Consider the following 57,671-nt stretch of genomic DNA (forward strand, 5'->3'; position numbering starts at 1 on the left):
GCGGTTAGTATATGAATTCGGGAATAAATACAAGGAATGTTCATGGACACTGCTCTCGATCCAAGATTTGCTGCACTTCTAGCTCAAGATGCGTATGGTTTAAAGACCGAATCAGAACGTAAGACGTTCATGATTGAATACAAAGATAAACTTGAAGGGGAAACTGAGTTAAACGGAAAAACGGGCGCTTTAGTATTCCTGAAGTCATCTCATATTATGGGGCTGTGTGCTTATGGAATTGAAGACTACAAAGGGCAATCCTTCGTCGTATTAAAAGGAACAGCGAGCGGTTTTGACGCATTAACCGACCTAAATGCAGGTATTAAGCGATGTAGTAGTGGAGGCCAAGTTCACCAAGGATTTCAATACACATTCGAATCTTTTCTACCTCAACTGAAGGAGTTCCATACGGGGCTCGCTAGTAGACCTGAAATACACACTATTCATTGCATTGGTCATAGTCTTGGTGGAGCTTTAGCAACCCTGGTAGCTGACTGGCTGAGCTATAACACCTCAAAGACCGTCCAATTATATACTTTTGGATCACCTAGAGTAGGGATGCCCTACTTCGCCAGTGGGCTTACGAGCAGACTTCATTCAGAGAATATCTTTCGTGTTTTCCACAAAACTGATCCTGTCCCAATGCTCCCTACATGGCCTTTCACTCATGTGCCTGATCAGGGAACGGATTATTTGCTAGATTCGGGACTAGCCCTAATCCCATGGCAATATCATTTTATGAAGCATTATATAAAATCTGTTACAGGCGATGATTCTGAAAGTTTAGACTGGAAAATATTGAGGGCTAAACGCCCACCCGCAATGATGGATTCCGCTATAGAGAACTGGTTAAAGTCAGATGGGCCCGTTTCCCTTACACTAAATACGGCACGTATTCTCGATGCTGCTCTCTTGTGGGTTATTAATAAAATAATTAACCTAGCCGGGATAGCACTCATCGGGGCTGGGACAACCACATTCACCATCTTAGATCGTCTCGCGTATATGATGCACAAAGCCTATGACCTATCTAAAGATCTTGGTATCTGGGTTATGAGACTTATAAAGCGTATGGCACGAGCCTTGGGGATTATCGTAACAGATACTACGGTCCTCTCCGTGGCATTCATTCGTATGATATTCACTAGAATACATCAAAGTATCGCAGAACTAGTGCGTAAGGCATCTGCAGCAGTTGATCAATAGAATAGGCCTCCCCGCTGTCGATCCATAGTCTCAGTTGATACTTAAATTGAAATCGATACAAAAAACGGGGCTTTCGCCCCGTTTTTTTTGTTCCTACCCAATAATCAGCTCACCTGGTAAGTAAAGTCACCTTCTTCGGTAGCACCAATATGCACCTTAGTAACTTCTTCGCCCTCGGCCATCTTCGCTAAGCACTCAGATGCCAATGCAGGCAGCACAGTACGATTGAGGATGGTTTCAATGTTACGTGCACCGGTATCGGATTCCTGACAACGCGCGACAATATTGATGAGTACGTCTTCGTCGTAACTAAACTCTGCACCGTATTTTTCGGTAAGACGTTTCTCAATTTTACGCAGGTTAATCGCCGATATCTGCATTAGGTTCTCGTCATCCAATGGATAGTAAGCGATGGTATTCGCACGCCCCATGAATGCCGGTTTGAAATGCTGAAGCAGGTGTGGACGGATATTGTCGAGCAGCACTTCAGGCTCTGGTTTTTCTTCAACCTGATTAAAGATAGCGCGGATGGCATCTTCACCGGCGTTCGACGTCATGATGATGATGGTATTCTTAAAGTCGATATCCCGACCTTCACCGTCTTTGATCGTACCTTTATCGAAAAGGTTGTAGAAAATATCCTGAACGCCTGGGTGTGCCTTCTCCATCTCATCCAGCAGGATGACGGAGTATGGCTTACGGCGTGCCGCTTCGGTCAGTACGCCGCCTTCGCCATACCCCACATACCCCGGAGGGGAACCAAGAAGCATGGAGACTTTGTGCTCTTCTTTGAATTCAGACATATTAATGGTGGTAATGTTCTGCTCACCGCCAAACAGTTCGTCTGCCAGTGCCAGTGCCGTCTCAGTTTTACCAACACCCGACGTACCGCAGAACAGAAATACCCCCATAGGTTTACGCGGATCAGTTAAACCAGCACGCGAGGTCCGGATGACCTGTGCAATGGCTTCCAGCGCATGTGGCTGACCAATAACACGCTGCCCCAAGCGATCAGCAAGTGTCTGTACCGCAGTAATCTGATCACTGACCATTTTACCCACAGGAATACCGGTCCAGTTGGCGATGACCTCGGCAATAGCCTGCTCATCGACATTCGCTTGCATCAGAGGCGCATCCCCCTGAATACCAGCCAGTTCAGCCGTCAGTGCCTTAAGTTGGGTCTTCAGTTCGTCTGCTTCGCTATCGGACAACTTACTGTCAGCCGATGCCATAAAATTCTGATCAATTTTATCGCGGCATTCGCGAATTTGCGTAATCAATGCGTTTTCTTTTTCGTACTGAGCATTCAACTCTGCTAAAAGACTTTCTGCGTTCTGCTTTTCTTCGTAGAGTGCTGCCAGACGTTCGGTGTGTTCTCCTGTCGCTGCAGCCTCCCGTTCCAGTTTACCGATGGTTGTATCGGCACGTTGAATACGACGCTGCGCATCTTCTATTGCACCCGGCGTCGCGGACTGACTGAGCGCCACACGAGCACAGGCCGTGTCCAGCAGACTGACAGACTTATCGGGTAGCTGGCGTCCCGGAATATAACGATGAGATAAAGTCACAGAAGCGATAATAGCTTCGTCCAGAATCCGAACCTTGTGGTGATCCTGCAGCGATTGCGCAATACCACGCATCATATCAATGGCTTTTTCTTCCGACGGCTCTTCGACTTTCACCACCTGGAAGCGGCGGGTCAGTGCTGGATCACGTTCGAAGTATTTTTTGTATTCAGCCCAGGTCGTCGCAGCAATCGTGCGCAGCTCGCCACGTGCCAGTGCAGGTTTCAGCAGGTTTGCTGCATCGCCCTGTCCTTCTTTACCGCCCGCACCAATCATGGTGTGGGCTTCATCAATAAACAGAATGATTGGTGTGACAGAAGCGCGGACCTCTTCAATAACGGACTTGAGGCGATTCTCAAATTCACCCTTCACGCTTGCGCCAGCTTGCAGCAAACCAAGATCGAGTGTACGTACAGCAACTCCTTTAAGCGGTTCAGGCACGTCACCTGCGGCAATACGCAGAGCAAAACCTTCTACAACCGCGGTTTTACCCACACCGGCTTCCCCCGTCATGATGGGGTTGTTCTGGCGGCGACGCGTCAGGATGTCGATACACTGACGAATCTCTTCATCACGACCGAGTACAGGATCAATCTGACCGCTTTGAGCACGCTCGGTTAAGTTCACTGTGTACTTATCAAGCGCTGGCGTTTTAGACGCAGACACAGGGCCTGCCTGGCCGCCTTCTGAGCCCGGTTCATTGCCACGAACCAGTGAATCAGTCTCGCCAGTGGTGCCGAAAATAGCGCGGGCAGTTTCACGGATTGATTCTGGCGCAATCTCTTTTAACTCAGGGCAGCTTTCAAGGAGCTGACGACGCGTGCTGTCTTCTAACAGCAAAGCCGCGAGCAGGTGGCCAGAGCTGACGACGGGTTGCGCGTAGTCGACGGAAGCCAGCATCCAAGCGTTCTTAGCGGCTTCGACAATACTTGGCGCGAGAGCGGCTGGACGACTACTGCCTGAACGGAAACGCGAAATAGTACCCGCCAGCTGCTTGGCGACATTACCGGGATTAACGTCGTGCTTTTCCAGCAAGGTAACAAAATCGGTATCAGAGATATCGAGGAGTTTCAGCAACCAATGCTCGAGTTCAACATTGTACTGGCTGTGAGCAAGACAAAGGCCAGCGGCCCCTTCAAGCGAGTCCCTCATGTACGGCGACATTTTGTCGACTAGCGACTTCAGGTTGATGTTAATCATGGGTTTATTCCTCGTTCATCTCTGAAATTATTGAATCCATGTGATCCGTGCGATTAGTACGCCATTGGTAATGCGTCATCCGGCACGGGTACGTGCTGAGAGAGCCGGACTGATAACGCATTATCTTTTATCTTTTCTGGGTTCATGTAGGTATTCCAACCAAGAAGCGAATCAGACTTGGTTGGATCAAACAGGTCATCAAGCGGAAAGTATCTGGCATCCAGCTTCACTTCGATATCGAAGTCCTGCTCTTCCCCCACACTCATGCGTATGAATGACTTTAACTCTTCGAGCCCACGCGATCCTGGCGCAAGGCTCTGAAACTCTTCTTCATTGTGCGGCACTGTAATAACGGTAAATTTACTTTGTGCCTGATAACAACGGGTGCCCATAACAGTACTCACACCCAGCGCATTATTAACGCCATGGGGATGATCTTCATCCGGTAAACGGCAACGTGCGTCCTCAGGTAAGTCATACCATGAGCCATTAAACTGCTCGATGTAAGTCTCGAGACCGAACATGCCTGCAATACTGCTCCGTAAAGACTCTGCCGAACAGATTCCGCGAGCAAAATGAGCGGCGTATTGAGCAATAGGCTCGTCCGGCATGGTCGAGCGATAACGCAACTCAGGAATACCCAGGCCAGCCAACGACAACAATGCGTCGGTGAAAAGGTCTTTCTTTTCAGTACCCTCTCTGACCGTTCGCTCGAATGAGGGGCCCATCTGGTACTTGTGCCACGCTTCATAAAACAACGAAACAGTTCGATGATTAAACAGGTCCAGGTAGTCTTTCAATGCCGGATTTTTCTGTCTCAGCTCAGAGATGACCGTCTCACTCAGATAGTAAGGCATCACCCCCTGGCTACCCGTCAGCCCCATCATGGCGACTTCGACCTGCCATTGCAGTGCAGGGTTTTCTTCAGAATCGTGACTATGAATCCGCTTCTGCGATACTTTGGTGACGTCAGAGCCATTAAAGGCCAGCGAATTGCGAGACGTAAAGTGAACGGCCTCCTGATCCGGACGCGCTAATCCACCGACCGATGCATCAGCAACATCATCATCCTGGGTATTCTGCTGTGAGGCAGATTCAAGTAGCCGCACCGCCTGAAAAAAATCAAAGCGCTGTGGCTCAGTCTGTAACTGCTCAATCAGATTAAGGCTTTTTCGCCGGCGCGCGGTGGCCATCGCTTAAACTCCCCATCTTTTCCATTGAGCGTTACTGTTAACTTGGTAAACGAATTAATCGAACCGTACAGACCGAAGAAGCGCTCCAGCACACTGGCGAACATAAGCGGGCTCGTTCCCGCAAGCATCACTGGGTCCAGTTCGAGATCAATCTGCGTACCGCGACACAAAGACACCATGCCATCCACCTGAACAGGAGAGGTAACAGGCTTCGTATGAATCGCAGCAATAGCATCAATCATATTGCGTGTACTGGCGGAGTCTCTGAAGTCGTACAAGCGCAGAATCTCTTTCAGAGCTTCAACAGAGCCTCCCCCCTGACTCAGAGACAGGTGATTAAGATTAAGGTGCGAAATCAAACGCCAATAACCGCGCTCCCGCAGTGGCGGACGAATGGTTGCCGACGGAACAACCACACACTGGATACGCTCGGTTGGATACTCATCATCAACCACTTCAAAATAAGGGCGCCCTTGTCCTGTGGTCAGCTTTCTTGGCACATTGCGATTAGTGCATAAAAGCTTCATTTCAAGGTTCTGATTCTTAACCTGATGCGGGGTGAAATTCATATCGACCAGACTGATATCCACCTCGGATGCCAGTTCATTACGATGGTCACCCTCAAGCACCTCGCGGCGATGCGTTAACCAGAACGCTGGCTTAGCATCAGTATTACGACTGTGATTCATGCCATAAAACGGTCGATAAGGTGTGTAATAGCCATCACTGTCGGTCGCGCCAACATCGGTAATGCTATACACCTCAAGGCCATCTCGACGCCGGGAGTCCGGAACAACCGGGTAACGCGACTCCGTGTGCGTTAAAGCAACAGGGTCAGCGGTCGTCTCGAATATATTTACGATCGGTGTACACCCGAGTGCAAACATCCCAGCATTCACCTGGTGCTCAAGCTCTGAGTCACTCTCACGCAAATAAAAATAAACATTCAGCGTATTGGTGTAAGACTCATTCATTGCGACATCGAGCTGAGTCAGATCAATGAATTGGAACTTCTCCTGAAATGCAAAAAACTCAGTTAATAGCCGGTAACCGGCGAAAGAGTTGGGCGGGTAAGGCAGCATGCCTTCGTCAATTCCAAAGCCAACCTGCTCCAGACAATCGGAGTTCAGGAAAACGGGAGCGACATCAGACTCACCATTGGCGACAACAACTTTAAAACACTTGGTTAACAATAAGTCATACAGCGGATGGACATGCGGTAGCTGCCCTTTAAGAAACAGGCGAATCTTTGAGAAATCCATTTCATTCAGAACGAGATCATCACTCAACGTTCTGAAAGAGACCTTGAGTACGGCCGCAGCACCCTGCACTTCCAGACTGCCCGGTGCAACGAATGGTCGGGGCATTAATTGAGCGGTCTCGACCTTCAAGGGTAACAACTCTACCGGATAAGACGTCGTGAACCGGCACTCTTCGCCATCTGAGTCAGTATCGAGCAAGGTACCCGCCGGAATCTGAACGGGAGAGTCCAGGTCATCAAGTGGAGCAAACTGAGTAATCGCCATGGATGGAACCGGACGCAGATAATGCGGATAAAGCGTCTCCAGCATGGCATCCGTCAATTCAGGAAAATCATCACTCAGCTTCTGCTGAATACGCGCATTCAAGAAGGCGAAGCCGGAAAGCAGACGCGATACCAGCGGATCATCAACTGAGTCGTTGCCCAGCTTGAGGCTTTCAGCGACCGATGGATGCTGACGTGCAAAATCACTGGCCGACTGCTTAATAAACGCCAGTTCTTTTTCGTAATGATATAAGAGCCTGTCGCTCATAATCAGAAAATCTCCGAAACATTCACCGTCTGATTGACGGGGTTTAGCGCCGATTCAAATATAATCATTTCTTGCAGCGGATTTACGTTGAGCGTTGCCTCAACCCTAAAACGGATCGTCGGGTCTTCGTTATCGATCGCCATGTCGGTTTTCACCTTGACTGAACGAATCCTTGGCTCGAAACGCTTTACTGCCTTTTCAATCCGACGGCAGAATTCGTTACGACTATCGAACGAGGTCATGTTGATCGTCGATAAATCTGGCAAGCCATAATTCAACACACAATCATCAAGATGGCTGTATCCCGCTGGCGGCGACACACAGCAATAACGGGTGTTAAACAAATTCTCAAGATCGCGTCGTATACTTTCCCGCAGGCTGCGCACAATTTGATGACTCTGACGAAAGTCCGTGCCTTTGTTCTGTTCAAGAAAACGATCAAGGAGAGGCGCGACCAGAGGCTTATCTTTTAATTCAGACATTCATCATACCTTGCCAATATCAATCTGACTTAACGCAGTCGTGAGCTTAAGTTCTGACACCAAATGATCTACTGAGTAGTGCGTCTTCAGATGTACCAGGCTTGAGTAGTAACCGGGATTTGACGGATCTTCATCGACCACAACGCGAGCTTCCCGCAAGGGGTACCGTGCCATCATTTCCCACGACAGGTCATCCCGACCCGTCGTATATTGATCTAACCAGTTCTGTAAGAAGCGCTCACATGATTCGGCAGTGGTATATGAACCGACCTTATCGCGAACAATCACTTTGATGTACTGAGCCACGCGCGAGCCACACAATATCTGCTGCAACATCGAACTGATACGTGCGTTAGCCGTTGCCGATTTCTTCGCATACACCTTCGGGATCTGCAGCGACGGGCAATTATTAAATACGGCGTAAGGCGTCTGGAAGCAGTGACAAAGCGCGATCATTCCATAATCACTCAGTTCACGCTCTAACTGATCGGTCACGGTGACAGACGTCGACATTTTCACCATCGCGCGCGATGAATCGGTACGATACGCAGGTGTAGGAAACTGCGTCACCAGCCCGCCGCCATAATGATCGCGCGGAACGCCCCGTATATGGCTGAACCAACCGACCTCGGAAAACTCCCTGATCAGCACCGTTCCGAGAGCGAAGCAGGCGTTGCCCCACAAGTATTTGCGATTGTCTTTGCCGGCAACATTTTCATTGAAACGCAAGCCCCGGCGCGAACGGCGATTATCCTTGTACGGCTCACGTATCAATACCTGGGGTAATGTCAGCGCAAGAAAACGACTATCGTCGTGCTCCCGCATTGAGCGCCAGCGCACGTAATCATGAGATCGGAAAATCTCATCAACGTTAATATGCAAACCCAGGTTATCGAAGTTATCCAGACCGAAGAGTTGAGGTGCTGCACTGCAGACAAACGGACAAAAAGCAGCAGCTGCAGCTCGACTGATACCCTGTAGAGTGAAAACATCGTCAATGCGATGATCTTCGTAGGGCCTGTGCGCAACGTAATAGTCACCCAAAAGGACACTGAAGGGTTCACCACCAGGCGTACCGAACTCTTCGTTATAAATCAGGTGAAATAAACCGCTTTGATCAAAATCTGGCGCACGTTCCATATCACGAGCGAGATCTTTCCAACTGACATCCAGTAATCTGATTTTGGTATTTTCAGGATTAACAACGGCATCAATTAGAAACCAGAGGCCACGCCATGATGCTTCAAGTGCCTGAAAGCGATTGTTGTGCAATACCGCATCGATCTGCTCAGAGATCAGCTCATCAATAAAAGCAATTTGCTGTGCAAGCCAGCGACAAGGTTCCAGACGTGACGTATCGGCAGGTGACGATAATTCGACCCAACGGCGAAACGCCTCCACATCATCGTTTTCAGAAAGGAAAGAATAAATATCCGCGAGGGGTATTTCGTCCGATGAAAGGGTTGGCGAAGGATTCTCTGACATGACAGCCATGCCTGCGGAATCGTTCAGCACGGAAAACCTCTAAAGAAGAAATTATAAAGGGGGCCTGAGGCCCCCGATATCTGCTTACTTAGGCTGCGGAATATTCGCAACCATACGCAGAGAAGTTGTCAGCTCTTCCATTTGCAGCCAAGGCTTCAGGTAAGCAACGGCGCTGTATGCACCTGGAGAACCTGGAATCTCCTTAACTTCAACGCGAGCTTCAGCCAGTGGGTACTTGGCTTTCATTTCAGCAGACGCATCTGGGTTGCCGTTGGTGTACTGGGCAATCCACTGATTCAACCAACGCTCGCAGTTTTCTGCTTGCATGAACGAACCTACTTTGTCACGCGCCATTACTTTCAGGTAATGAGCAATACGTGAAGTCGCCATCAGATATGGCAGACGAGCAGAGATCGACGCGTTTGCAGTGGCATCCGGATCATCAAATACTTTCTGCTTCTGAGTAGACTGAGCACCAAAGAACACAGAGTAATCTGTATTTTTGTAGTGACACAGTGGCAGGAAGCCCTGGTTAGACAACTCAGCTTCACGACGGTCAGTGATACCTACTTCAGTAGGACACTTCTGGTCAGTATCACCATCATCACTCTTGAAGATGTGCGTCGGCAGGCCATCAACACGACCACCTTCGGCACCACGAATCGCAGTACACCAGGAGTTTTCAGAGAACGCACGTGTCAGGGTGGTACCCATTACATAAGACGCGTTCATCCAGCAGTAATCGTCGTGCTCAGTTGCTTTCGACATGCCAGACTCGTCCAGATCAAACTCTTCGAAATTGAAGGCTTCAACGGGTTTAGACGCCGCACCGTATGGAGTACGTGCCAGAACACGTGGCATAACCAGAGTGACAAAGCGTGAATCTTCGCTGTCACGGAAGCTGCGCCATTTGATGTATTCCTGAGACTCGAAAATACCGCCCAGATCACGTGGCTTAGACAACTCAGTAAAGTCATCAAAACCGAACATGCCGGAGCCCGCCGCTGAAATAAACGGACAGAAACCAGCCGCAGCAACGTTAGACATGTTACTCAGCAGGTCGATATCTTCAGGGTGATTAGTGAACTCAAAGTCTCCGATCATGCAGCCGTATGGCTCACCACCCGCTGTACCGAATTCTTCTTCGTAGATCTTTTTGAAGATCTGGCTCTGGTCGAACTCAACCGCCTTATCAAGGTCACGGAAAAGCTCACGCTTACTCAGGTTAAGCATGCGGATTTTCAGAGTTGCACCCGTTTCGCTGTTCATCACGAGGTGGTTCAGACCGCGCCATGAGCCTTCGAGCTTCTGGAATTTTTCGTCATGCAATACAGCGCTGAGCTGTTTTGACATCGCCTGATCAATCGCAGTAATTGCCTGCTTAATTGTATTGGTCAGGTTACGATCCCAGGTAACAGTACCTTTCAGAACCTGTTCGGTCAGGTTTGCCAGCAGGTCTTCAGTTTCTTCACGGCCAGTTTGCTTGGTGTAGGTAATTGCCTGTTCAAGCAGACTAACCGACTGTTCTTCCGCTTCTGCGCCTACCGCAGCTTCGACTTCAGTACTCATTACTCAGCTCCTTCTTTGCTTTCGCCAACACCCAGCTGCTGAGAAATCTCAGTGATGTTGTCAGTGTTTTTCAGAATTTGTTCAAGAACCGTTTCCAGCTCTTCAGAGCGATCTGCTTTGCTCAGCAGGTCACGCAGTTTGTTACGCGCGTCCAGCAGCTGTTTCAATGGCTCAACCTGCTCTACGATCGCTTCCGGTGTGAAGTCATCCATTTTACGGAAGTCCAGATCCACAGCCATGGTATTGCCGTCGCCTGCCAGTGTGTTTTCAACCTGCAGGTTCAGTTTCGGATTAACTTTAGCCATCACTTCATTGAAGTTATCGCGATCAACCTGAACGAATTTACGCTCTTTCAGTGCCTTGCGGTTTTCAGCGTTATCACCTGAGTAGTCACCCATGACACCTGCGACAAACGGCAGTTCTTTTTTAACTTCAGCGCCATTCGTTTCAACATCATATGTGATGTGTACGCGAGGCTTACGCACGCGCTTCAGTTTATTGTGGATACTTTCGGACATGAGTAACTCCTTTTCCTTTGAGTAACGGTGTTCACCGTAATTCTGTTAATTCTTACCAGCTGGTATCAGACTTCGGTTCAGGCTCAGCTTGAGGGACAGCTTCTGCAGCCGGAGTAGCGGCGGCTTCGCTCGCTGCCGGAGCTGCCGGAGCGGCAGGAGGAGCAACATATGTTGACTCATCTGAACCGTCCATTTTTACGCCTGTAAACTGCGAGAACAGGCCGCGTGCATTGCTGTCTGGAATAAGCTCCATCATCAACTCAGCAACCGTCATCCGGCCCCAGTTGATCAGACGCTCAAGACCTGGCGCCAGTGGTGTGTGTGGCTCGTACTGGCGGAAATACTTAGCAACTTCTTCAAGACGCTTCAGTGCTTCCTCACGATTGGTAATCGGCCCTGTGGTTCCATTCACTAAACGCACAACCTGCCCTCCCTGTATGGCGCTGGCGTCTGCCGCAGCCTCTTCAGCAGCAGCGGCATTTTCTTCGGCTTCAACCGCAGCGCTTGCGGCATCCGCTTCATCGAGCTTTGGCTTATAGATAAAACGGGTGGTACGTACGATTTCGTCGATCAGCTCAGTAATCTTTGAACTTGGTGGGGCTTCGGCGCCGCACTTCTCACGCAAGGTCGAGCTGATGTTTTTATAGAGTTCGGCACACTCTTCAAGTGTGGTTACAAAATTCTGACAGGTAAGCAGGTCAGTGGCGGCTATCGTATCGGTAATTTCAGCCAGACTATAACCCAGTGACGCAATTCGCTCTGATTTCTTATCGTCATCATCAATCTTATCAGCGTCACGAGCCTGCAAATACTGGTAATAACTAAATGCGCCTTTATCACCGTATACCGTAATTTCGATATTACGCAGCGGCGCCAGCAGTGTGCCATCACCGCCATCACCATTCAGGCCTGTGAGCGGCGCAACCCGTGTTTCAATTCCGTCTTCATCGGGCAGCGGATAAACATCATCCCAGAATTCGTTAATAAGCAGATTAATCACTGAAAAACCATCACGCAGACCAGAAACACCATGGCTGCGAATCAGACTTTCAAGATACCAGGAAGCAACTTCAAGATCTTTTGAAGACTCAGTCAGAATCTTATTGGCGGTACGCTGAACAATATCCCACGGGCCAGCAACATCCACCTCATCGTCGCCACCAAACATGGCCGAACGCTCTGCTGCGCGAGCCGCATTACGAGCATCTTTAATGGTGTAGTAATCGGATGTAGGGGAGCGGTCTTCACGAATATCAATACCCTGTGGAGTATCTTCATTAACAGGGGCGACGAGGCTATCGATATCGACAACATGACCAAATGGCATGGCAGAGTCCTTTCAATTTTGGTATTTCTGGTCCAGTAGGAAAATGATACTACACCAGCGGTAGGCTGTTAACACCCATTAAATTATGACCACTGTCCCGTCAGCATACGCGTATATTCTTCCGGACAAGGAAGACCAGATGCGACAAAAGCAACAGACGGCGCATTTTCATTCGCAGTCATTCCCCAAAGGCTGGCACTGCCCGGCACTGGCTGAGCCATACTGTGCAGAGAACCGAATTCAGGTTTGGTGCCACCGACAGAAACCTGGCTCCCGGAAGCACTGGTAAAGCAATGGCGCGGGCATGACGGTATTGCAACCTGACTCAACTTTTCACAAAGATCGTCAACCGCCAGCTGGTCCTGAAGCCCGGATATCGCCGCCTGCTGTAGCTCTGCAAACCAGTGTTCGCCATCAGCTATCAGTGCATATAAATTTTCCCCCTGACCGACAGGCACAGCAATGGTTAATGGAAAGTAGCGACCCACACTATCCACACTAGGAACAAGAATTCCTGCCCAACACTGCTGATCGATAACCCCAGCATTAAGACCAAAGCGCCAGACTGAACTGGTTAAGTAAAACTCGAGCCAGTCATCGGCGAGAATATTACGCGACCCTGCCACAACGCACTGCAACCATTCATCCCAGACATCGATAAATGTCTGAGGCAGATTGCGCACCAGAAAATCACCATGCGCGGGTAACTTGCCGTAAATGCCGTAATTCATACGATTTCCTTACAAGGACTGTGGGCAACGGAAGTTACGAAGCAATGACAGGTCGAACGGATTTACATTCGTGCTCGCTGCCAATCGATACTGCGCCTGATATCCAGACTCGGTAAACGTAATTACCTTCTCTGATTTATTCACAGTGGAATGCAGCTGCGCATCATCGATCATTCTAAGCAGTGACCAGTCACCATCGTATTGATCATTCGACACCCGCTCACCGAGATCTTCGAACACAATACGCGAGCGACCACTTTCACCTGCGATCCAGCTCAGTGATTTTTCAATCCGTGGGCCATGAGAATAACTGATGCGGTTCTCACCGATTTCCATCGTAAACAAACGGACATTGGAGTGCAGTTTTTCTGGTGTGGCGCGGAAGTTAAGGGCAGCCGCCTCACCTTCTGAGAACCAGGCACGACGAATATCATCCGCGCGCTGAAACTGGCGCAGCGCTTCGCTGCTTAAACCGATAGAGAAGCCGCCATACCCTTTTTGCTTCCAGCGATAGGTATCTACAAACGGAGAAACATACTCATCAACAAAGGCCTGTTGAATGCCGCCCGGTTTAAAGAACTCGTTGAATGCAACCACTGAGGCCTCTGACTGACGCCCAGCAACCAATGGGTAGCGGTCGCCCAGAGTATTACGGAACGTCTCATAGACCTGATAACGCCACACGGTATTAAGGTGTACGCCGGCTTTACCCATAACAGCCCCCCAGGTCTGATCGGCCAGCTTATTCAGCCAGTCAGCAGGTTGTTCAGGTGCGGTGGCCGCCAGGTTTTTGAGTTGCTGAATAGCGTCAGCACCGCCACCAGAGAAACGTTTTTTCGCCGCTTCAAAGGCCGCCGCATTTGAATCCGGTGCACCATCGATCTGACCAAGATATTCAGCCAGTGCACCGATAGCCTCCAGATAACCTGCGAACTTAGAAGGCGTGCCTTTCTCGGCCGCCAGCATGCGCTGTATATCGCGAAAACGGAGATCGACCAGCGTCGGGTCATACACCATCCCCGCCGCTTTTTCGACCAGACCGCCTGCGGCACCAGAAGCCGTAGGCATTTCAATTTCTGGCGTCAGGGTCGTATTTTTCACAACCAACTCTGTCACCTGAGACAGTGGTGATGAAAGCTGATCCGCCAACTTAAGCAGGTGGGTGACAGACTGGCTACCACCCGGTAAATTCGCGAGGCTGAATTTCTGGTAGAAGGCCTGCCAGCGGCGGGCATACTCAGTCAGGTATAACTTCTCGACATCGGCACTTAATTTCTCAAGATCCGCCTTGCTGTAGTCTTCGCCACTGATATTACCGCCATAAATCCATTGATCTGCAGCGATCTGTTTCATCATTTCGGAGTCAGGGCCGTACTCTGCCTGGTCGTATCCTGCCTTGGTGAACAGGAACGGCATCATAAATACCGGATCATTTTCACTTAAGCCAAATACCTGTTGTGGGTTACCACCAATCTCACGGTAGAGATCGACTTCTCGAGCGTTGTTGCCCATTTTCTGAAGCTGCGCAAAGAGTCTTTGCGCAACCGGAATACGCTGCAGGTACTGGCGTGTACGGGTAACGACATATTCATCGGACTGGAGCTGCTCGTCGAAACCCAGCTCGATCAGATGATCCAGGTGTGTGAGTAGCTGCGACTGTTTGCTTGCCTCACCCGGCAAAAGATCCTGCCAGCGGGTCTCGGCGTAGGCACGAATCTGTGCGTAGTCACGATGCTCCCGATCAAACAACATAAGGTACACACGAAAGACGGGCAGAAGCGCGCTGTCGTCTGCGCCAAGCGCATTTAAATGACGCTCAAGCATATTGGCAACCGCCGGGTAAAACACTTGGTTGAGCTGCGTGTTGTACGCCTGATCTGCCGCGGCATCGACACGACCGTCATACAGGCCGAGGTAACTGATGAAGGGGTGCTCTTCCTGATCGTAGACAAGACTGGCTTGATAGAGTGGCGTCAGAAGTTTGAGCGCTTCTTCCGTTGTTGCCTGCTCCGGACGAATTGTTTCGCGCAATTGCAGATAGTCGCGATGCAGACTATCAACCTCGGCCATATAAGCCCGGTTCTGCACCAAGGCACCTGTCCACAGAGCGGCACAGCCAATCAATAAACCGGTCAGGCCCGCAACCGCACCACGACGCATCCAACGGAGCAGGTTTTCAATCTTCCGGTTAACGCCAACGAGTTCGGATTCAGGAAAAATAACATCACGGAACAGCCGGGTAATAAAGAAACTCTTCCCGCTATTATGTTGTTGCTTGCCCATACTACGTTCAAGACCAAAGTTAGCACTCACTTGCGCCATCATACGGTCAATCGGGCTACCTTCCTGTGTTGCACTGGTAAAGTAGACACCACGCAACATAGGCACTGTGCTGTAGTTATTCGGCGCAAATGTCTGTTGAATAAAACCATCCACAACGTTCGCCAGACTCTCAAGAGCTGGCGGAAAACCCTGAATCATGGCGCGCTTATCGGTATTGCGCTCATGCTGGACACGCCACAGCAAACGCTCGTTCAAACGCTCGACAAGCTGATTGAACTCGTGGCGGAAGCGGCTGATATCGGCACCGGTGTTTTCGTTCTCTTCCTGAGGAAAACTCACACCCCAGACCTGCTCGCGCTCGGCCTGTGAAAGATTACCGAAAAATTCCGCAAAGCCAGCGACCAGATCGCCCTTGGTAAAGGTTAAATAAACCGGGAAGCGAATACCGAGTTCGTCCTGTAATTCACTGATGCGGGCCCGAATGATTTTTGCCTGCTGCTCACGCTGCTCTTTTGTCTGAACCATCAGATCCTGAAGGCTGATTGCAATAAGGGCACCGTTAATTGGGCGACGACGACGATATTTTTTGAGCAGTGCCAGAAACGCCTGCCAGGCATTGTTATCCACCACACGGTGACTGTCCTGTGTGGTGTAACGCCCAGCGGTATCAATCAGCACGGCATCATTAGTGAACCACCAATCACAGTTGCGGGTTCCACCAATGCCGCCCAGTGCTTGTTTGCCGTGGGTATCCGCCAGTGGAAATTCGAGGCCAGAGTTAACCAATGCCGTCGTTTTACCTGAACCCGGCGGGCCAATAATGATGTACCAAGGAAGCTGATAGAGGCTGAGCTTGCCCCGGCGCGAGCTGAAGCGTGCCTTTTTAAGTGTTGCCAGAGCATCACGAAAACGGCCTGCCATCTGAGCCAGCTCTTCTTGGCTTCGTTCCTGATCGGGGTCGACGACATCAGCATCTTTCTGCTGTGACGACTCAATTTCACCCAGCAGTTCTTTGTTCTGGCGGCGTTCAACAAGCCACTGACTAACGTTCCATGTTAGCCAGAACAACCAGAAGAATCCGATAATGATCGCTCGTGTCATCGGGCTCAGCGTCATATTGTCTGCGCCGAATTTAATAAATTCAGCACCAAACCAGATCAGCAATGACAGAGCCGTAAGCCCAATAATTCCGACGACCCACTTATTTTGCAGAAACGCCAACAGCTTTTTCATGTGTTCTCCATGTACACAACGGGAGGCGCATCCTTACCCGATGGTCATTTATACTTATCCAGCTGCAATCTCATCAGAGACCGCAAGACTAATAAAACCGCTTACCCTGTGGCGGTGAAACCACGTCTGAACCTTGTTCAGGTGCACCATCGACACCGGATATTTCGGTATAGATACTTTCAGCGACCGGGGTCGTCTCCTGATACATCCAATAGCGAAAGCCAGAATAGGTCAGTACGAGTATTGCCATCACAACACTGGCGATGACCCACAGAGGAATGTAATTTTTAAGATATTCACTGGGTTTAACCGAGCCTTCCCAATGAGGAGACAACTCTGATTCCCAGCCAGGACGATGACTTTCAATCGTGTGATACAGATTCTCGCGTATCTGCTCAAGTTGTTCGTTCCCCCGGGGCATCACGCGATACTTTCCCTGAAAACCCAAACTCAGGCAGAGGTAGTACAGCTCGAGAAGGTCCAGATGAGTTCCCGGCGTTTCGAGCAGTTTCTGTAAAATCAGGAACGATTTTTCACCACCTGAAGTTTCCTGATGAAACAGACTCAGAAGTGAATGCTGACTCCACCCACTGCCCGCGCCCCATGGTGTATTCAACACCATTTCATCAATCACAGAACATAACAGGTAACGCGCAGCGACAACGGAGTCGCCCGAAATACCGCTATTTCGTGCATTGCGTTCAAAGCTTTTAATTTCTTCGGTGAGGCGCTTATGAAGATCAGGCACCTGATCATGCTTCATGGTCGAACGCAGTTTTGTCACCAGGGTCAGCAGCGTTGTCGCCCCTGTCACTAACGGATTAAGACCATGTCGCACGTCGATTTTTTCGTTGCCTGGCATCGCTGGTTGAGGCGAAGAAGCTCGCCCCTGAGCAGCGCCCGCAGACGAACGAGAAGCGCCCGGCGTAGGAATCATGACCGTACGATCAGCCGCACCCGGTTGTTGTCCATCATTGCCCATACATCAGCTCCTGATCGCCCAGAGTTCCATAATTAAGCCGGGGTAATCGGCGCCAAGATGTACTGCAAAACCACCGGACTGCTGCATCGACTTCCACAGATCCCCGGTATTTTCGATTTCGAAATAAGTGAATCCGGCGTGGTAAGGAATCTGGCGTGGTGCCACAGGGAGCGGACGTGTTCTCAGACCCGGCAGCTGCGTCGTGATCAGCTCTCGAATCGTTTCGACCGGTGCAATTTTCGCCTGCGCGGGGAAACGGCTGCGTAACACTTCAGTTGGCATATCCGCTTTTACCGCAACCACGAACGACGCTGAACGCGTCAGCGATGGGTCGGTTATCGGTGCAACATGAATACCGTACTTACGCTCAACCAGATCCAGAGAAATGGCTGATTGCTCAAGCACCATGCTAAGTGACTGGCGCAGCGCCGAGAAAAGCCCGGCAAATGTCTGCTGCAGATCCGTGTGAATGTACGGAGGCATTTCTGGTGGGCGCTTATCACTGGCTGTAAATGTCGACAGTTCACCTGCGAGTTGCAGCAGCTCGGTGTAAAGTGTCAGGGGATGCAGTGTCGCCAACTGAGTCAGATGTTTCACCAGTGGCTGAACGCGGTTAATGACTTGCAACAGAAGGTAATCTGCAATTTCGGCAGAGCCGGAACGCCCCGAATCACTCAGTCGGTGGCTCAATGCTTCACCGCGCTGACGCAGCAGGCCTGATACTTCTTCGATATAGCCTTTAATCTCACCACTCACCGTGCAGTCGAGTACGGGTGGAATAAATGTCTTATCGAGCTTCACCGGGTTACCCGGCAACCTTTCCGCAATACGTGCGATACCAATACAGGCATAGCCACCAAGATCTTCTGAGCCTAATTTAAAGCAGGTGGATAACTTACCAATCTGGATGCGTGCCGACTGGCCTGACGCCGAAGAGCTGTCACGAGCATCGAAGTTATAGGTCTGGAAGCGCGCCTGTGGAAACTCTTCAGCATCGCGAACCGATTCCTGAGCACCGGGGCGGCGCATAGGCACGCACAGGTAGACAATTTCATCGCGGGTATTTTCGGGTATCTCAATAATTGGCGGAAGTTCTTCTGACTCGGGCGCCAGTATTGGCGTACCGTCCGGGAAAATACCTCGTACAGAAGAGATAGATACTTTACCCAGCTCAAGCGCTTCGACATCGATCGTCAGCTCCTGAATACCCCAGTAGTAACTACCAACAGCACCCGTGCGCACATCAACAAGGCGCTCAACAAAACGATCCTGCTGCTGAAAATGCTGAGGACGCAGGAACATTCCTTCCGACCAGATTACCTTGTTCTTTGAAGACATGAGTCATCCTTTCCGTGACTGCACAGATCGTGCAGTGAATTCCGAATTCTGAATAGCGCGACCGTCAGAGCTGTGAAGAGCGATCGCTGCGTAGTTTCTTATGAGGCGTGGCAGCACTGTTGTCTTCTTCTATTTCAACAATGGCAATCTGATTTCCCTCGATACCGACCTGAACCACATTTTCATTGTGTTCGAGTACCGGAATGACCAGTAACGCCTCGGCGTCACGATACTGAATAAACTCAGCCATCAGCCCCAGATACTTAACCTCAGTCGCCAGCTCGATCGTTTCGATGCGCTTCTCACCCGGCGTAAGCTCCTTAAGAACGATCGTATCGATCAGATCTTTGCCCAGACGCGCGGGCGCGCCCTCGTACAAACTCAGGAAATCTTCCCGGCTGAACTGACGGTCATCAGCCAGCTTAAACACATGAATTACGACGGGTGATGGGCGGTCATCAGCATCCGGATTGATCTGTGCGCCTGCCGTAAATTCAATCACTGCACTGGTGTTCATGTTCAGCGCTTTACGCGCCGACTGGCACCCCGACATCATCGTAAGTACCAGCACCAGCGATATCAGGTGCCATCCTTTCTTAAACTGCATTGTCTTTCCCTAAAAGTAATCAGGTTCGGTTAAGAGCCCGTGTATTCTTCAGCTCCGCCAACTGTTTTTCGTAAGCGCGCGCAAATTCTTCACCAAACAACTGGTTATATGTTGTCTCGTAGTCTGACTTCAGTGCTTTGAAATACTGTTCGAAGGCGACCCAGTTTTTCGCATCTTTATTACCTAACAGCGAATCACGGGCATTAATGTGCTGTTTCAGGTTGTCCGGGTCAAAATGTTTAAACATCGTATCGTACGCGGCATGCATCCCCTTCAACACGGCCACCTGATGATCAGACAAGTCGTCAAAACTATCACGAACCGCATCCTGCGGACGCATAAACGCAGACGCATCACGGCTGAACATCATCTTTAACGCGTCTTCGGCGTTAGCAGAAAACTTCAGCGGATTATTATCCACCGTCTGAATCATGGTGTGCTGCACACGAAGTTCGTTCTTGATCGCGGTACGGGCACGTAGCAAATCAATTAAGCGGGTCACCGCTTCATTTACTATCCCCGAGACTTCGGGCATTAACGTATCTAACTGCTCATCCGAAATATTGTTCAGCCCCATCAAGCCTGCGAGCTGGCGAACATCAACACTGGAGGCACCTGAACCCGGCGTAGCCTGACCGGGAGCTGCGGGTGCAGGTGGTGTAGCCGCTGCTGGTTCTGGAATCTGCGACTCCGACACTGGCGGCACCGGCTGCGACTCAGGACGTGACGAAAATGCCGGTGGTGTATTCTGGGGCTTATCTGAAGACGTAGGTATGCCAAACAAACTATCGATATCATCGGCACCGCCAGCGACAGCTTCGGATGCCGCAAACGGATTCTGCTCTGATGCGGTCGACGCTGACGCAAAAGAATCTGAAGAAAACGGGTCTGCGGCTTTCTGCGGCTGAGACTCAAAGGGCTGCTGCACAGGCGCCTCAGGCCGGGGAATTCTCATATTCTGTTGTTCGACCGGAGCGTGATCCGATGCAGATCCGCTTTTCCACCAGTCATCGCCATCATCCCAACCCGAAGACGATGGCGTAGGGGCTGAGAAAGCAGGTTTGTTTAACGCAGCGAGGGGGTCATTGCCCGATGAAGACGATCCAAAAGACGCCCCAAACGATTCCCCAAATAAGGAATCATCCGACGACGATGAACCCCACGGGTCATCTTTAGCTGCCCCCACCGACTGAGACACCACCGCGCCCCAGTCCTGTTCTGGTTGCTTTGGTGTCTGAGCGCCGGGCTCAAGCCAGGAATCCAGCTGACTGGCACTGTTCGCCGATTGCTGCTTCGCCGCTGTAGCCGGATTAAACGTCGTGCGATCCCCCTTATCAAGGAAATCCGCCGACCCTAAATCTGCAGGGATAGCAGGCTCCGCTGGCGGTGCTTTCAGAGTCACCTGCAACTGATATTCACCACAGATTAAAACATCGCCCGCGGCCAGAGGGTGAGGTTTCCCAGGTCCGAGCGGCGCCTGACTGTCATTAACAAATGTGCCGTTGGTGCTGTGATCCAGCAATGAGAAACGACCATCCGCAAACACCACTTCAAGATGGCGGGAAGAAAGAATGCGCTCTGTGTCCGGCAATACCCAATCGTTCGAATCGGCACGACCTACCGAGCCACCCGCACTGCGGAAGACTTTTGTGTGATTGAGCATATTGGCGTGAGGCGGGCATTCGACGACCGTCAGAATCAAGTCCATTTCTTCACCGTAAGGTTCCTGTGTTTCAGCAGCTAAAAGGAAAGTAACCGCAGTGCAGGTGAGCGGTCACAACAGACACCTGTCTTGAGCCGCGCGAGCAAGTCCTATAATATCGGCGCCACTTTCTGAGTTCAAGCAAACGGAAGGTCGGGCCAGCGAGGAACCGGGGCTCGAAAAGGACGAAATACGTCAAGGGTATCGATACGACAGGCTCATTATGACCGATAATAGGGACGACAAGACACGTCTTGTCACCGGTGGAAAATCCACTGGAAACGCCAGCAATTCAGACCGCAAGGCAAGCGGAAAATCTTCCAAAGGCCCCGCAAAAAACGACGACGCTACCGTAATAGCGGGCGGCCCGACGTCGGATAAATCTACACGAAATCCAGACGCCACGTTGGTTACATCTCAGACGCCCCTGTCGACACCGACCAGCAGTCGTACCGGCAACACCACGACAGGCGGAACAACGCCGCGCGTGTCAGCCCTGAACAACAAAGTAATCAAAGGCCGCTTTGAACTGGTTTCTATGCTCGGTGCAGGCGGCATGGGTGCTGTTTATAAAGCACTCGACCGACGTAAAGTTGAAGCCAGTGACTCGGACCCTTATGTGGCCGTTAAACTGCTGAATGACGACTTCCGTCAACACCCTGATGCCTTTATATCGTTGCAACGGGAGTCACGTAAGTCACAGACACTCGCTCACCCGAACATCGTAACCGTATACGATTTTGACCGGGACCGTGACACCGTATTTATGACCATGGAGTTCCTTGAAGGTGCTCCATTGGATGAACTGCTGCGCGAACATCCAAACGGTTTGCCGCCTGAGCAGGCCGAAAGCGCACTGCGTGATATCTCGAACGCACTGATTTACGCGCACTCGCACAATATTATTCATTCCGACTTCAAGCCCGGAAATATTTACGTCACCAAGAATAAAGGCTCGAAAGTATTCGACTTCGGTATTGCCCGCGCCGTATCAGAAGGCAGCGCGGCGCACGGTGCAGGTGAAAAGACCATCTTTGATGCGGGCACCCTGGGAGCACTGACTCCGGCCTATGCCAGCTACGAAATGCTCAAAGGTGCGGAGCCTGCAGAATCCGATGACCTCTATGCCCTGGGCTGCGTCGCCTACGAGCTTTACTCTGGCAAGCACCCATTTAATAAAACACCCGCTGATCAGGCGCTGACTAAAAAGCTGAAGCCTAAACGTATTAAAGGCCTGAGCCGTCGCCAGTGGAATGCTCTGTCAGGGGCATTAGAGCTAAAACGCGAAAATCGCACCCAGACAGTCGATGAATTTTACAAACAGTTCTTCGGAAAAGCGCGCATGCTTATCTGGGCGCTGGCTGCGTCTGTGACTGCATTCATAATTGGTGGCGGCGTTTACTACCAACAGTATCAGGAACAGCTGATCGCGCAGGCGCAATTAAAAGTTCAGCTCGAAGAAGAACTCGCGCAGAAACTTGAAGACTCAGCCATCACCAACCAGACGCAGAAAATTGAACAGCTGGTTCAGATCGCAGCACTTACCCCAAAGTGGGATATGGAGCTACGTCGTGAATTGCTGAGCTATGAAAATCTGGTGTCGAATATCGACGGGCTGAATACTGATGAACTGAACGAAAGTGTTCGTCAGCGTGTTATTTCAGCGTACATAAAAGAAGCGAAGCAGCGCATCGCAGACAACAACCTCGAGAATGTTCTGAGTCTGCTGCAGTACGCCAGTCGCTGGGAAGCTCCCGCAGAGCAGATCGAACTGCTGACCAATCAGGTACTGACCAATCAGGAAGCAGAACGACTGAGACAAGAAAATGAACGTCTCGCCGCTGCGAAAAAAGAAGCCGACCTGCTGCGCCTGGAACAGGAAAAACGGGAGAAAGAACTCGAAGAAGCACGCCAGATCCGTATCCGTCAGGAAGTGGCTGCGCTCGAAAAATCCCTGCGTTGCCCGAACCAGATTGATGTCGCTGGTGACGTCGCCAGTCACCTGAAAGCACTTGAGTCACTGGACCCGGGTCGCTCAGCAGATCTTCGTACTATCGTCGCCAACTCACTGACCAATTGCTTTAACAAACTAGCAGCTGTCAGCCCATTTGCCGCCGATACCATGCTGACCGAAGCCCGTGAGCTACTACCATCACAAGGTCAACTGGACCCACTCGTTGTCGATTACTGCTCACACCTAGAACCAGGTACTGGTGCCAAAGGGCGCCGTTACACCTGTGCAGATCCACTGCCGCGTGACGCACTGGGGCCAACGATGGTGGTAGTGCCTGCTCCGGACGGTGGACGTCCCATCGCCATCAGCCAGTACGAAATCACCTACGACGACGTCGCCGACTACTGCACCGTCTCGCAGCTGTGTGACACCGATAAATACGCACGTAATTTCATGCCTATTCACAATATCAAAGTGGATTTTGCTGAGAATTTTGCCGGTTGGCTGAGTTCCGTTACTGGGCATTATTACCGCCTGCCAACCTATGACGAATGGTTGACGGCAGCGACCGCCGATGGGGCAGCTGAATTTCCGGAGCGTAACTGCTTCCTGAAATACGGAGCTATTGAGAAAGGTCTTGAGCTGCACAAAACCACCAACGGTAAGCAGAACTCCTATGGCCTGGCATCGCATGTAGGTAATGTTCAGGAGTGGGCATACCGCGATAACGAACTGGTTGCTGCCGGTGGCTCAAGACAGACACCTCTGAACGAATGTCGTTACAGCACAGTGACTGCTCACAACGGCACCGCCGACGAATTCACCGGCTTCCGCCTGGTACGTGAATTGGCACGTTAATCCTGCTTAGTTGGCCGCCTGTGGGTTTATGACCCCAAGCGGCCAATCCATCCCGGTCCAGAGCACCAGAAGTACCGTCCAACCAATAAGAAATGCCACACGGTACGGCAGCATCATGCTCATAATGGTGCCGATGCTGTCGTATTCGATCTCACGCAGTACGTTACCGGCGCTGTCGGTGATGATGCGCGGGCTACCGAGCTGGTCGGTGAGAATGTAGTAACGCTGATTGCCTGCATAGTACGAGGTCGGTGTGTTACCTACCGTGTATTCGTAGCTGTGCTTGAGGTTGTTGTTACCGTCGAACGTCGCCAGCAGACGGGTTTTGCTTTCCCAGAGGTATCTTAAACGGCAATGCCTCTAGAATTTGTAGTGAACAAACCCTTCTCCGTCATATGCTCCAAGAATAATTTCTAGAAACTCAAATCCAACTAAGTCATTTACTATGGCACGAGAGAGTATTTCATCATCAATATTATCTTTAAATTTAAAAATAACACAAACAAAGTGCCATGAAACACTCGTCGCCCATATCAACTTTCTGAGATTATCTGTAGAAATACGATCCAAATCACACCAGTGATAGACTTCATTTCCAACACAAATCGTACCTACCTGATCCATTAAATTAGCTTCATCTGGAACAAGCATTACGTCATCAAATAATGCGAATGTGGTGCGACTTGATTGATATTCATTAACCAAATATAGAGGCAGATAATCAGGTGCTTTTCCTGATAAGCCTCCCCTTCCCAACATACTAAAATCGGCTATGTCTAAATTTCTATCAAGGAAAGAATAGCAGGAAATTTTCGGCAACCAGCCTTCTACCCTGTGAAACAAATTCTTGCACAAGGCATTATCGAAATTTAGTACTTCTAGAGCATACTGCTCTGCTAAGCTGCCAAGATCTTTTTTAACTAACATCTATTTACTAGTCGCTTTCCCATCAGGCCCGATTCTCCAACCGGGACCATTACGGTCATTAAAATCCCAATGAGGTCCAATTGGTTCTCCATGACCTAAATCAGGGTGAATGCTTTCAGGTCCATTGGGGTTTTTCCACCCCCCTTTGGGACCACCCACCGGGGGTTGTCCTCTCCAATCCCATTCCGCCCCATCCTGTCCAACAGGAGGTTTTGTGGGATCTCCAAAATCAAAATCCGGTACGTTTCCAGGACACTGTTCACCGCCATCTCCAGCCCCTGCACTTTCGGAATACATCAGCTCACTGAGCCAGTCGCCAAGAGCCGTACCAGCAAGAACACCGGCCGCCGCACCCAGCAATGCTTCCGCTGCGCCACCGAAAGCAGGAAGAGTCCAAACAAACAACCCCTCCGGATCAATCCCATTCACCGGATCCGCCAACACATACCCATACAGGTTCGTGTCACCACCGGCGAATCCAATCGGATCTCTCGCTGTCCAGCGTCCGGTTTCTGGGTCGTAGTCGCGGAAGCCGAATCGGATTAAGCCAGTATGCTGGTCAACCAGCCCACCTGCAAACCCAAACGGCAGCTCTTGCGCTGGGTTACTGTCGGCGATGATGTTGCCGTAGCTGTCGTATTCGATCTCACGCAGTACGTTACCGGCGCTGTCGGTGATGATGCGCGGGCTGCCTAGCTGATCGGTAAGGATGTAGTAACGTTGATTACCCACATAGTACGAGGTCGGTGTATTACCTACCGAGTATTCGTAGCTGTGCTTCAGGTTGTTGTTACCGTCGAACGTAGCTAGCAGGCGGGTTTTGTTTTCCCAGAGGTATTTTTCAGTGATTACGCCGCCGACCAGTTTGGCAACGCGGTTACCAAAGGCGTTGTGGCGATAGGTAACCGTGTGCTCTGGTGTCGTGACGCTCAGTAAGCGGCCATCACTGCTGTAGTCGTAGGTGGTGATGACTGGGTCGCCATCAACAACATTACGCGTACGGGTAGCCAGACGTCCGTTGGCGTCGTAGCCATAGCTGGCGTTGCTGTTGGCTTCGAGCTGGTCATCGTCGTTATAGGTGGATGTACCTGCAAGACCTGCGCGGGTACTGCTGTATACCGAACGATTGCCGTTGCTGTCGTAGTCGTACTCTTCAATCACGACGTTGTTGAGTTTCACCTGCTCCAGACGGTTACGGTTGTCGTAGAAATACTGGTAACTGTCGGTGCGGGTGCCTGATGGCGTGTCCACCACGTCGGTACGGGTTTTGATCTGCCCTGCCAGGTTGTGGGTGAAACTGGTGGTAATACTGGTATCACCTATCGCCTGGCTTATGGAATCGACATCACCGTAGCCGTTGTAAGTGTAAGCACGATTAAGGTTACTGTTATACACCCGACGCGGCATACCATGAGACTCAAAGCGATCAATGGTGTAGCCATGAATACTGGTCAGCAGGCCGTCGTTGTCGTAGCCAACCGGCGTTGCAATACCCGGGTAGGTCATCTCATCGACCATGAAGTCGTTGTTGTACCCGTAGGAGATGCTCTGGTTAAGTTCGCCACTGTAGGTGATGCTGGTCACCAGCTCTCCATCGTAGTCGTAGTTGAGCTTCTCGCTGCCGGTGACGATTTCATCTATGGTGCTACCACAGGTGTAGGTATAGGTCGTTGTGCGCTCTGGCGTGACCGTGCTGTCGAGCTTGCCACCAATGTAGTTGTTGGTGATGAACTCGCCTGACGGCAACTCAATATCAGTCACACGACGATCTTCATCGTAGTAGTACTTAGTACGGGCACCGAGTGGTGTTTCCTGGTAGTCGGTATTGTTCACACCATTAACAGGCGAGTCATGCGCCTGCAGGACCGGCACTGTCGTTGAGGTGAGATTACCGTTGGCATCACGACCAAACTCGGTGTAGAACTCATCGTCGTAGGTAATGCGCGTGAGGTTACCCTTGATGTCGTAATCATAGGTAGTGACCTGATTCAGCGCATTGGTAACGGTTTTCACTTTACCGGTGACTGGGTCATAGGTGTACCCGGTGATTCGTGAACCGGTCTGTACACTCTCCAGGCGGCCACGAGCATCGTAGGAGAAGTCGGTTGCGTTCAGGCCGGAGCTCTCGATGCGATCCGTCTGCATATTCTGCGGGTCGAAGGTAATGATGGTCGTTCGCCCTTCTGGGCTCGCGATGGATTCAATACCCGTTTCGGCATTGAAATTAACCGTGGTTACCTTGCCGTTCGTCGCCGTGGTTTCGGTGTAGGTTGAGAAATCAGCACCCTCGTTGCCATAAGTTTTTGTAATCAGAGTTTCTGATGTTAAGCCTGAAGGCATTACCGTCGTGAATTTAGACGGAATCTCTCGTTTCGTACGAGGGTCAATGACACGTTCAATACTTGACGTCACGCCACAGCTGGCAACAGATTCGTTCAGCTTATCGCTTGATCGGGTTGTCACTGACAAACGCCCATCTTTGGCCGTTGTGGTTTCACGCACGCTGCCGTTGGTCAGAGTTTCGTAGAGTGTTTCGAACGACTGCCCTGCCTCGGTTGTGAAACCGAAAAGGCGGCTGCCGTAACTCGTTGAGTTATCGTAGATGTTCCAGAGGCCACTTTCGGTGTCTGAGACCTGATGAACTCGACCATGTAAATCAAAATAGTGATAGAAGGTATTGCCGTTAGGTTCGACTTTTACTTCCAGCAGCCCATTCACATAACCAAAGTCGTACATAGATCCATCAGGGTAGGCAACCCCCTGAAGCAAATTCTGCTGATCGATATCAAGCGTTGTACGTTGACCATTTTTACCGACTATCGTTCTGAGCTCTCCACCTGAGTATTCAAACGAGATGCGCTCACCGAATTGATCAATAATCGCGCCCAACTGGCCATCCTCGTTGTACTCGAAGGTTTTGAGTTCTTTGACTGTGTCCATGTCGATAGTGGCAATATGACGGCCGGAACGATCAAAACGGTACGGAGAACGTATCACACGCTCGTCATCGCGTACGCAACGGACGTATTGTTGCTGTACCTTCCATTGATGGCGTGATGCGAAACCATAGTGCTCTACGATCCATGCGCGATCCGGCGATGCAAAACTGGTCGTCGAGCTCCAGAATGCTCTTTGCTTATCATCATCCACATGCCATAAACCATCGTCACTGAATATGTCGTAGGTGTAATTCTGAAATGCATTACTACGACTCGCTATGAGAAGTTCATTCGCATTAGGTAAACGCCAGTCTGAATATCCTGCGTGGTTTGAAGACTCACAATAATTAATCGCGCCTTCCCAGTCAGTGGTGTAATTGAGGCTGCTATACGTATCCTGCCACATGAGACCATTTTCTGAATCTGCAACAGTGGATTCTACATCGTCACGCACAAATGACTCGCTCTCAACAGGATCTCTGAACTCTCCTTTAACGCATAAAAGTTCATAACTTGAGAAATAAAAATGGGTTGACGTAGTAACCGTACGCCCCGTTAAGAATACCATGTGCTGGCCTACAGAAGATTTAGACGCCGTATAATTAACTTCTTTTGCAGTAGGCACACGCCAGGATGAACCTGTTTCGAGACTTAATGTAGTGCAATGCGCCTCTGCAGCGGCCTTACTAAGGACAAAAATATTCGAATGCTCGGCTTCCCATGTCAGTCCGGTATTATGGTCTGAAACTGTGCCATCTGAATTGATTGAATAAGACAGCGGGATTCCATTTTCACCATAATAGGCATCATCACCTTGGTAATAACTCTCTATCGCACCAGTATTGGTAATATTACCTTGAGGAGCGATTTCGTCCAGGTCACCGCTTCCCAGATATATTTTGTTTCCCTCCACCAAACTATGGTGCGAAGACACAGACCAACCGTCGGCTATTTGATTCAAGTATGAGTTCACAAAACTCACTGGTCGAACTATCCACTCTGTCGTTGGCTCTCGGCTGTCGACTGCCGTCTCAGAAGTTGAATCCTGATTCCAGTTTTCTCCCTCGAACGATCCTGTATCATTTACGTTTCCTGGAGTCGTATACACAGAATCAACTTTATAGCCAATGGCAATAGAACCTTTGATTAGACCTTGCGGACGCTCTCCAAGTACATTTATGCCATCCCAGTAGAATGTAACACTTGCGTTCCGACGGGCTGAGACCTCTTTAACGAAACGCTTACCAGCGACATTCAAGTGAACTTCAATTGATTGTAATTCAGAAGGAATAGTTCCTTCGGTTAGCCTCACATTCACTTCATGCTGATAAGCACTAGCTCTACGGCTGGAGTAATGAAGCGTAAAGTCAGTACCTGGTACAGGTATGTCTTCATGAAACACCTGATCATTTGGCTGAAAATATGATCCCGATGCCTGTTTAGCCTTACATTCTTGTATTTCCTTACCGTCTTTATGATCTAAAGCGCTTTGTAGAAGATTTTTAGTATCCGGGGCCATATTCAGTTGATCGAAATTGTAATCTACCGAAGAAAAGTGATCGAACCTGCCCCACCAAACCGTATGACCATCTGGATAGCTTTCCAAACCGACAGACTCATCCAGGATGTTGCCATTACCGGTCAGGTCGTCTGCGATACCATCGTCATTAAAATCAAGGCCGTCGGAGATACCATCACCATTTGTATCAATAACTCGTGCAACGACACCGTTCTGAGATGGCTTCCACTCAACATCATAAATATCGTAATAGCCGATAGGTACGATTTCACCGACATTAAAACCGAGGAAGTTATCCACCATCATCACCACACCGCCATCGAACTGCACGGTGTCACCCATCGCAGTGCCCTCTACGTGTAAATCGGTACAGTAAGTGAAGCCGGAGCTCTCGGGCAGTACACCCGGCATGGCTCTTACGTCAGTATATTCTGTTGATGTCAGTCTGAAGTCGGTTATTTCCCGGGTGTATCCGTCAGCGCCCAGAATCGTTGCCGAATTAATGCCATTAAACACCACAGTAGATGAACGCGAGCCAAATTCATCAGTAATGACTGTTGAGCGATGTACTACAGGCTCAGCGCCAAGCTTAACGTCAGTAACAACCTTATCCCGCTCAAGAAGCATCACATCATCAAGGGTTTGCCATGTGCCTGATGATCCAATCACCTCCCGCTGTGCTCCGGTATAGCCAAACAATTCAAACTGAATTGCTTGTTGACCAGAAGGTGCAGAAATGAAGTATCGACCATTAAAGTCCGTTTCAACAGAACCAAACTCTGGATGATGCGTAAATCTAACGTCAGCACCTTGAATTGGATCCTCGTTGCCATCAATTACAATACCTGTGTATACCGTTAAAGCATTCGGATCGTAATTACGATAGGTTGCATTATCTGGAATAAACTCAGCATCAACGCCAAGAGTATCTGTCTGATCTGGTAATTGGGAGCCTTCTGCATAAATAGTTACCTTCAACGGATTAGAAACCACTCCGTTGTGTTCTACACGTAAATTAACCGTCCCAGGAATCAAAGCAGTGAACACAGCCCCACTGGATGACAGATGTGACAGAACATCAGGTGATGCCAGTCGCACGTCATCCGAGATATCTATCGTGGTGCCGTCATTCAGTTTCGCAACAACTTCAAGCTCGAATGAATCCCCTTCATATATCGTGACAGGATTATTTCGAATATATATGGAAGTGACATTATCAATAGGAGTCGACAATGCTATCGTTTCCTGATTTTTACACCCTTCGATTGCGACAATCTGAGGTCTGATGATTTCATCTTCACTCCATGATGAGTCCGGGTCAATAAAGTTGTACACATATACATACGATAAATCACGACCATCCAAGCTATAAGGTGCCACGGATAAACCCACACCAATCAATCCTTCTCCTGAAGAGAGAAGACTATCGTTACTCAAGGTTGTTATTAGTTTATTGTCACGATGGCCCCATGGTTTACCAGAGTATACGTCTTTGTCCTTATATATAAACCCATAAACCATATATGCTACAGAAGAAGATACATGAGATTCTCCAGCTGCTATGTTTTCCCCTGCGCTCATGCGACCAGAAAGCTGCGGATCGGAATCCATACGCTCCTGAGGCGTACGCCCGTCCGATGTATGACTAAATGGCGCATCATTACTCGTCATGTAGTCAGCATATTCCTGAGCGACTCGCTCAACTGCTGAGCTTATCCCTTCTAAAGGCAGAAGTCCTCGAGCTGCCCTCTCCGAGTTAACAAGGAACAGGGTCTGTTCAGAAGAACTCAATGAATCCCATTCATTCTGGGACGGCATCATAAGATATGAATTGACCGTTGGATCCAGCATTCTGGCGTAATTAAAAGACCTTTCGATATCTCCAACGTCTGTATAACCGTTAGCGATCCAATTTATATTATCTTCTGGGTAACTCTCTACGTATCGCTCTTGATCTAAGGGAACGTCACACTCTTGTAGCGAATATAGTTCAGCACTATCACGGTCCGAATAAACCATTACGGTATCCCAAGAGACATTCCCATCTTCATCTGTAACGAAGAGAGTATATTCGACACTTGCATCAGCTATAGCTGTATAAAATACTTCCGATTCTGATTCTGTAATTCCTGCTCGAGACCATGCATAACTCAGTAAGCCACCGTCTTCATCATAGCTACCAGAAGCATCCAATGCGAAGTTAGAGTATGGAGTGACATATAAATCAGCACCCGCATCTGCCACGGGCAAGCCAAGCACCACATTAACTATGACACTATCGACTGCAATTACTCCGTATTCATCTTCGACTTCCAGAGTAAAAATATATTCACCAATGTTGGAAAATGAATAACTAAGAACTTCTTCATTACCGACCTGCTCTGTACCAAGGTACCACCGGTATTCAGATATCAGACCTACATGACTATAACTCTCGCGAGCGTCCAGCAAGAAATCCTTCGACTTAAATGCGTCTATATCTTGACCTGCATTAGCAACAATGTTCTCTTCAGGTCTGATAACAGAAACGACTATACTGTCTCTAGAAACATAACCATCCTGATCTTCCACCAACAACTCAAATACATGCTCTCCAACCGTTTCTGGCACGTACTCCAAGTACTCTGCAGACGAATACTCGATACCATCATGGCTCCAATTGAAAGTAAGAGAGCTCTCTGTCGGGGAGTAGCTGTTAGTTGCATCTAATACTACGGCCTGATCGACAAAAGTGGCAATATCCTCACCGGCGTCAGCTACTGGGAGTAAATTCTGATCCGATGGTGATACATATATACTGCGAGAGTACTCCGATGAAACTCCAATTGAATCCGTAACAACCAGATTTAATTCATACGTCCCCTCAGCGTCAAAAATTATATTAATTCTATTAGACACACCTTGATCTAGCGTATTTCCACCTTTAGTTAAAGTCCAATCAAAAGAGGATCCTTCGATTTCTTGGAAGGTGTCATCGATAGCTGAGTAAATAACATTCTTTGAGGTCCCGACTTCAAATGGTCCTGAGATAATAGCATCTGGCTTTCGATACGATCGAACACATCTTATGAGATTTTCTTTACTCAAACCATCCCAATCAAAGCCAAGAGAACCAACAGGATTTACTACGACCTGTACCAAACCATCAGTTCCAGGGCTTCTAGTAGAAGACCAATACGTATAGGCGGAACTACCAAATTCAATATCATAATTCAGCCTGGAACTAGGACCTCTTACAAATGAGATCAACTCTTTATAATTTGGGGCTCGCCAATCTTCATAGCCTCCAGTAGTTGCAGTCTCACAATAATTTAGAGCAGATTTATAATTACGTGCGATCTCTGTATTATCACTAACATCCTGCCACATTAATTCAGAAAACACATCTACAACGACACTTTCTTGAAATATGGGCTTTTCATAACTCGGGAAGTTCTTTATCTCACCGGCAACACATCGCGCGTGAGTTTTTTCATCTGCATCGAGTAAATCCATACGCCCAGAGGTAAAGCTTATCGCTATATCACCAGTAAAATACCTACCATCAGTTCTTACAGAGTTTGGTCGATACATGAAGTTTTCATTAAGCAACAGCGTTCTTTCAGTGGATGGATACTCCGGGCTAGCTTCGCCGAAATCGAGAATATCTAGCAATTCATAAATAGTAGGTTCGCGCCAGGTATCAATCCCCGCAGCAGAAAGATTTCTACAATAACTTTGAGAGTGACTTGCGCTAAATATTCGATCCTGATTTCTTATATCGTCATGCCAAAGCAAACCGGTATTAACGTCGTAGATTACATCCATCCCTTCTGGGCGATGGTAATTTAATGGTGTACCGGCCCTGTAGTAACCGTCATCACCAATATCGTCAGATTTCATTGTTCCTGTCTGCAATGTCGGAATACTAGAGTACACCCTCTTCGAGCCAGGCAAGGAAGTACTATCCGTCGAGTCGGAATCCATCGTCAGTTCAAACTCGTTTGAGTAACCATCGCCATCTGAGTCCGGATCTAAATGATCAGGAATTAAATCTCGATCAAGATCCTTACTCCATTGAGCATCCCAAGGCATTTCATCTTCCGCATTTACAACACCGTCCCCATCAATGTCTTCATCGACGTTATTTCCAATGCCGTCTCCATCCATATCCGAATGATCTCGGGCGTCTCTAGGAAGAATATCGACATCATTCGCATATTCATCGCCATCGACATCGTCATCTTGGTCGTCGACAATAAAATCACCATCGAGGTCTGGTGGAGTCGAGGTGAGGTCAACTGGTGATGCACCATATTCATATTCAATTGCGTTTGAGTAACCGTCACCATCTATATCCGGGTCTGAATTGTCGCCGATACCATCACCGTCCATATCTGCCCAGTCACTGGCATCGTACGGAAATGCATCAACCTCATTCAAGAATCCATCATTATCTATATCTTCATCTGTGCCGTCACCGATACCATCACCGTCGGTATCACTGGTCTCTGAAGGGTCTTCCGGGAAATCATCTAAAGCGTCATTAACACCATCACCATCGGTATCTCGTTGTGATGGGCCGCAACCAACAGAATTAATATCAAGTCGTTCTTCGTATGACGTATCGGGACACTCATCTTCATTATCAGGAACACCGTCGTTATCGTAATCCCCACATCCAAATTCGTTTACAGGCTGACCTGGCTCAGTTCCCAAACAAATATCGTTCTGATCATTTACACCATCAAAGTCGAGATCATCGGGAGTAGGATACGGACGAAGCAGATCAAATATGCTTATTTGCTCTTGTGGTGCTGCCACTCCAAATAATGAAAAAACCTGCTCCGCTGTTACTGTACCTTGCTGAGTTACGAACTCACTAATTGTATTAGCGTATTTAAAAAAACCGTAGATGGTAAATATTTCACCCGAGCTATTAATAGTTACCGTTAGGTCATCAGATGCACTATTACGTCTAAACGAGAGATCTCCGCCATTAGCAGCTTGAGATATACCGATTTTATTATCACCTTCTGTGTCGAAAATTATATACTCCCCTGCTTGCTCTAGTGAAAAGTATACATCGTCACCGTGTCCTCCGATGAAAAAATGTTCTCCCTCACCAAGGTATGCCGTATCATTATTCAATCCGAATAAAACAATCGTATTCGATTCCATCGGTGGAAATATATCTCTCGATTTAGTACCAAGAATAACCGTTTCCCCCACCTTCGCCAGTGTAGGCTCCGATATTCCAAATGCAGAATAAATCTGAGACGCGCTCACAGATTGACCATCAGAAAATTCAAAGCGAGCTACAGTATTACTGACAGTAAAGAATTCCTTAACCGTAACATCGCCCTGTTCCTTGTAATTAATATATAAATCAACGCCGTTACTGGACAAGTTATAAGCAACATCATTACGACTGACGGAACTATCAAATATAACTTTGTTGGTTCCCTGGTAGTCGTAAATTACTGTGCTTCCACTTGTACTGGTAAGTAAGTATTCATCGCTGCCCTCTCCGCCAAGCAGAATGTCTCCACCCTCAGCATGGAAACGATCATTCCCTTCCACACCAACCAGGAAATCTTTAAAGGCCGTACCAAATAATTCGTCATCACCGGATAGTTGATCAGGAGTAGTGAACGGAGGAGGGCACCCCTCTACATCGACTATACCCTCTGTTAACTCAATACACCGGTCATTGACGTCCTCTACGCCATCGCCGTCCCGATCTGTGTCTGCGTTGTCACCTATACCATCGCCGTCAAGGTCGGAATGTTCGCTCGCATCATATGGAAATGCATCATTCGCATTCAGGAAGCCGTCATCATCGATATCTTCATCTGAATTGTCGCCGGTACCATCCTGGTCCGTATCAAGCCACTCAGAGGGGTCTGACGGAAATTCATCTATCGCATTGCCGAACCCATCGCCATCAACATCAGGATCATCAACATCTGCAATACCGTCACCGTCGAGATCATTTGCTCGTTCACTGTCGTACGGAAATGCGTCGTCGGAATTAAGTACACCATCGCCGTCGATATCCGGATCGGAATTATCACCGATTCCATCTAGATCAAGATCACTAGATTCTGAAGGGTCATAAGGGAATACATCATCATCATTGGCGATACCGTCACCATCAATATCAGTATCCACTACATCCGGCACGCCATCGGAATCCATATCCTGAGGAACATCACCTGGATCTAATGGGTCGGTGCCGGCTTCTAGCTCCAGCTCGTTAGAATAACCGTCACCATCAATATCTGAGTCAGAGTTATCACCTACGCCATCGCCGTCTGAATCAAGCCATTCGAGAGGATCAAACGGGAATTCATCCATCTCATTCCCGAAACCATCGTTATCTATATCGGGATCTGAATTATCTCCAAGCCCATCATTGTCGGTATCTGCCCACTCTTGCGGGTTGTTGGGAAATGCATCCTGCTGATTCTCTACTCCATCGCCATCCCGATCGGAATCCGAGTTGTCACCAACACCGTCGGAGTCGAGATCATGAGTTTCTGTAGCATCATAAGGAAACGCATCATCACCATTCAGGACCCCATCACCATCAATATCACTATCAGAGTTATCACCTATACCATCGCCGTCAGTATCCGATGACTCAGCGGCACTATCAGGGAATACATCATCAATATTGGGCACACCATCACCGTCTCTGTCGGGGTCTGAATTGTCACCGATTCCGTCTCCGTCCAGATCAGATACTTCGTTGGGGTTCTCTGGAAATGCATCTGAATCATTCCCAACACCATCGCCATCAATATCTTCATCACTATTGTCACCAACACCATCTGCGTCCAGGTCAGACCACTCGGCTGGATCCATAGGAAATGCGTCGATAACGTTATCTACGTTATCCCCATCCACATCAGGGTCGCTGTTGTCTCCGATTCCATCTCCGTCAAAATCACTGTTTTCAGATGGATCATTTGGAAAGACATCAAGAGAATTAGCTACACCATCACCATCCCTATCAGTATCAGCATTATCACCAATGCCATCCGCATCAAGGTCACTCCACTCAGTACTGTCCTCGGGAAATACATCTTCAGCATCGTTTACACCGTCATTATCAGAGTCCAACTGCCATAAAGAGCATCCATCGGTATCAACAGTGCGTCCAGCCTGAGTGGAGGGGCATAAATCTTCGGTATCGGGAACACCATCAGCATCACCATCGGATGGAGGCTGACTGAATGCATTTATTTCAAGCGAAACGAGAAGTAGAAGTGAAGATATAGCCGAAACGGATGCGCGTAGCGTCATCATGGAGTCCTTTCCCAATGTATACTTTTGTAATTACGCAGGGACAATACAGGGATTCAAGTAATTATCAAGTTATTAATATATTACTCACTACAAACAGATCACTTCCCCCCTCAATCGCTCATATCGACATCTATGCCACCCCAAGCGGCCAATCCATCCCTACCCAGAGCACCAGCAGTGCTGTCCAACCAATAAGAAATGCCACACTGTACGGCAGCATCATACTCATGATGGTCCCGATGCCGATGTCTTTGCGATATTGCTGCGCAAACGCTAGTACCACACCAAAATATGGCATAAGCGGTGTAATAATATTCGTGCTGCTGTCACCAATTCGGAAAGCTACCTGAGTAATTTCTGGTGCAATCCCCACCAGCATTAGCATAGGAATAAACACTGGTGCGAGAAGCGCCCACTTAGCACCGCCACTTCCAACAAATAAATTAATGGTCGCTGCGATAAGAATAAAAGCCACCAACATTAAAGGAGCGGGAGCATTCAGTTGCGTCAGCAGCTCTGCGCCATGAATGGCGAGAATAATCCCCAGATTACTCCACGCGAAGTAGGCAACAAACTGCGCAGCAAAGAACATCAATACAAGGTAACCGGCCATGGTCGCCATACTGGCTTCCATGGCTTCAACCAGCTTATGTGACTGACGCCAGGTTCCGCTGAAGCGACCATAGATATACCCACATAAAAGCGCATAGATCGAGATAACAACCACAATGCCTTTCATAAATGGCGAAGAAATAATGGCCATTCCCTGACGTAACCAGGCATGCTCTCCGGCCAACCCACTGGCACAGATCACCGCAAATATCAGGGTAAAAAGCGCAACGGCTTTCAGTCCGCGACTCTGATTAAATTCTTCCTGCTGCTCGTTACCTTTTTTGATAACCGCCTTTTCTTGCGGCTTCTCTTTTGCAGCAGCTTTGTCGTCATCTTCAATCTCTATTGAGACCAGTCGAGGTTCGACCCAACGTGCTGTTACCAGAGTGGCCAACGCACTAACGAGAAAAACAGAAGTAACCATAAACCAATAATTAGCGGCGATATTTACCTCACCGCCGGGGTCAACCAGCCTCACTGCTTCGGTGCTGATACCGGCTAATACCGCATCAAATGGCCCGAGCAACAGGTTTGCACTGTAGCCACCAGAGACTCCCGCAAAGGCTGCTGCAATGCCTGCCAGCGGATGGCGACCTGCACTTTTAAATACCAGCGCAGCCAGCGGAATCAGGACGACATAACCTGCGTCAGCGGCGAGGCTCGACATCACCCCAGCGAAAACCACCAGAAATGTCAGCAAGTTTCCGCGTGCTCCGCGCACTATGGATGACAGTAGAACAGCAATAAGACCGCTGCGCTCGGCGACGCCTAAGCCCAACATGGCAATCAGAACGGTTCCTACGGGAGCGAACCCGGTAAAATTGGAGACCGTTTGGGTCAGTATCTTCGCCGCCCCTTCAGCAGAGAGCAGGTTCATTGCTGTAAGCTGCTCACCATTAACAGGGTGTATGGCTGAGAGCCCGAGTGCAGATGCCAGCCCCGAGATGAGCAGCACTAACCCGCACAGCCAGATAAATAGCAGCGTCGGATGAGGCAGACGATTCCCTGCATGTTCAATACGGGAGAGAAGACGTTCAGTAACAGAAGTCATAGGCGTTTCCGGTGACAGATGTCATCAGAATGCCTGAATATCAGCGGGGTTCAAGTGACAGGGAGTGAGTGTAAAGTTTAAAGGCACTGCCGGAATACTCCGGCAATGCCAAAGGGCTGTCAGACCAGCCCCATCTCGTTCAGCATCACATCATAGCCTTCCTGATAGTTGCTGAATTTAAACTCGTAGCCCAGTTCGCGCAGTCGTTTGTTAGAACAACGACGATTAGCACGGCGTGATACTTCCCCCACATCGCTGTCTGGGTCAACTTCACCGATACGATCCTTCATCCATTCGAGGACATCGAACAGAGTGGCCGGCTCGTTATCAGTGGCGAGATAGCAGTCGTCCAATGACTCACCGTTTAACGCACGGTTAATCAGAAACTTCAGCGCTCCAAGACAATCATCACGATGAATACGATTCGTCCATACGGCAGGCTCTGGGTCACAGTAGCCACCCTGACGGGCTTGCTGAATCATGCGTTCACGACCCGGACCATAAATACCGGTAAAACGCACAACAGTGCCATCGAACGCCGAATCAAGAAGTACTTTCTCTGCTGCCAGCATTTCTTTACCGGCAAAGCTTGATGGTGTGGTTTCAGAACTTTCATCCACCCACTCACCATCCATCTGGTGGTATACCGACGAGCTGGAAACAAAGAAAACACGCTTAGGTGGCTGCCCTTTCAGCTTTTTGAGTATGTTCTTCAGGCCTTTCACATAGTACGCGTGATAACCTTCTTTCGAAAAAACCGGCGCTGCTACGCTGTATACGACAATATCAATGTTGTCTGGCAGGTCGGTCAGGGTGCTGGCATCTGACACGTCAGCACTGATCACATTAACCCCTTCACCAACAGGCTTGTCCGAACGGCGGACGCCTGTCACGTCATGCCCTTCCCGGGCGAGGTCCTGTGCCAGATGGCCGCCGATGTCTCCGGTGCCCACAACCAAAATAGAAGCCATGCCTTTCCTCCGCTATTTCAGGCATTTTGTACCGCATCTTGGCGGTACCTTACGTTTTATTTTGTTACGGTCTTTCGCTGACGCAATGGATAGGTAGAATAAATCAGATAAGCCACCTTCATTCAAGGTAACAATCATGACCCTAACCGAACTCCGCTATATCGTCACTGTTGCACAGGAACGACATTTTGGCCGAGCCGCTGAAAAATGTTACGTCAGCCAACCGACGCTCAGCGTAGCGATAAAGAAGCTGGAAAGCGAGTTAGAGGTCGCTATTTTTGAGCGCAGCAAGAACTCTGTCACCGTAACCCCGTTAGGTGAGCGCATTGTGGCCCAGGCGCAACGCGTTTTAGAAGAGTCCCGAGCTATTAAAGATATCGCCAGCTCGGGCAAGAACCAGTTATCTACGCCTTTGCGTCTGGGGGCTATTTTCACTATCGGTCCTTATCTGTTTCCTCATCTTGTTCCACAGATTCACAGCGCCGCACCGGGCATGCCGCTGTACCTTGAAGAAAACTACACCGGAGTATTACGCAAGCAGCTCAGGGAAGGCGAATTGGATGCCATTGTGATCGCGCTGCCATTTACCGAACCCGACGTTGTGACTCGCCCTCTCTATAAAGAGAAGTTTGTGGTCGTGATGCCAAAAGAGCATGAGCTGACGAAACAGAAAGACATCGATCCCGAACAACTCATTGACCTCGACCTACTGATGCTGGGCGAAGGTCACTGCTTCCGGGATCAGGTGTTTGAGCACTGCCCGGCTCTGCACCGTAAACAGCACAGTCGTGTTGGCAGTGTTCTCGAGGGCAGTTCGCTCGAGACTCTGAAACATATGGTCGCCACTGGTCTTGGTGTGACTGTGCTTCCTGAATCCGCCCTCGGGAATATGGACGAAAATCTGCTGGCCACGCGTCCGTTCCGTGAGCCGGCGCCGTTTCGGACGGTGGCCCTTGCCTGGCGAGCCAGTTTCCCTCGAGGCAATGCCATCGACCTGTTGATCGAAAACGCCCAGCTGTGCTGGTCAAAGAAGTAAGCTGATGGCGAACTCCGGTAAGCTAACGGATCTGAAAGGCGTAGGGCCAAAACTGGCAGAGCAGCTGGGTAAACTGAATATCCACTCTCTCACTGACCTCGCCTTTCACCTGCCTTTCCGCTACGAAGACCGGAGTAAAATCACCCCCATTGCTGGCCTGATGCCTATGCGGCCCGCGGTTATTCAGGGAGAGGTGAAGGGCTCGAGCGTGGTGTTTGGCAAGCGTCGCAGCCTGCTGGTTAAGCTTCAGGATCAGAGTGGACTGATCAATCTGCGCTTTTTTCATTTTAATGCGGCGCAGAAAAATCAGATGAGCAAAGGCACCCTGTTGCGCTGCTATGGCGAGCCCCGTCGAGGAGCCAGCGGGCTTGAGCTGTACCATCCTGAATACCAGCGCATCGAAGACGGTCTGGATACGCCGCTGGAGGCTTCGCTTACACCCATTTACCCAGCGACTGATGGCATTACCCAGCAACGGCTGCGACTGCTTCACGAGCAGATGGTTGAGCTACTAAGGCAGGATGAGGTCGCGCTACCAGACCTGCTCCCTGAGCAGTGGTGTGCGCAATGGCGCCTGCCGGGCCTGCGAGAAGCGCTGCTGTTTCTTCACCACCCGCCCTCAGACACTGACCTGTTGCAACTGGAGTCAGGGAGTCACCCGGCACATAAGCGATTGATTCTTGAGGAGCTGCTGGCGCACCAGTTATCCCTGTTTAAATTACGCGCTCAGGTTCAGGCCGACAAAGCGCCTGCCATCCTGACTGACCACACGCTGCGAAACGCGCTACTGGAGAAGCTGCCGTTTACTCCAACCGGTGCCCAGCAACGCGTCACCGATGAAATCACTGAAGACCTCAAGCAACCCTATCCGATGCTGCGCCTGGTCCAGGGCGATGTTGGTTCTGGTAAAACCTTAGTTGCGGCACTCGCTGCCTGTGATCTGCTTCAACAAGGTTATCAGGTTGCGTTAATGGCACCGACCGAGATTCTTGCCGAGCAACACCTGCGTAATCTCGCCGGATGGTTCGAACCTCTGGGTGTTCGTATGGGTTGGCTTGCCGGCAAAGTTAAAGGAAAAGCCCGGGAGAAGTCGCTGTATGAAATCGCCGCTGGCGAAGCGCAACTGGTTGTCGGTACGCATGCCCTGTTTCAAGAAGACGTACACTTCTCGAAGCTCGGTCTGGTCATCATTGATGAGCAACACCGCTTTGGTGTTCATCAGCGCCTATCATTAAAAGAGAAAGGCGAGCGCGCCGGGCTGGCGCCGCATCAGCTGATCATGACCGCCACACCTATTCCGCGAACTCTGGCCATGAGTGCGTACGCCGATCTCGATACTTCGGTCATAGACGAACTGCCTCCGGGGCGCAGCCCCATTACTACGGTTGCGATCAGTGATCAAAGGCGTCCGGAAATTATTCAGCGCGTACAGGAAGCATGCGCACAAGGGGCGCAGGCTTATTGGGTCTGTACCCTGATTGAAGAAAGCGAAGCCCTGCAATGTCAGGCCGCAGAGAACACGTTCGAGGAGCTTCAGAAAGCGCTTCCGGGGCTGCGCGTAGGTCTGGTTCACGGACGTATGAAGGCCGCTGATAAAGCAGACATCATGGCTGCCTTTAAAGATCATCAGCTGGATCTACTGGTCGCAACCACGGTTATCGAAGTCGGCGTTGATGTCCCGAATTCAAGCCTGATGATTATTGAAAACCCGGAGCGCCTGGGGCTGGCTCAACTGCATCAGCTACGTGGGCGCGTCGGCCGGGGCAGCGCGAAAAGCCATTGCGTACTGCTCTACAAGTCACCACTGTCGTTCACCAGTAAGCAACGCCTGCAAGTGATGCGCGATAGCCAGGATGGCTTCTATATTGCCGAGAAGGATCTTGAGATACGCGGCCCCGGAGAGCTATTGGGCACCCGCCAGACCGGACTGCAAATGCTCAGGATTGCCGACCTGCAACGCGATGCTGGGCTTCTTCCACAAGTGCAGGAAATGGCTAACGACCTCTGGTATCAGCACCCAGCCACCGTTGAACCCCTGATCAAACGCTGGCTGGGGAACGCCGAGCGTTTCGCCAACGTCTGACTCTGGCAAAGAAATATCGGCCAATTTAGTCCCGATCGACCACATTTTTCTGGATCTCTACTATATTTTCTGAAAGAACCAATTCCGGGGCGTAAACATGTCAGCCATTCCAGCCGTCGTACAGAAAATCCTTGAAGACTGGCGAATCCCCTACTCCGCCGCTGATGACAAGGAGTTGTTTGAAATCATGCAAAGTAATCCGCCTGCATCCTACTCTTCCAAGGTTGCTTATAACGTTTTCCTGAAAGATGAGCTGGGGCAAGTGCAGGTTCTGGTACCGGGCGACCGGATGCTTGATCTCACCCAGTTATCACATGCCTTTGGCAGGCAGTTCACGGCCCTGTCGGTAGACGAGCTGGATCTGCTTAAGGCACGCTACAAGATTGATCAGTTTCCGGCGATCCCACAGATCACCGAAATGGAGACCATGATTGATCAGGCACTGCTGCGAGAGCAGGAGCTGTTTGTTTATTCAGGCGAGGAAGGTAAAAACTGGATCAAAATTCCGATGTCGGAATTTCGTGCCCTGACCACCAGTTCGCACGTTGGCAACTACAGCACGCCTCTGCGCCCCGACCAGCCGGAGCAAGGCAGCGATCAGGATCTTGATGACGTACACTCAGCCATTCGTCAGTTCACGCCCCTACGAATCAAGCAACGCCTTGAAGAAACTCTCGACTTACCGCCATTGCCTGAAGTTGCCCGTAAAATCATTGAGCTGAGGGTCGACCCGGAAGCCGACAGCAAATCACTGGCAACCACGATTGAAGTGGACCCGGGCATGTCGGCCCAGGTTCTGAGCTGGGCGCGCTCGCCCTACTACGGTACCCGCGGCGAAATCAAAAGCGTTGAAGAGGCCGTCATCCGGGTATTGGGTTTTGATCTGGTCATTAACCTCGCCCTCGGCCTCGCTTTAGGTCGCTCTCTGGCGGTTCCTAAAGAGGGTCCGCACGGGTATACACCATTCTGGAAACAAGCGGTAATGACAGCTGCACTCTGCGGCGAACTGGTACGAAAAATAGAACCTGCGGGGCGCCCATCACAGGGCATGGCGTATCTGAGTGGCTTGCTGCATAACTTCGGTTTCCTGATTCTAGGGCAAATATTTCCACCTCAGTTCTCGCTGATTAATCGCCATATTGAAGCAAATCCTCACATCAACCGTTTCTACATCGAAAACTACTTACTGGGGATGAGCCGCGAACAATGTGCTGCAGCCTTAATGATGCAATGGCAGATGCCGGGAGAACTGATCGCCTCGCTGCGCCAAATGCATAACGCAGATTATGATGGTGACTACTCCGGCTATGCGAATCTTCTTTATGTCGCCGTGCGTCTGTTGCGTGAACGTGGTGTCGGTGACGGCCCGTCAGAAGTCATTCCAGAGCAGGTATTCACACGCCTGGGACTATCCGCCGAGGACGCCGCTGAAGTCGCGGATACCCTGGTAGAAAATCAGGACAGTTTCGCCGACCTGATCAGCATCCTCAATCACTGAGACGTGTTCAGTAGCTGACCGTCGGTGACGAAAGATGGCCCGGCGGTCTCTGGCAATACAGCCAGTGCCTCCGTTAGCCAGCGCTGCATCACCGGATCAGTCCACAACCGGGTCAGGGCATCAATCTCTGCATTACTCACACGCCGGTATGCGTACAGCATAAAATTCAGCACTGTATCCCGCGTCGTTGCTTCATACCCTTGATCAAGGTCCTGCTCCAGAACCCCTGCAACGGACGTTTGTGCGTGAATCAACCACTCCGACATACGGGTCGCAGATACCAGCCCTTCGAGCCGTTGCACGCGCGAAACGGCCGGTGGATAAGCGGCTAGCCTTTGCATGTAACGTTCGTATTCTGGCGTTCCCTGTTCCCGAAGCGCAATGTCTTCCATTAATCGACCACGGGCCATGATGCTGTCATCAATGATCATCAATAAACGAGTAATCTCGTCATCAGTAAAGGATGCAAGCAGGTGGGTAAAAGATTCGTTCAGAGCAGAAGGGGACCAGGGCAGTAGCTGGCGCATGCGTTGACGCCTTTCTATATCCTTCGAGTCGCTCAGCTGTGCCTCCGCTAACTGACGGACCTGAGTAGAAATCCCCGAAACACCACTGCCAGAAATAATACGCTCAGCGGCACCTTCATTCGCACCATCACCATACGCAAGCTCAGCGGAAGTCAGAGCAATGCCTGTGACCGCAACCAACGACGTCAGAAACCTATTCATAGAAAGCCGCTTTATTTCTCGTCGCTGTTGCTCGCCGCAGTGATGCTCAAATCGTTATATCGTTCATGATTCAGAACACCCTCTGTTTTGGCGATGACGACCGACACCATAGTATCGCCCGTCACATTGACTGCGGTGCGCAACATATCTAACAGACGATCGACACCAATGATTAATGCGATGCCCTCCACTGGCAGGCCGACCTGCTGGAGAACCATCGACAAGGTAATCAGCCCCACGCCCGGCACGCCAGCAGTGCCGATTGAGGCCAGCGTGGCAGTAGCAATGACCAGCAGATAATCGCCCATGCTCAGATCAAGACCAAACGCCTGAGCGATAAACACGGTCGCCACACCCTGCATAATTGCTGTGCCATCCATATTGATGGTGGCACCCAGTGGCAGTACAAACGACGCAGCGCGAGTACCTACACCGAGGTTCTGCTCAGCGTTCTTAATAGTGACAGGTAAAGTGGCGCTACTGGACGCAGTACTGAAGGCGAAAATCTGCACCGGCCACATTTTCTTCAGAAAGGTCACCGGAGAGACGCCAGCGAACATACGCAGCATGGCAGAGTAAACAACAATACCGTGCACCAGCAACACCGCGACCACGGTAAACATGTAGGCTAACAGCTCCTGCACTGGCCCCAGACCTTTGGATGCAAACAGGCTGAACAACAGAGCAAACACACCGTACGGCGCAAGATTCATCAGCATAGTAACGAGCGTCATCAGAATCTCGTTCCAGTCGCTGAATTGCTTACCGATACGCTCACCCGGCACACCCGAACGACCAATAGCGAGACCAACCAGAATCGCGAACACGATCACCTGCAGCATATTGCCTTCAGCCATTGCCTGGAACGGATTGGTTGGGAATATATTCGCCAGTACATCGATAAGAGGTACGACCTCAGGGGCGCTAAATTCTGCCTCCACCGACATATCAATTCCGATGCCGGGGTTCACGATGTTCGCCAGCGTCATAGCCGCTGAAATCGCGATCGCCGTGGTTACGAGGTACAGAACAACCGTTTTCAGGCTCATGCGTCCGAGGCTACTCTGGTCGCTCAGGTGACACACACCACAGACCAGAGACACAAATACAAGCGGGACAACGAGGACTTTCAGACTGGAAACAAAGATTTTACCGATAAGGGCGAAAAGACCAGACGCCAGCATGTCATCAAGCACGTACCGAACGTTGTCATTGAGGTCTGGCATTGCCAGGAGGTTGAACGTGATGGTGCCGAGTACGATGGCAAAGGCCATTGCCAGAAGAATTCGGGTTGTCAGCGTCACAGTGTAGCCTCCTTATTATTCTGATTAATTCTCAATAATCCCTGGCCCCAGATATCAGGGCCAGACAGGCATCAGGGTTTCAGATATTTACTGATTCCCTGAAACCACATCACCTTCGACAGGTCGCCACTTATAGTGACGTCTTTTACCTGGATACCGCGCATAAAGGCATTGCGATCTTTCGATGTAAGAATTTTCAGACCGGTATGTGCATCTTTAAAGCTGATCGTAAATGCAGGATTACTGTGTGCCTTGCCTTTGCTGGAAATGGTCTCATCTTTAACAACAAACTGACGGACGGCTTTGCCATCTTCAGTCTGTAGTTGAAATGCCATGTCCTGCCCTGCCAGTTGCTCCCGGAATTTAGGATTCTTTTTGGCTGCTTTTTTCATCAGTTTGGACAGAACCCAAAGCAACATGCGGAATTTAAACAAGGGAGTCTCCTCAGCTGTCAGCGCCCGTTAATTATCGGGCGTACTTGGATCATCGCCATCAGCAAATACCGCGGTACCTGCCAGCGACGGCATAATATTGAGCAGGCCATTATGCCCCAGACGGCGCATATGGTGTCGGTTTCTTTCGGGAATTCTCTCAGGGAATCTGATCTGTGTTAAGGCTTCTTCGATATCCTGCTCACGGATAATATGCAGCATAGGGAACGGAGAGCGATTGGTGAAGTGGCTCATGTCATCTGCGTCTTCCCCCTCAAACACATACTTTGGATGGAAAGTCGCCAGCTGCAATCGTCCTTCATACCCCATCTGCACCAGCAGGTCATCGCAGATCAGAGTCCAGTTCCAGTATTCTTCAAAATCGCGATAAAGATTTGGGACAACAAACAATGCGGTAGGCAAATCAGAGGGCGGGGCTTCAGCGACCCGTTGCAACAGGGTCATAAACTCACCGGTTGCGGTGTAGTCATCAGAGGCTGAAGAGACTTCAATTCGGAGAGTGTCCATGACAGGACTGGCGAAAGGACAAAGCCCTTCACCGACCACCAGCCGGCTGACCCACTCGCGGGTCAGTTCAGCGGCGGCGGTAACATCAGGAACGCCGCTTATTGGACGGATTCCTTCAGCGCTTTACCTGGCTTGAATGCAGGAACCTTAGCGGCTGCAATGGTGATTGGCTCACCAGTCTGCGGGTTTTTACCCTGGCGCTCAGCGCGATCACGTACTTCGAAAGTACCGAAACCGATCAGAGTCACAGATTCGCCTTCGCTCAGAGACTTAGCAATCTGGTCGGTGAAAGCAGTAACAACTTCAGCCGCTTTTTCTTTGCTCAGGTCTGCTTTTTCAGCGATGGCCGCAGCCAGTTCTGGTTTACGCATAGTAATATCCTTGTTTCTGTTGTCAGTATTGATCTGTTCAGGACCAATGATGTTACAGAGAATCAGGGCATGATTGCCGGCAATTCTTTGTTGAGTGCTACTTTATTCGCTACTTTTGCTCCGGTCAAAGCGTATCCGAGCAGATCACCCGCTTCATTGCGGTATTCTGCCTGAACGTCATTGCCTTCCTGCTCGACAATCCAACGACCAGAGGCATCACCACCCGGTGGTGGAGAAACAACCACTGGACACGCTGGCGTCTTAACAGTGACAGGCATAACGCCATAGCTGACTTCTGTCGGCGTGCCGGTCAGTGTCTTTGCCAGCGCACGTGCTGAAGCCATAAGCGGCAATACGTAAAGCAGTACACGCCCTTCGACTTCGGCACAGTCACCCAGAGTGTAAACATCATCAGCACTGGTTTTCAGGTGACGATCAGCAACGATACCGTGGTTAACCTTGATGCCTGCCTCACCCGCAAGCTGAGTGCGAGGGCGCAGACCAATCGCTGAAACCACTACATCGGCACGAATTTCATCACCGTTATCCAGAGTTGCGACAACGCCGTCACCGTCGCGTTCAATACGGCTGACCAGAGGGCCCAGGTGGAATTTAACACCGATGCCTTCCAGGCCTGCCTGTACTGCGTTAGCCGCGGACTCAGGCAGCAGAGTCGGAAACACCTGTTCACAAGGAGCCACGATCTCACACTCATAGCCACCAGCGGTCATATCATTGGCAAACTCACAACCAATCAGACCGGCACCCATGATCAGAACACGCTTTTTACCTTCGGCTGCGGTGCGGAACTTAGCGTAGTCTTCAAGATCATTGATCGAGAACACGAGATCTTCAGCGCCACCTTCGATGCGTGGGCCAACCGCTTCAGCCCCCCAGGCCAGAACCAGCTTGCTGTATTCAACCGTTTCGTCACCCAGGCTAATGGTATGCGCATCGATATCGATCGCTGTCACAACCGTATTCGTACGGATCGTCATGTTCAGCTGTTCAGCCATACCTGCAGCGGTACTCATCGCCAACTCATCTGCGGTTTTATTCTTGCCGTACCCAGTAGACAACATTGGCTTTGAGTAGCTACGGCCGTCATCTCCGGTGATCATCAGCAGTGGCTGATCAGCGGCGAGTTTACGAAGTTCTTTTGCCAGGTTATATCCGGCCAGGCCTGAGCCAATAATTACGATAGGAGCAGATGAATTACTCATAGAAGGGTCCGTTCAGTTATCAGGTAAGGGAGGTCTGCAGGGATGCAGGAGGGCTACCGGGAGCCGGTAGCCGGTAGCCCAGATAATCAGATTTCTACCATCTCGAAATCTTCTTTACCTACGCCACAGTCTGGGCAGATAAAATCGTCAGGCACATCTTCCCAACGGGTACCCGGAGCGATGCCTTCTTCAGGTGCACCTTCCGCTTCATCGTAAATCCAGCCACATACAACACATTGCCACTTCTTCATGCCAATAACCTATGATTCGGTGAGTTTTTAAAGGTCGCTAAAAGTACTTATCCAGCCCGCTAAAATCAACGGTCAATTCCGGGCATTTTTTGACCAGTCGTTCTGTCTGACTTGCCTGACCGCCTGATTTAGCGCATTCTCCGCGCCATGAAGCACTCTTCTGATCTCGCTGTCATCCTGCACCCCGCGCGCCCCGGCTGGTCAACCTGCCTTAATGTTGCGCCGCAGACATTGCCACCGTTCTGGCGTTCCTGGCTACTTGAGCGCGGCTCTCTGACTGCACGACTGTCGTCTTTGCGACCGGGTCAATTCAGCGTCGATTGCCAACACGAGGGGCTCGGGTATCCAACACCCGCAGAGCAGCGAGAGCTTAACCTGGCAGCGAACGAGCGCGTCTGGTTCCGGGAAGTGATTCTGAAACTGGGCGATGTGCCCGTCGTTTATGCCCGCACCGTGGTGCCCGGCTCCGCACTCACCGGTCGACTGGCACGACTCAAGCATCTGGGAAACCGCTCTCTGGGGACGTTTCTGTTCAGCCAACCAGACATACGTCGAACGTTCGTCCGCGTATCACACTGCAAAGCCAATGCGGCCGGGTTAGAATGGGCCCGCAGGTCTGTCTTCACCCTCGGAGGCAAATCTTTGATGGTGACTGAGGCATTCAGCCCATCGCTGAACAAATTTGACCACCCAAACAGAACGAACTGAGGTAACTGTGCTGACCACCCGACTGGATTCTCTGTGGCCACAATGGCGCGCCTGGATTGCCATCACCCGCCTGGATAAGCCCGTTGGCTCCTACCTGTTACTGTGGCCGACGTTCTGGGCCCTATGGACCGCCGCAGAGGGCATCCCTTCGGTAAGCAACCTACTTATATTTACTGCCGGGGTATTTCTGATGCGCTCGGCCGGGTGTGTGATTAACGACTACGCCGACCGCGAAGTAGATGGCCATGTAAAACGCACGAATGAGCGCCCATTAGCGACGGGCGCCTTATCTGCCAAAGCTGCACTGATTGGCTTCGGTATTCTTTGTGCTGTGTCATTTGCGCTGGTGTTACTGACTAACAGCATGACTATCTGGCTATCTTTTGGCGGTGTCGCGCTCGCAGCCATTTACCCCTTTATGAAGCGCCACACGCATTTGCCACAACTCTTTTTGGGTGCGGCTTTTTCCTGGGCGATACCAATGGCTTTCGCCGCTGAGTCGGAATCGCTTCCCGCGTATCTCTGGCTGTTTTACGCGGCAAACCTCTGTTGGACCGTGGCTTACGATACGTTTTATGCCATGGTCGATCGTGATGACGACCTGAAGATAGGCGTAAAGTCGACCGCGATCCTGTTTGGTGAGCTCGATTTACAGATGATCAGCCTGCTGCAGGCGATGAACCTCGCCTTCCTGTTCTTCGCCGGCCAGCAATTCGGTTTCAACTGGATCTACTACCTCGGCCTCGTCATCGGTGCCCTGTTCCTCGGTTGGCAGATCTGGAGCGCTCGCAGCCGCAGCCGCGACGACTGCTTCCGGGTGTTCCGTCAGTCTCACTGGTTTGGCGCCATCGTCTGGCTGGGCATTGCCGGAAACTATCTATGGCCCACTTCCTGAGTTTTCCCGCCCTGGTCACATATCTGTAACATTTCACCTGTGTAATACGCCGGTAATGATAACTAATCTGTGACCGGACTATGACTAACGCTGGAAAACGCGTACTCATCGTTGACGATGAAGCACCCATCCGTGAAATGATCGCTGTTGCGCTTGAAATGGCAGGCTACGAGTGCCTGGAAGCCGAAAATGTTCAGGACGCCCATTCACTCGTTGTCGATCAACGCCCGGATATGATTCTGCTCGACTGGATGCTCCCGGGCACCAGCGGTATTGAGTTTGCCCGACGTCTTAAACGCGAAGAAGCAACAGCCGAACTGCCGATCATCATGCTTACGGCAAAGGGTGAAGAAGAAAATAAAGTTCAAGGCCTCGAGAGCGGTGCTGACGACTACATCACCAAGCCATTCTCGCCACGCGAACTGGTTGCCCGCCTGAAAGCCGTGCTGCGCCGCGCAACGCCACCAGGTGTCGAAGAAACCATTGAAGTGAATGGTTTGATTCTCGACCCTGTGTGCCATCGCGTCATGGCTCACGATAAAGCGGTTGACGTAGGGCCCACCGAATACCGTCTATTGCAGTTTTTCATGACTCACCAGGAGCGCGCTTACTCACGCTCACAGCTGCTTGATCAGGTCTGGGGTGGCAACGTTTACGTTGAAGAGCGCACGGTAGATGTTCATATCCGTCGCCTGCGTAAAGCCCTTGGCCAATCGCACGAGCAGCTGATTCAGACAGTTCGTGGTACCGGTTACCGCTTCTCTACCAAAGCGTCCTGATCATGCCGGGCTGGCATCAGGAGCTAAAGCGGCTCCTGCTTCTGCTGGCCGTTGGCCTTAGCGGGATCTGGTGGAGCCCCTGGCCATTTCTACCTTTGGCGGTCATCAGCCTGGCAATTCTCCTCTGGCACCTGCGCCAGTCCATCCGCATGAAACGCTGGCTGACCAGCTACGAAACTCAGGAAGCCCCAACCAGCAGCGGCATCTGGCAAGACCTGATCAAGCTGAGTTTACGCCCTACCAAACGCAGCCAGCGTTACCGACACAAGCTTCAGGCCTTATTCGACCGCTTGCAGGATTCAACCTCTGCACTTCAGGAAGGCATCGTCATGGTAGACCGCTATGGCAATCTGGAATGGTGGAACCGTTCAGCCGGGAAAATGCTGGGCTTGCGCGACCCGATTGATATCAATCAGCCCATTACGAACCTGATCCGCGCACCAGAATTCACAGCCTACTTTTCAAAAGGCGATTTCGATACACCACTCGAACTCAACTCGCCAGTCGCCAAAGACATGTGTCTGTCACTGAACATCACACCGTTCGGGCGCAACGAGCGTCTGATCGTCGCCCATGACGTCAGCCGGCTGCGCCAGCTGGAGCAAATGCGCAAAGATTTCGTCGGTAACGTCAGTCACGAACTGAGAACACCGTTAACAGTGATTCAGGGCTACCTTGAGACCTTTGAAGATATCATCCCAGAACGCGCCGGACGTATGTTGACTCAGATGCAGGAGCAAGCCTCGCGAATGGACTCTCTGGTCAGGGACCTTCTGGCCCTGTCGCACCTTGAGAATGGAGCACACGACCCAAGAACCGGCGTCGATATCATTACACTGCTTGAACAGATCACCGAAGAAGCCATCGCGGTATCTGCGGGGCAACATTCTATACGCCTGACGATAGACACCGACGAGTGCCTGAATGGTTATGAGCATGAGCTGCGCAGCGCCTTCACAAACCTGATCATTAATGCGGTGAAGTACACGCCTGGCGAAGGCAACATCAGTATCCGTTGGTACCGGGATGGAGACAATCTTTGCCTGAGCGTTCAGGACTCAGGGATCGGCATTGAGGAGCATCACCTGCCACGGCTGACCGAACGTTTCTATCGCGCCGACCCTAGCCGAAGCAAGAACACCGGTGGCACAGGGCTCGGGCTCGCCATAGTGAAGCACGTGCTCCTACGACACGCTGGCAACCTGCAGGTCACCAGCGACTATGGCAAGGGCAGTTGTTTTACGGCCTGCTTTGAGGCACCTGAATCATCAGCGAACTTTGGCGATAAAGCGCGACAGCACGGCTAGTTTGTCTTCGTCGTCATCCACAAACCGGATAAGCATCTGAATTGTCTCGGCTTCTGGGTGCGGCTCCTGAGCCTGCATCATGCGGACATACCCATTGATACGCGCCACATCACCTGAATCCTGATCAACAATATCGGCAACCGCAGGTTCCAACAGTGCAGGCAGAACACCATCGCGGCGAAACACGCCGATCATTTCCTGCAGGTTAATATCTTTCAGTACGAGTTTGGCAGAACTGCCCGAGCCAAAGCGAACACTCGCGACGCCTCGTGCTTTAGCCTTAGGCTTGGTAGCCGGTGCGGCTTCTGGAGAGGATGAGCCGCCCATAAGTACACTGGCACCGCCCATGTCCTGCGAGACAGGCTTAGCGCCCGCTTTACCGCCCGAATTGTCAGCACCAGCAGGCTTACCCATAAGAACATCTGCGGACTGTTGCCCCGGCATGCCTTTGAACGCGGGGCCCTCACCCGGCTTCACGCCCAGATGTTTCGCGACAACCTTAGAGACCTTAGCGACAAAGTTTTCCCGGGTGAAAGGCTTACCAATGTAGTCAGAAACACCAGACTGAACGGCTTTGACGACATGATCACGATCACCACGACTGGTAATCATCATGAAAGGCGTCTTCTTGTAACGTTCGTCAGATCTCATCCACTCGAGAACCTCGATGCCCGACATTTCGGGCATCTCCCAGTCACAAAGCACAAGATTAATTTCGCGCTGATTCATAACGGTCACGGCTTTGCGACCATCAACCGCTTCATTAATCTCACAGCCCGGATAGGTATCCCGGACCGCTTTTTTCACAAGGTCGCGGACGAACGTAGCGTCATCGACGACCAGAACCCTCAGTTTCATCGTGCGTCAGCCTTGGAGTCACATCTTCTGTTAACTCAGCATAGCTGCTTTTGCCAGAATCGCCGCCGAAGGGCATACGCTCCAGACGCATCAGAGTCGCACCAATCACCGCTGCCGGCATAATAAAAAGATTCACAATCGGTACCGTCAGCAGAAGCGCCACCAGCAAGCCAAACCCCATCACCGTCCATAAGTCTTCCGCCAGGCGTTCCCGCACTTCAGTAAACGGCTTTGTATGGTTATCGAATGACAGGTCCATATACTGAATAGCCATCATCCACCCTCCAAACCAGAACCACAGTGGCGGAGCAACAAGTTGCCCAACGCCCGGAATCCAGCCAAGTAAGAAAATGCCGAGATAACGTGGCAGATAATATCTCACCTTAGTGAACTCGCGCCCGAGGGTGCGAAGCGTCATTGCCGGAATAGATTCGTCAGGTATCGAGTGCCCCTGCAAAGTTTCAACCCGTTCCGCCAACAGGCCGTTAAGCGGCCCGGCAATAATCATCAACACCGCACTGAAGAAATACACCAGCGATAACACCAGAAAGATGACGACCAGCGGCATCAGTATCCAATAAAGAAAAGACAGCCAGCCAGGCAACAGATCAACCAGCTCACCAATCCAGGCATCCAGCTGGCTGATCCCCCAGACACTGGCAAAGCCCATAACGATGATGTTGAGTAATAGTGGAAACGCCACGTAACGACGCAGCCCGGGGGTTTTTAAGTTCTGAAAACCACGCCAGACATACTGCATACCAGTAAAAGGATTACCGCTCATGATTCCCTCGTGCATCTGCGAAAAGCCTTTTATACAATCCTCGCCCTTTGTTGACCACCCAGGAGTGCCGGACATGACCCCGGAACGCTACGAACGCATCCGCAAAACCCTGGAGATGCGCCAGCCGGACCTAACCGTCATTACGGACGAAGTATATAAACCTCACAATCTGGCAGCCATTGCCCGTACCTGCGATGCCGTCGGCATTCCTAAGATTCATTGCGTTTGGCCACGCGATCGTTACCGCCTGAAAACAGCGGCAACGGCAGGTTCTTCCGACTGGATTGAAGTGCAGACCCATGCCGATATCGAAACCGGTATCCGTGAGCTTCAGAATAATGGCGTCAAGGTCGTAGCAGCTCACCTGACAGATCGCGCCATTGACTACCGCGATTACGATTTCACTCAACCAACAGCCCTGCTGATGGGTACAGAGAAAGAAGGCGTCAGCGATGCCGCATCTGATATGGCCGACGAACACCTGATTATCCCCATGCGAGGCATGGTTCAGTCGTTTAACGTCTCCGTCGCCGCAGCCATTATTCTCAATGAAGCCCATTATCAACGGCAGGCCGCCGGCATGTATAACGAACAGCGCCTGCCAGACGAATGGTTTGACCGTTTACTGTTCGAATGGTGCCAGCCAAAGATTGCTCTTCTGTGTCGTGAGAATAATCTCAGCTACCCTGACTTGAGAGAAGATGGCGAGCTGGCGGATCCGCAAGGCTTTTCTGATTTATATAATGCGCACAGAGCAGCCAAAAAGAAGCGCTGACACTCTGATTGCGACAGATTTTTACAAAACAAAAAGTGCAACAAAGCGCACTCAAATGTAATATCGTAAAACAGTGTTACGGCAGGGTTCAGCCCAGAAATTACACTGTAGGTTATTCACCCACTCGCTTGTGCGATATATCTCACAAGCAAGTGGGAGATATAGGCATAACACTGTCTTAACCTCCGAAACCCTTCCCTAGATTATTCCCAACTCATTGTTTTAAAAGACTTTTCTTACAATCACTGGCATTTGGCGACACATCATGTCGCAATAGTCACGTAACACGAACTCACAGTTTTGCTATCTTTAATTTCGCAGGACGCAAGGTGCTGATGGAATCAGCAGCAGGATGCAGGATTCGGCAGGATCGCCGGGCAGGAAGCACAGGGACGATATAGGAAGCGACGGAATATTGTGGCCAGGAGGCCAACCAGGACGGTAGAGAGGATCTCGCTCAAGGACGATATACCAGGAAGGTATAGGGTGCTGTGGCGGTGAGGACAGGATGTCCTGGCCGCCCATTTAGCTCCCGGTCATACCACTCGAAACCAACTCCCCCTCATTACTCTCAAAACTCTCTTGCACACAGACATGTTCCGTTAACAACTTGTACGTTTGTTAAACACGAAATCAGTTAAGTAACAGCCCTTTGCTACGCATTAAACCTCCCTCTGGAACACCGGCCAGATAATGACACCGTTATCATTTAAAGCTCGTCAAATTTCCATCAGCGCCATTACAAAAGGCTACTATCGGCATACCCACTGTTGTGGTGCGTAATTGAGGCTGTGTCATTCTGTATCCGTATAGAAAACACACCGGAAGAATAGTATGCCATCACCATCACTTAAGCTGCGCCTCGGGCAGCTTCTTCTGAACCGACGCGCAATTACTCGTAAACAGTTGGATGATGCACTTCAATACCAGAAAGAACACGCAGGGGCGAAGCTCGGCGAAGCCTTGATTGCGCTGGGTGCTATTGATGAGGGCGTGCTTAAACGCGTCCTGCGGCAGCAGCGATGGTTGCGCCCCTGTGCCACCTGTTTTGCCCTCCTGTCTCCCATGTCAGTGACATACGCATATGACCCTGAAGAGCACATGCTCTCTGCTCAGGATGAAGCGGCGACTTACTGGTATCTGCAAGAAGAAGAACAACAGAGTTACAGTGATTCAGAACAGGCGATGAGAGTGCTGTCGACGGCCTATGATCTCTACAAAGGCGAGCCAGAAGCCGGGGAATGGCGTTACAGTCTGAGCGAAACCGATAGCAGTAAGGGTTACCAGGTCGAAGTGAAGGTATTCTTCTGACTTTAGAATGCGTCTGGAAAAACAGACTGGCAGAAAAGAAAAAAGCCCGTACATGTGTACGGGCTTTTTTGTATGGTGCCGGCACCAAGAGTCGAACTCGGGACCTACTGATTACAAGTCAGTTGCTCTACCAACTGAGCTATACCGGCTAAGTGGGCGGGAATATTACTGATCAGCCCGGGGGTCGTCAACCACTTTTCAAAAAGAATTTACTATTTTTCAATAAGTTAACCTCTATCCCTGTGAGATAAGCTAACCAAGACTAAAAACGGTCCAAAATCGTAATAAAAATGTCACAATACATCCCCCTGAAATGAATACACTAGGTGCCGACATGAACGCCGGATTTATCCTCGTTGCCGACGATGAACCAGCCATCTGCGAAATGATCTGTACCGGCCTCGAGCTTGCGGGCTATAAAACCCGAAAAGCAGCCAACGGCCAGATAGCCCTCCAGATGATCATCAATGAACAACCGGATCTTGTAGTACTGGATTGGATGATGCCGATGATGAGCGGCCCGGAGCTGACAGCCCGGCTAAAACGCGAAGAACGCACAAAAGACATCCCTGTCATTCTGCTTACGGCGCGCGCCGAAGAAGATGACAAAATCAAAGGGCTGGAGTGCGGTGCTGACGACTATATTACTAAGCCGTTTTCACCCAGAGAGCTGAATGCGCGTATTAAGGCGGTTCTCCGTCGCAGCCAAACCACATCGTCTGAAGCGCTGACCGTTCTCGATATGACGTGCCACCCAGATGAGCAGCAATGCCGTATCAAGGGTGAACTGGTATCGCTCGGCCCGAAAGAATACAAGCTACTCGAATTCTTTATGCGCCACCCGAACCGGGTGTTTTCCCGCGAACAACTGCTCGACAAGGTTTGGGGCGGCAACGTCTACATCGATGAGCGCACCGTTGACGTCCACATACGGCGTTTACGCAAAGCGATTTCAATTGATAACCACGAACGTCTGATTCAAACCGTCAGAGGAAGTGGGTATCGTTTTTCTCCCGACCAATAAGGTGAGGTGATACAGGTTTGTACCAGGATGCACTGCAGCGAGAGCTGTTTCGGGTAGGTGTTATCGTGCTTGCGGGGTTTGCTGCGGGCTGGTCGGTGGGTTACTCACTTTATGGGTTACTGATCGGACTGGCGACCTCACAAATACTGAGTATCCGTCAGGCCAGTACTATTTTTAAATGGAGTTACCGCCAGGGACCAGCGCCTCAGGATAGCGGCCTCATCGGCTACTCGGCTGACCGCATCATCCGCCGCGAAAAGACGTTGAAAGATCGCCTGCTGAACCAGGCAAAAATGCTGCAACGCTACAATCAGGGCATCGAAGCATTGAAGGATGGTGTGGTTGTACTGGACAGTGCCGGACATATTACTACGTTCAACAGCGCTGCTACGCGCATGCTTTATCTGCGCAAAGATGACAGCGGCCAACACCTTACCCA

41 protein-coding genes and 1 tRNA gene (1 of these 42 running past the window's edge) are annotated in these 57,671 nt (G+C 50.5%); 13 read left to right on the top strand and 29 right to left on the bottom strand.

The annotated features are described in order from the left end of the window. The first annotated feature begins 42 nt into the window (after nt 1-42). Nucleotides 43-1,206, top strand: coding sequence for a lipase family protein (locus tag B2R29_RS11505; protein ID WP_301181199.1), 1,164 nt, complete (start codon nt 43-45; stop codon nt 1,204-1,206). Between the two features lie 104 nt (nt 1,207-1,310). Here B2R29_RS11505 and tssH read toward each other — a convergent pair whose 3' ends face one another. The 14 genes from tssH to tagH form a co-directional block, all read right to left on the bottom strand. After that, nucleotides 1,311-3,971, bottom strand: a complete 2,661-nt coding sequence (gene tssH / locus B2R29_RS11510) for a type VI secretion system ATPase TssH (RefSeq protein ID WP_301181200.1) — start codon at nt 3,969-3,971, stop codon at nt 1,311-1,313. Between the two features lie 53 nt (nt 3,972-4,024). Further along, nucleotides 4,025-5,164 (bottom strand): type VI secretion system baseplate subunit TssG, encoded by a 1,140-nt coding sequence (gene tssG, locus B2R29_RS11515; RefSeq protein ID WP_301181201.1) that lies wholly within the window; start codon nt 5,162-5,164, stop codon nt 4,025-4,027. Continuing rightward, a complete protein-coding gene (tssF, locus tag B2R29_RS11520) occupies nt 5,128-6,957 on the bottom strand; it encodes a type VI secretion system baseplate subunit TssF (protein ID WP_301181202.1) in 1,830 nt (609 codons plus the stop codon). The genes tssG and tssF overlap by 37 nt, the downstream gene beginning before the upstream one ends. A 2-nt stretch (nt 6,958-6,959) precedes the next feature. Beyond that, entirely contained in the window at nt 6,960-7,439 is a 480-nt protein-coding gene (tssE, locus tag B2R29_RS11525) for a type VI secretion system baseplate subunit TssE (RefSeq protein WP_301181203.1), read from the bottom strand. Between the two features lie 3 nt (nt 7,440-7,442). Continuing rightward, nucleotides 7,443-8,954 (bottom strand): type VI secretion system contractile sheath large subunit, encoded by a 1,512-nt coding sequence (gene tssC, locus B2R29_RS11530; protein WP_301181204.1) that lies wholly within the window; start codon nt 8,952-8,954, stop codon nt 7,443-7,445. A 54-nt stretch (nt 8,955-9,008) separates the two neighbouring features. Beyond that, nucleotides 9,009-10,493: a type VI secretion system contractile sheath large subunit gene (tssC, locus tag B2R29_RS11535; protein WP_068439115.1), complete on the bottom strand. Its 1,485-nt coding sequence runs from the start codon at nt 10,491-10,493 to the stop codon at nt 9,009-9,011. Continuing rightward, nucleotides 10,493-11,011, bottom strand: a complete 519-nt coding sequence (gene tssB / locus B2R29_RS11540; protein ID WP_301181206.1) for a type VI secretion system contractile sheath small subunit — start codon at nt 11,009-11,011, stop codon at nt 10,493-10,495. Before tssB ends, tssC (B2R29_RS11535) begins: the two co-directional genes overlap by 1 nt. A gap of 52 nt (nt 11,012-11,063) precedes the next feature. Continuing rightward, nucleotides 11,064-12,338, bottom strand: coding sequence for a type VI secretion system protein TssA (gene tssA / locus B2R29_RS11545; RefSeq protein ID WP_301181208.1), 1,275 nt, complete (start codon nt 12,336-12,338; stop codon nt 11,064-11,066). A gap of 83 nt (nt 12,339-12,421) precedes the next feature. Continuing rightward, nucleotides 12,422-13,069 (bottom strand): type VI secretion system-associated protein TagF, encoded by a 648-nt coding sequence (tagF, locus tag B2R29_RS11550; protein ID WP_300428721.1) that lies wholly within the window; start codon nt 13,067-13,069, stop codon nt 12,422-12,424. Nucleotides 13,070-13,078: 9 nt separating this feature from the next. Further along, entirely contained in the window at nt 13,079-16,585 is a 3,507-nt protein-coding gene (gene tssM, locus B2R29_RS11555; protein WP_301181209.1) for a type VI secretion system membrane subunit TssM, read from the bottom strand. An 88-nt stretch (nt 16,586-16,673) separates the two neighbouring features. Beyond that, the gene (icmH, locus tag B2R29_RS11560; protein WP_301181210.1) at nt 16,674-17,567 is read right to left on the bottom strand and encodes a type IVB secretion system protein IcmH/DotU; all 894 of its coding nucleotides are present in this window, start codon (nt 17,565-17,567) and stop codon (nt 16,674-16,676) included. Nucleotides 17,568-17,570: 3 nt separating this feature from the next. Next, entirely contained in the window at nt 17,571-18,905 is a 1,335-nt protein-coding gene (gene tssK, locus B2R29_RS11565) for a type VI secretion system baseplate subunit TssK (RefSeq protein ID WP_301181211.1), read from the bottom strand. A gap of 64 nt (nt 18,906-18,969) precedes the next feature. Next, the gene (tssJ, locus tag B2R29_RS11570; RefSeq protein WP_301181212.1) at nt 18,970-19,512 is read right to left on the bottom strand and encodes a type VI secretion system lipoprotein TssJ; all 543 of its coding nucleotides are present in this window, start codon (nt 19,510-19,512) and stop codon (nt 18,970-18,972) included. Between the two features lie 19 nt (nt 19,513-19,531). Then, the gene (gene tagH / locus B2R29_RS11575; protein ID WP_301181213.1) at nt 19,532-21,220 is read right to left on the bottom strand and encodes a type VI secretion system-associated FHA domain protein TagH; all 1,689 of its coding nucleotides are present in this window, start codon (nt 21,218-21,220) and stop codon (nt 19,532-19,534) included. 217 nt (nt 21,221-21,437) lie between these two features. On the opposite strand from tagH, the gene B2R29_RS11580 reads away from it, so the two are divergent. Next, a complete protein-coding gene (locus B2R29_RS11580) occupies nt 21,438-24,026 on the top strand; it encodes a protein kinase domain-containing protein (RefSeq protein ID WP_301181214.1) in 2,589 nt (862 codons plus the stop codon). 6 nt (nt 24,027-24,032) lie between these two features. Here B2R29_RS11580 and B2R29_RS16895 read toward each other — a convergent pair whose 3' ends face one another. The 5 genes from B2R29_RS16895 to B2R29_RS11605 all read right to left on the bottom strand — a co-directional run bounded on the left by B2R29_RS16895 (nt 24,033) and on the right by B2R29_RS11605 (nt 39,338). Next, nucleotides 24,033-24,344, bottom strand: a complete 312-nt coding sequence (locus tag B2R29_RS16895; RefSeq protein ID WP_349678004.1) for an AbgT family transporter — start codon at nt 24,342-24,344, stop codon at nt 24,033-24,035. Between the two features lie 42 nt (nt 24,345-24,386). Continuing rightward, entirely contained in the window at nt 24,387-24,953 is a 567-nt protein-coding gene (locus tag B2R29_RS11590; protein ID WP_301181215.1) for a hypothetical protein, read from the bottom strand. Beyond that, nucleotides 24,954-36,704 carry a DUF1566 domain-containing protein gene (locus B2R29_RS11595; protein ID WP_301181216.1) on the bottom strand — a complete coding sequence of 3,917 codons (11,751 nt, stop codon included), beginning with the start codon at nt 36,702-36,704 and terminating at the stop codon, nt 24,954-24,956. It abuts the gene before it with no gap. Between the two features lie 130 nt (nt 36,705-36,834). Beyond that, complete coding sequence (locus tag B2R29_RS11600; RefSeq protein WP_301181217.1) at nt 36,835-38,367, bottom strand: AbgT family transporter; 1,533 nt, start codon at nt 38,365-38,367, stop codon at nt 36,835-36,837. A 119-nt stretch (nt 38,368-38,486) separates the two neighbouring features. Further along, nucleotides 38,487-39,338, bottom strand: coding sequence for an SDR family oxidoreductase (locus B2R29_RS11605; protein WP_301181218.1), 852 nt, complete (start codon nt 39,336-39,338; stop codon nt 38,487-38,489). Nucleotides 39,339-39,474: 136 nt separating this feature from the next. Here B2R29_RS11605 and B2R29_RS11610 point away from each other — a divergent pair, with 136 nt between their 5' ends. The 3 genes from B2R29_RS11610 to B2R29_RS11620 all read left to right on the top strand — a co-directional run bounded on the left by B2R29_RS11610 (nt 39,475) and on the right by B2R29_RS11620 (nt 43,955). Beyond that, nucleotides 39,475-40,374, top strand: coding sequence for a hydrogen peroxide-inducible genes activator (locus tag B2R29_RS11610; protein ID WP_301181219.1), 900 nt, complete (start codon nt 39,475-39,477; stop codon nt 40,372-40,374). Nucleotides 40,375-40,378: 4 nt separating this feature from the next. Further along, on the top strand, nt 40,379-42,457 hold the full coding sequence (gene recG / locus B2R29_RS11615) for an ATP-dependent DNA helicase RecG (RefSeq protein WP_301181220.1): 2,079 nt from the start codon (nt 40,379-40,381) through the stop codon (nt 42,455-42,457). 97 nt (nt 42,458-42,554) lie between these two features. Beyond that, the gene (locus B2R29_RS11620) at nt 42,555-43,955 is read left to right on the top strand and encodes an aminoacyl-tRNA deacylase and HDOD domain-containing protein (RefSeq protein ID WP_301181221.1); all 1,401 of its coding nucleotides are present in this window, start codon (nt 42,555-42,557) and stop codon (nt 43,953-43,955) included. Here B2R29_RS11620 and B2R29_RS11625 read toward each other — a convergent pair. The 7 genes from B2R29_RS11625 to B2R29_RS11655 all read right to left on the bottom strand — a co-directional run bounded on the left by B2R29_RS11625 (nt 43,949) and on the right by B2R29_RS11655 (nt 48,791). Then, nucleotides 43,949-44,683: a hypothetical protein gene (locus tag B2R29_RS11625; RefSeq protein WP_301181222.1), complete on the bottom strand. Its 735-nt coding sequence runs from the start codon at nt 44,681-44,683 to the stop codon at nt 43,949-43,951. The genes B2R29_RS11620 and B2R29_RS11625 overlap by 7 nt on opposite strands. 11 nt (nt 44,684-44,694) lie before the next feature. Beyond that, nucleotides 44,695-45,987, bottom strand: a complete 1,293-nt coding sequence (locus tag B2R29_RS11630; RefSeq protein WP_301181223.1) for a dicarboxylate/amino acid:cation symporter — start codon at nt 45,985-45,987, stop codon at nt 44,695-44,697. Nucleotides 45,988-46,058: 71 nt separating this feature from the next. After that, nucleotides 46,059-46,421 (bottom strand): helicase, encoded by a 363-nt coding sequence (locus B2R29_RS11635; RefSeq protein WP_301181224.1) that lies wholly within the window; start codon nt 46,419-46,421, stop codon nt 46,059-46,061. 27 nt (nt 46,422-46,448) lie between these two features. Next, nucleotides 46,449-47,057, bottom strand: coding sequence for a DUF1415 domain-containing protein (locus tag B2R29_RS11640; protein ID WP_349678005.1), 609 nt, complete (start codon nt 47,055-47,057; stop codon nt 46,449-46,451). Beyond that, nucleotides 47,045-47,317, bottom strand: coding sequence for an HU family DNA-binding protein (locus tag B2R29_RS11645; protein WP_068435111.1), 273 nt, complete (start codon nt 47,315-47,317; stop codon nt 47,045-47,047). Before B2R29_RS11645 ends, B2R29_RS11640 begins: the two co-directional genes overlap by 13 nt. A gap of 62 nt (nt 47,318-47,379) precedes the next feature. Beyond that, the gene (locus B2R29_RS11650; RefSeq protein WP_301181225.1) at nt 47,380-48,540 is read right to left on the bottom strand and encodes an FAD-dependent oxidoreductase; all 1,161 of its coding nucleotides are present in this window, start codon (nt 48,538-48,540) and stop codon (nt 47,380-47,382) included. Between the two features lie 86 nt (nt 48,541-48,626). Continuing rightward, nucleotides 48,627-48,791 carry a rubredoxin gene (locus tag B2R29_RS11655; RefSeq protein ID WP_068441816.1) on the bottom strand — a complete coding sequence of 55 codons (165 nt, stop codon included), beginning with the start codon at nt 48,789-48,791 and terminating at the stop codon, nt 48,627-48,629. A 147-nt stretch (nt 48,792-48,938) separates the two neighbouring features. On the opposite strand from B2R29_RS11655, the gene B2R29_RS11660 reads away from it, so the two are divergent. From B2R29_RS11660 to phoR (B2R29_RS11675), 4 genes are all read left to right on the top strand, one after another. Further along, the gene (locus tag B2R29_RS11660; RefSeq protein WP_301181226.1) at nt 48,939-49,499 is read left to right on the top strand and encodes a chorismate--pyruvate lyase family protein; all 561 of its coding nucleotides are present in this window, start codon (nt 48,939-48,941) and stop codon (nt 49,497-49,499) included. Nucleotides 49,500-49,506: 7 nt separating this feature from the next. Next, a complete protein-coding gene (ubiA, locus tag B2R29_RS11665; RefSeq protein ID WP_301181227.1) occupies nt 49,507-50,394 on the top strand; it encodes a 4-hydroxybenzoate octaprenyltransferase in 888 nt (295 codons plus the stop codon). An 80-nt stretch (nt 50,395-50,474) separates the two neighbouring features. Continuing rightward, nucleotides 50,475-51,173 carry a phosphate regulon transcriptional regulator PhoB gene (phoB, locus tag B2R29_RS11670; protein ID WP_301181228.1) on the top strand — a complete coding sequence of 233 codons (699 nt, stop codon included), beginning with the start codon at nt 50,475-50,477 and terminating at the stop codon, nt 51,171-51,173. 2 nt (nt 51,174-51,175) lie between these two features. After that, nucleotides 51,176-52,480, top strand: a complete 1,305-nt coding sequence (gene phoR, locus B2R29_RS11675; RefSeq protein ID WP_301181229.1) for a phosphate regulon sensor histidine kinase PhoR — start codon at nt 51,176-51,178, stop codon at nt 52,478-52,480. Here the strand turns inward: phoR (B2R29_RS11675) and B2R29_RS11680 are convergent. Continuing rightward, complete coding sequence (locus B2R29_RS11680) at nt 52,442-53,338, bottom strand: response regulator (RefSeq protein WP_301181230.1); 897 nt, start codon at nt 53,336-53,338, stop codon at nt 52,442-52,444. The two genes, phoR (B2R29_RS11675) and B2R29_RS11680, sit on opposite strands and share 39 nt — an antisense overlap. Next, nucleotides 53,310-54,122: a sulfate transporter CysZ gene (cysZ, locus tag B2R29_RS11685; protein WP_297531581.1), complete on the bottom strand. Its 813-nt coding sequence runs from the start codon at nt 54,120-54,122 to the stop codon at nt 53,310-53,312. Before cysZ ends, B2R29_RS11680 begins: the two co-directional genes overlap by 29 nt. A 73-nt stretch (nt 54,123-54,195) precedes the next feature. Between cysZ and trmH the strand changes: the two genes are divergently transcribed. Together trmH and B2R29_RS11695 are read left to right on the top strand one after the other, a co-directional pair. Next, nucleotides 54,196-54,897, top strand: coding sequence for a tRNA (guanosine(18)-2'-O)-methyltransferase TrmH (gene trmH, locus B2R29_RS11690; RefSeq protein WP_301181231.1), 702 nt, complete (start codon nt 54,196-54,198; stop codon nt 54,895-54,897). Nucleotides 54,898-55,731: 834 nt separating this feature from the next. After that, complete coding sequence (locus tag B2R29_RS11695; RefSeq protein WP_068441802.1) at nt 55,732-56,208, top strand: hypothetical protein; 477 nt, start codon at nt 55,732-55,734, stop codon at nt 56,206-56,208. A gap of 73 nt (nt 56,209-56,281) precedes the next feature. Here the strand turns inward: B2R29_RS11695 and B2R29_RS11700 are convergent. After that, a tRNA-Thr gene (locus B2R29_RS11700) sits at nt 56,282-56,357 on the bottom strand. 185 nt (nt 56,358-56,542) lie between these two features. Here B2R29_RS11700 and phoB (B2R29_RS11705) point away from each other — a divergent pair. Both phoB (B2R29_RS11705) and phoR (B2R29_RS11710) read left to right on the top strand, forming a co-directional pair. After that, nucleotides 56,543-57,232: a phosphate regulon transcriptional regulator PhoB gene (gene phoB / locus B2R29_RS11705; protein WP_297531576.1), complete on the top strand. Its 690-nt coding sequence runs from the start codon at nt 56,543-56,545 to the stop codon at nt 57,230-57,232. 17 nt (nt 57,233-57,249) lie between these two features. Continuing rightward, a protein-coding gene (phoR, locus tag B2R29_RS11710) for a phosphate regulon sensor histidine kinase PhoR (RefSeq protein WP_301181232.1) crosses the window boundary here: on the top strand, nt 57,250-57,671 show its beginning. Its footprint extends 838 nt past the window's final position; 422 of the gene's 1,260 nt are visible here — the first part of the coding sequence; its start codon is at nt 57,250-57,252; its stop codon lies off the right edge, out of view.

The sequence above is a fragment of the Thalassolituus sp. UBA3500 genome (genome assembly GCF_002377545.1).
Classification (GTDB): Bacteria; Pseudomonadota; Gammaproteobacteria; order Pseudomonadales; family Oceanobacteraceae; genus Thalassolituus.

Bases quoted from the DNA above. Each gene is read 5' to 3' on its own strand.
- B2R29_RS11505 (WP_301181199.1), top strand. From the start codon at position 43: ATGGACACTGCTCTCGATCCAAGATTTGCTGCACTTCTAGCTCAAGAT.
- tssH (WP_301181200.1), bottom strand. From the start codon at position 3,971: ATGATTAACATCAACCTGAAGTCGCTAGTCGACAAAATGTCGCCGTAC.
- tssG (WP_301181201.1), bottom strand. From the start codon at position 5,164: ATGGCCACCGCGCGCCGGCGAAAAAGCCTTAATCTGATTGAGCAGTTA.
- tssF (WP_301181202.1), bottom strand. From the start codon at position 6,957: ATGAGCGACAGGCTCTTATATCATTACGAAAAAGAACTGGCGTTTATT.
- tssE (WP_301181203.1), bottom strand. From the start codon at position 7,439: ATGTCTGAATTAAAAGATAAGCCTCTGGTCGCGCCTCTCCTTGATCGT.
- tssC (WP_068439115.1), bottom strand. From the start codon at position 10,493: ATGAGTACTGAAGTCGAAGCTGCGGTAGGCGCAGAAGCGGAAGAACAG.
- tssB (WP_301181206.1), bottom strand. From the start codon at position 11,011: ATGTCCGAAAGTATCCACAATAAACTGAAGCGCGTGCGTAAGCCTCGC.
- tssA (WP_301181208.1), bottom strand. From the start codon at position 12,338: ATGCCATTTGGTCATGTTGTCGATATCGATAGCCTCGTCGCCCCTGTT.
- tagF (WP_300428721.1), bottom strand. From the start codon at position 13,069: ATGAATTACGGCATTTACGGCAAGTTACCCGCGCATGGTGATTTTCTG.
- tssM (WP_301181209.1), bottom strand. From the start codon at position 16,585: ATGAAAAAGCTGTTGGCGTTTCTGCAAAATAAGTGGGTCGTCGGAATT.
- icmH (WP_301181210.1), bottom strand. From the start codon at position 17,567: ATGGGCAATGATGGACAACAACCGGGTGCGGCTGATCGTACGGTCATG.
- tssK (WP_301181211.1), bottom strand. From the start codon at position 18,905: ATGTCTTCAAAGAACAAGGTAATCTGGTCGGAAGGAATGTTCCTGCGT.
- tssJ (WP_301181212.1), bottom strand. From the start codon at position 19,512: ATGCAGTTTAAGAAAGGATGGCACCTGATATCGCTGGTGCTGGTACTT.
- tagH (WP_301181213.1), bottom strand. From the start codon at position 21,220: ATGGACTTGATTCTGACGGTCGTCGAATGCCCGCCTCACGCCAATATG.
- B2R29_RS11580 (WP_301181214.1), top strand. From the start codon at position 21,438: ATGACCGATAATAGGGACGACAAGACACGTCTTGTCACCGGTGGAAAA.
- B2R29_RS11590 (WP_301181215.1), bottom strand. From the start codon at position 24,953: ATGTTAGTTAAAAAAGATCTTGGCAGCTTAGCAGAGCAGTATGCTCTA.
- B2R29_RS11595 (WP_301181216.1), bottom strand. From the start codon at position 36,704: ATGATGACGCTACGCGCATCCGTTTCGGCTATATCTTCACTTCTACTT.
- B2R29_RS11600 (WP_301181217.1), bottom strand. From the start codon at position 38,367: ATGACTTCTGTTACTGAACGTCTTCTCTCCCGTATTGAACATGCAGGG.
- B2R29_RS11605 (WP_301181218.1), bottom strand. From the start codon at position 39,338: ATGGCTTCTATTTTGGTTGTGGGCACCGGAGACATCGGCGGCCATCTG.
- B2R29_RS11610 (WP_301181219.1), top strand. From the start codon at position 39,475: ATGACCCTAACCGAACTCCGCTATATCGTCACTGTTGCACAGGAACGA.
- recG (WP_301181220.1), top strand. From the start codon at position 40,379: ATGGCGAACTCCGGTAAGCTAACGGATCTGAAAGGCGTAGGGCCAAAA.
- B2R29_RS11620 (WP_301181221.1), top strand. From the start codon at position 42,555: ATGTCAGCCATTCCAGCCGTCGTACAGAAAATCCTTGAAGACTGGCGA.
- B2R29_RS11625 (WP_301181222.1), bottom strand. From the start codon at position 44,683: ATGAATAGGTTTCTGACGTCGTTGGTTGCGGTCACAGGCATTGCTCTG.
- B2R29_RS11645 (WP_068435111.1), bottom strand. From the start codon at position 47,317: ATGCGTAAACCAGAACTGGCTGCGGCCATCGCTGAAAAAGCAGACCTG.
- B2R29_RS11650 (WP_301181225.1), bottom strand. From the start codon at position 48,540: ATGAGTAATTCATCTGCTCCTATCGTAATTATTGGCTCAGGCCTGGCC.
- B2R29_RS11655 (WP_068441816.1), bottom strand. From the start codon at position 48,791: ATGAAGAAGTGGCAATGTGTTGTATGTGGCTGGATTTACGATGAAGCG.
- B2R29_RS11660 (WP_301181226.1), top strand. From the start codon at position 48,939: ATGAAGCACTCTTCTGATCTCGCTGTCATCCTGCACCCCGCGCGCCCC.
- phoB (WP_301181228.1), top strand. From the start codon at position 50,475: ATGACTAACGCTGGAAAACGCGTACTCATCGTTGACGATGAAGCACCC.
- phoR (WP_301181229.1), top strand. From the start codon at position 51,176: ATGCCGGGCTGGCATCAGGAGCTAAAGCGGCTCCTGCTTCTGCTGGCC.
- B2R29_RS11680 (WP_301181230.1), bottom strand. From the start codon at position 53,338: ATGAAACTGAGGGTTCTGGTCGTCGATGACGCTACGTTCGTCCGCGAC.
- cysZ (WP_297531581.1), bottom strand. From the start codon at position 54,122: ATGAGCGGTAATCCTTTTACTGGTATGCAGTATGTCTGGCGTGGTTTT.
- trmH (WP_301181231.1), top strand. From the start codon at position 54,196: ATGACCCCGGAACGCTACGAACGCATCCGCAAAACCCTGGAGATGCGC.
- B2R29_RS11695 (WP_068441802.1), top strand. From the start codon at position 55,732: ATGCCATCACCATCACTTAAGCTGCGCCTCGGGCAGCTTCTTCTGAAC.
- phoB (WP_297531576.1), top strand. From the start codon at position 56,543: ATGAACGCCGGATTTATCCTCGTTGCCGACGATGAACCAGCCATCTGC.